The sequence below is a fragment of the Algibacter luteus genome (assembly GCF_900141715.1).
Taxonomy (GTDB): domain Bacteria; phylum Bacteroidota; class Bacteroidia; order Flavobacteriales; family Flavobacteriaceae; genus Arenitalea; species Arenitalea lutea.
This window is the reverse complement of record NZ_FQYK01000004.1, coordinates 57,672-115,342: the sequence shown is the minus strand read 5'-3', so window position 1 is coordinate 115,342 and position 57,671 is coordinate 57,672. Positions and strand designations below refer to the sequence as shown.

Annotated in this window: 55 protein-coding genes and 2 tRNA genes (2 of these 57 cut by a window edge); 28 read left to right on the top strand and 29 right to left on the bottom strand. The window is 32.2% G+C overall.

What is annotated here, in order from left to right:
- The 3 genes from BUA46_RS08965 to BUA46_RS08955 form a co-directional block, all read right to left on the bottom strand.
- A protein-coding gene (locus tag BUA46_RS08965; protein WP_019386601.1) for an outer membrane protein assembly factor BamD crosses the window boundary here: on the bottom strand, positions 1–76 show its 5' portion. Its footprint begins 764 nt before the window's first position; the window shows 76 of its 840 coding nt (coding positions 1–76); its start codon is at positions 74–76; its stop codon lies off the left edge, out of view.
- A gap of 210 nt (positions 77–286) precedes the next feature.
- Entirely contained in the window at positions 287–1,165 is an 879-nt protein-coding gene (gene dapA, locus BUA46_RS08960; RefSeq protein WP_019386602.1) for a 4-hydroxy-tetrahydrodipicolinate synthase, read from the bottom strand.
- A complete protein-coding gene (locus tag BUA46_RS08955; protein ID WP_019386603.1) occupies positions 1,158–1,688 on the bottom strand; it encodes a DUF6913 domain-containing protein in 531 nt (176 codons plus the stop codon). Before BUA46_RS08955 ends, dapA begins: the two co-directional genes overlap by 8 nt.
- 57 nt (positions 1,689–1,745) lie before the next feature.
- Here BUA46_RS08955 and BUA46_RS08950 point away from each other — a divergent pair, with 57 nt between their 5' ends.
- Positions 1,746–2,504: a 5'-nucleotidase C-terminal domain-containing protein gene (locus BUA46_RS08950; protein WP_026009940.1), complete on the top strand. Its 759-nt coding sequence runs from the start codon at positions 1,746–1,748 to the stop codon at positions 2,502–2,504.
- 2 nt (positions 2,505–2,506) lie between these two features.
- Entirely contained in the window at positions 2,507–3,424 is a 918-nt protein-coding gene (locus tag BUA46_RS08945) for a bifunctional metallophosphatase/5'-nucleotidase (protein WP_019386605.1), read from the top strand.
- Positions 3,425–3,560: 136 nt separating this feature from the next.
- On the opposite strand, the gene BUA46_RS08940 is transcribed toward BUA46_RS08945, so the two are convergent.
- The 4 genes from BUA46_RS08940 to BUA46_RS08925 all read right to left on the bottom strand — a co-directional run bounded on the left by BUA46_RS08940 (position 3,561) and on the right by BUA46_RS08925 (position 7,766).
- Positions 3,561–4,292, bottom strand: coding sequence for a hypothetical protein (locus BUA46_RS08940; protein ID WP_019386606.1), 732 nt, complete (start codon positions 4,290–4,292; stop codon positions 3,561–3,563).
- Between the two features lie 88 nt (positions 4,293–4,380).
- Positions 4,381–6,375: an NAD-dependent DNA ligase LigA gene (gene ligA, locus BUA46_RS08935; RefSeq protein WP_019386607.1), complete on the bottom strand. Its 1,995-nt coding sequence runs from the start codon at positions 6,373–6,375 to the stop codon at positions 4,381–4,383.
- 27 nt (positions 6,376–6,402) lie between these two features.
- On the bottom strand, positions 6,403–7,266 hold the full coding sequence (gene prmC, locus BUA46_RS08930; RefSeq protein WP_035106018.1) for a peptide chain release factor N(5)-glutamine methyltransferase: 864 nt from the start codon (positions 7,264–7,266) through the stop codon (positions 6,403–6,405).
- Positions 7,267–7,274: 8 nt separating this feature from the next.
- A complete protein-coding gene (locus tag BUA46_RS08925) occupies positions 7,275–7,766 on the bottom strand; it encodes a GNAT family N-acetyltransferase (RefSeq protein ID WP_019386609.1) in 492 nt (163 codons plus the stop codon).
- A gap of 53 nt (positions 7,767–7,819) precedes the next feature.
- Here BUA46_RS08925 and BUA46_RS08920 point away from each other — a divergent pair, with 53 nt between their 5' ends.
- The 4 genes from BUA46_RS08920 to BUA46_RS08905 are packed head-to-tail and all read left to right on the top strand — an operon-like array spanning position 7,820 to position 10,500.
- Positions 7,820–8,275 (top strand): LEA type 2 family protein, encoded by a 456-nt coding sequence (locus BUA46_RS08920; RefSeq protein ID WP_019386610.1) that lies wholly within the window; start codon positions 7,820–7,822, stop codon positions 8,273–8,275.
- 2 nt (positions 8,276–8,277) lie between these two features.
- Positions 8,278–9,282, top strand: coding sequence for a bifunctional diaminohydroxyphosphoribosylaminopyrimidine deaminase/5-amino-6-(5-phosphoribosylamino)uracil reductase RibD (gene ribD / locus BUA46_RS08915; RefSeq protein ID WP_026009942.1), 1,005 nt, complete (start codon positions 8,278–8,280; stop codon positions 9,280–9,282).
- A complete protein-coding gene (locus BUA46_RS08910) occupies positions 9,275–9,886 on the top strand; it encodes an HAD family hydrolase (RefSeq protein WP_019386612.1) in 612 nt (203 codons plus the stop codon). Before ribD ends, BUA46_RS08910 begins: the two co-directional genes overlap by 8 nt.
- Positions 9,887–9,891: 5 nt before the next feature.
- Positions 9,892–10,500, top strand: a complete 609-nt coding sequence (locus BUA46_RS08905) for an IMPACT family protein (protein ID WP_019386613.1) — start codon at positions 9,892–9,894, stop codon at positions 10,498–10,500.
- Here the strand turns inward: BUA46_RS08905 and BUA46_RS08900 are convergent, their stop codons facing one another.
- A complete protein-coding gene (locus BUA46_RS08900; protein ID WP_019386614.1) occupies positions 10,501–10,899 on the bottom strand; it encodes an acyl-CoA thioesterase in 399 nt (132 codons plus the stop codon).
- A 188-nt stretch (positions 10,900–11,087) separates the two neighbouring features.
- On the opposite strand from BUA46_RS08900, the gene dnaA reads away from it, so the two are divergent.
- The 3 genes from dnaA to BUA46_RS08885 are packed head-to-tail and all read left to right on the top strand — an operon-like array spanning position 11,088 to position 13,740.
- Positions 11,088–12,515: a chromosomal replication initiator protein DnaA gene (gene dnaA / locus BUA46_RS08895; RefSeq protein ID WP_019386615.1), complete on the top strand. Its 1,428-nt coding sequence runs from the start codon at positions 11,088–11,090 to the stop codon at positions 12,513–12,515.
- Between the two features lie 12 nt (positions 12,516–12,527).
- On the top strand, positions 12,528–12,977 hold the full coding sequence (locus BUA46_RS08890) for a low molecular weight protein-tyrosine-phosphatase (protein WP_072794743.1): 450 nt from the start codon (positions 12,528–12,530) through the stop codon (positions 12,975–12,977).
- A 46-nt stretch (positions 12,978–13,023) separates the two neighbouring features.
- The gene (locus BUA46_RS08885) at positions 13,024–13,740 is read left to right on the top strand and encodes an SAM-dependent methyltransferase (protein ID WP_019386617.1); all 717 of its coding nucleotides are present in this window, start codon (positions 13,024–13,026) and stop codon (positions 13,738–13,740) included.
- A 4-nt stretch (positions 13,741–13,744) separates the two neighbouring features.
- Here BUA46_RS08885 and BUA46_RS08880 read toward each other — a convergent pair whose 3' ends face one another.
- The 5 genes from BUA46_RS08880 to dapF all read right to left on the bottom strand — a co-directional run bounded on the left by BUA46_RS08880 (position 13,745) and on the right by dapF (position 17,753).
- Positions 13,745–14,395 (bottom strand): lysozyme family protein, encoded by a 651-nt coding sequence (locus BUA46_RS08880; protein WP_019386618.1) that lies wholly within the window; start codon positions 14,393–14,395, stop codon positions 13,745–13,747.
- 111 nt (positions 14,396–14,506) lie between these two features.
- Entirely contained in the window at positions 14,507–15,415 is a 909-nt protein-coding gene (locus tag BUA46_RS08875) for a DUF2279 domain-containing protein (RefSeq protein WP_019386619.1), read from the bottom strand.
- On the bottom strand, positions 15,415–16,458 hold the full coding sequence (mltG, locus tag BUA46_RS08870; RefSeq protein ID WP_019386620.1) for an endolytic transglycosylase MltG: 1,044 nt from the start codon (positions 16,456–16,458) through the stop codon (positions 15,415–15,417). The genes BUA46_RS08875 and mltG overlap by 1 nt, the downstream gene beginning before the upstream one ends.
- Positions 16,459–16,983: a GNAT family N-acetyltransferase gene (locus BUA46_RS08865; protein WP_019386621.1), complete on the bottom strand. Its 525-nt coding sequence runs from the start codon at positions 16,981–16,983 to the stop codon at positions 16,459–16,461.
- The gene (dapF, locus tag BUA46_RS08860; RefSeq protein ID WP_019386622.1) at positions 16,980–17,753 is read right to left on the bottom strand and encodes a diaminopimelate epimerase; all 774 of its coding nucleotides are present in this window, start codon (positions 17,751–17,753) and stop codon (positions 16,980–16,982) included. Before dapF ends, BUA46_RS08865 begins: the two co-directional genes overlap by 4 nt.
- Before the next feature lie 359 nt (positions 17,754–18,112).
- Between dapF and BUA46_RS08855 the strand changes: the two genes are divergently transcribed.
- The 5 genes from BUA46_RS08855 (at position 18,113) to BUA46_RS08835 (ending at position 23,414) form a co-directional block, all read left to right on the top strand.
- Entirely contained in the window at positions 18,113–19,516 is a 1,404-nt protein-coding gene (locus BUA46_RS08855) for a trypsin-like peptidase domain-containing protein (RefSeq protein ID WP_019386623.1), read from the top strand.
- A 206-nt stretch (positions 19,517–19,722) separates the two neighbouring features.
- Positions 19,723–21,171, top strand: a complete 1,449-nt coding sequence (locus tag BUA46_RS08850) for a glyceraldehyde-3-phosphate dehydrogenase (RefSeq protein ID WP_019386624.1) — start codon at positions 19,723–19,725, stop codon at positions 21,169–21,171.
- A 130-nt stretch (positions 21,172–21,301) separates the two neighbouring features.
- Entirely contained in the window at positions 21,302–21,925 is a 624-nt protein-coding gene (locus BUA46_RS08845) for a hypothetical protein (protein WP_019386625.1), read from the top strand.
- A 62-nt stretch (positions 21,926–21,987) separates the two neighbouring features.
- A complete protein-coding gene (locus BUA46_RS08840; protein ID WP_019386626.1) occupies positions 21,988–22,425 on the top strand; it encodes a GNAT family N-acetyltransferase in 438 nt (145 codons plus the stop codon).
- Positions 22,426–22,499: 74 nt separating this feature from the next.
- A complete protein-coding gene (locus tag BUA46_RS08835; RefSeq protein ID WP_026009943.1) occupies positions 22,500–23,414 on the top strand; it encodes a TolB family protein in 915 nt (304 codons plus the stop codon).
- A 155-nt stretch (positions 23,415–23,569) separates the two neighbouring features.
- Here the strand turns inward: BUA46_RS08835 and BUA46_RS08830 are convergent.
- The 3 genes from BUA46_RS08830 to BUA46_RS08820 form a co-directional block, all read right to left on the bottom strand.
- Positions 23,570–23,651 (bottom strand) — tRNA-Tyr (locus BUA46_RS08830).
- Between the two features lie 114 nt (positions 23,652–23,765).
- Complete coding sequence (locus tag BUA46_RS08825; protein ID WP_237714655.1) at positions 23,766–26,498, bottom strand: TonB-dependent receptor; 2,733 nt, start codon at positions 26,496–26,498, stop codon at positions 23,766–23,768.
- Between the two features lie 31 nt (positions 26,499–26,529).
- A complete protein-coding gene (locus BUA46_RS08820) occupies positions 26,530–27,387 on the bottom strand; it encodes a GLPGLI family protein (protein WP_019386629.1) in 858 nt (285 codons plus the stop codon).
- 214 nt (positions 27,388–27,601) lie between these two features.
- On the opposite strand from BUA46_RS08820, the gene BUA46_RS08815 reads away from it, so the two are divergent.
- Entirely contained in the window at positions 27,602–28,381 is a 780-nt protein-coding gene (locus BUA46_RS08815; RefSeq protein WP_019386630.1) for a hypothetical protein, read from the top strand.
- Between the two features lie 2 nt (positions 28,382–28,383).
- Positions 28,384–28,998 carry a deoxynucleoside kinase gene (locus BUA46_RS08810; RefSeq protein ID WP_019386631.1) on the top strand — a complete coding sequence of 205 codons (615 nt, stop codon included), beginning with the start codon at positions 28,384–28,386 and terminating at the stop codon, positions 28,996–28,998.
- A gap of 148 nt (positions 28,999–29,146) precedes the next feature.
- On the opposite strand, the gene BUA46_RS08805 is transcribed toward BUA46_RS08810, so the two are convergent.
- The 3 genes from BUA46_RS08805 to BUA46_RS08795 all read right to left on the bottom strand — a co-directional run bounded on the left by BUA46_RS08805 (position 29,147) and on the right by BUA46_RS08795 (position 33,415).
- Entirely contained in the window at positions 29,147–30,142 is a 996-nt protein-coding gene (locus tag BUA46_RS08805) for an App1 family protein phosphatidate phosphatase (protein ID WP_019386632.1), read from the bottom strand.
- A gap of 86 nt (positions 30,143–30,228) precedes the next feature.
- The gene (locus BUA46_RS08800; RefSeq protein ID WP_019386633.1) at positions 30,229–32,625 is read right to left on the bottom strand and encodes a sodium-translocating pyrophosphatase; all 2,397 of its coding nucleotides are present in this window, start codon (positions 32,623–32,625) and stop codon (positions 30,229–30,231) included.
- Between the two features lie 256 nt (positions 32,626–32,881).
- The gene (locus tag BUA46_RS08795) at positions 32,882–33,415 is read right to left on the bottom strand and encodes an inorganic diphosphatase (protein WP_026009945.1); all 534 of its coding nucleotides are present in this window, start codon (positions 33,413–33,415) and stop codon (positions 32,882–32,884) included.
- A gap of 212 nt (positions 33,416–33,627) precedes the next feature.
- Between BUA46_RS08795 and BUA46_RS08790 the strand changes: the two genes are divergently transcribed.
- The 3 genes from BUA46_RS08790 to BUA46_RS08780 all read left to right on the top strand — a co-directional run bounded on the left by BUA46_RS08790 (position 33,628) and on the right by BUA46_RS08780 (position 36,708).
- Entirely contained in the window at positions 33,628–35,850 is a 2,223-nt protein-coding gene (locus tag BUA46_RS08790; RefSeq protein WP_019386635.1) for a M1 family metallopeptidase, read from the top strand.
- 130 nt (positions 35,851–35,980) lie between these two features.
- Positions 35,981–36,370 carry a hypothetical protein gene (locus BUA46_RS08785; RefSeq protein ID WP_019386636.1) on the top strand — a complete coding sequence of 130 codons (390 nt, stop codon included), beginning with the start codon at positions 35,981–35,983 and terminating at the stop codon, positions 36,368–36,370.
- A gap of 104 nt (positions 36,371–36,474) precedes the next feature.
- Positions 36,475–36,708, top strand: coding sequence for a hypothetical protein (locus BUA46_RS08780; protein ID WP_019386637.1), 234 nt, complete (start codon positions 36,475–36,477; stop codon positions 36,706–36,708).
- Here the strand turns inward: BUA46_RS08780 and murA are convergent, their stop codons facing one another.
- The 3 genes from murA to BUA46_RS08765 form a co-directional block, all read right to left on the bottom strand.
- On the bottom strand, positions 36,709–38,016 hold the full coding sequence (gene murA, locus BUA46_RS08775) for a UDP-N-acetylglucosamine 1-carboxyvinyltransferase (RefSeq protein WP_019386638.1): 1,308 nt from the start codon (positions 38,014–38,016) through the stop codon (positions 36,709–36,711).
- A gap of 6 nt (positions 38,017–38,022) precedes the next feature.
- Positions 38,023–38,673, bottom strand: coding sequence for a DUF4290 domain-containing protein (locus BUA46_RS08770; RefSeq protein ID WP_019386639.1), 651 nt, complete (start codon positions 38,671–38,673; stop codon positions 38,023–38,025).
- 66 nt (positions 38,674–38,739) lie between these two features.
- Positions 38,740–39,033 carry a DUF493 family protein gene (locus BUA46_RS08765; protein WP_019386640.1) on the bottom strand — a complete coding sequence of 98 codons (294 nt, stop codon included), beginning with the start codon at positions 39,031–39,033 and terminating at the stop codon, positions 38,740–38,742.
- 87 nt (positions 39,034–39,120) lie between these two features.
- On the opposite strand from BUA46_RS08765, the gene BUA46_RS08760 reads away from it, so the two are divergent.
- The 5 genes from BUA46_RS08760 to BUA46_RS08740 all read left to right on the top strand — a co-directional run bounded on the left by BUA46_RS08760 (position 39,121) and on the right by BUA46_RS08740 (position 43,653).
- The gene (locus tag BUA46_RS08760) at positions 39,121–39,660 is read left to right on the top strand and encodes an AAA family ATPase (protein ID WP_026009947.1); all 540 of its coding nucleotides are present in this window, start codon (positions 39,121–39,123) and stop codon (positions 39,658–39,660) included.
- 1 nt (position 39,661) lies between these two features.
- Entirely contained in the window at positions 39,662–41,566 is a 1,905-nt protein-coding gene (locus tag BUA46_RS08755) for a RecQ family ATP-dependent DNA helicase (protein ID WP_019386642.1), read from the top strand.
- Positions 41,563–42,510, top strand: a complete 948-nt coding sequence (fmt, locus tag BUA46_RS08750) for a methionyl-tRNA formyltransferase (RefSeq protein WP_019386643.1) — start codon at positions 41,563–41,565, stop codon at positions 42,508–42,510. Before BUA46_RS08755 ends, fmt begins: the two co-directional genes overlap by 4 nt.
- A 187-nt stretch (positions 42,511–42,697) precedes the next feature.
- Positions 42,698–42,970 (top strand): HU family DNA-binding protein, encoded by a 273-nt coding sequence (locus tag BUA46_RS08745; RefSeq protein WP_019386644.1) that lies wholly within the window; start codon positions 42,698–42,700, stop codon positions 42,968–42,970.
- A 122-nt stretch (positions 42,971–43,092) separates the two neighbouring features.
- Positions 43,093–43,653 carry a YqgE/AlgH family protein gene (locus BUA46_RS08740; RefSeq protein WP_019386645.1) on the top strand — a complete coding sequence of 187 codons (561 nt, stop codon included), beginning with the start codon at positions 43,093–43,095 and terminating at the stop codon, positions 43,651–43,653.
- Here the strand turns inward: BUA46_RS08740 and BUA46_RS08735 are convergent.
- Both BUA46_RS08735 and BUA46_RS08730 read right to left on the bottom strand, forming a co-directional pair.
- The gene (locus tag BUA46_RS08735) at positions 43,650–44,492 is read right to left on the bottom strand and encodes an aminotransferase class IV (RefSeq protein ID WP_019386646.1); all 843 of its coding nucleotides are present in this window, start codon (positions 44,490–44,492) and stop codon (positions 43,650–43,652) included. The genes BUA46_RS08740 and BUA46_RS08735 overlap by 4 nt on opposite strands.
- A 58-nt stretch (positions 44,493–44,550) precedes the next feature.
- Positions 44,551–44,943: an START-like domain-containing protein gene (locus tag BUA46_RS08730; protein WP_019386647.1), complete on the bottom strand. Its 393-nt coding sequence runs from the start codon at positions 44,941–44,943 to the stop codon at positions 44,551–44,553.
- 132 nt (positions 44,944–45,075) lie between these two features.
- Between BUA46_RS08730 and BUA46_RS08725 the strand changes: the two genes are divergently transcribed.
- The 4 genes from BUA46_RS08725 to BUA46_RS08710 all read left to right on the top strand — a co-directional run bounded on the left by BUA46_RS08725 (position 45,076) and on the right by BUA46_RS08710 (position 49,547).
- Positions 45,076–45,149: transfer RNA gene (locus BUA46_RS08725), tRNA-Met, on the top strand.
- Positions 45,150–45,455: 306 nt separating this feature from the next.
- Positions 45,456–47,582: an amino acid permease gene (locus tag BUA46_RS08720; RefSeq protein ID WP_019386648.1), complete on the top strand. Its 2,127-nt coding sequence runs from the start codon at positions 45,456–45,458 to the stop codon at positions 47,580–47,582.
- A 233-nt stretch (positions 47,583–47,815) separates the two neighbouring features.
- Positions 47,816–48,256 carry an SRPBCC domain-containing protein gene (locus tag BUA46_RS08715; RefSeq protein WP_019386649.1) on the top strand — a complete coding sequence of 147 codons (441 nt, stop codon included), beginning with the start codon at positions 47,816–47,818 and terminating at the stop codon, positions 48,254–48,256.
- 145 nt (positions 48,257–48,401) lie between these two features.
- On the top strand, positions 48,402–49,547 hold the full coding sequence (locus BUA46_RS08710; protein ID WP_019386650.1) for a saccharopine dehydrogenase family protein: 1,146 nt from the start codon (positions 48,402–48,404) through the stop codon (positions 49,545–49,547).
- Here BUA46_RS08710 and BUA46_RS08705 read toward each other — a convergent pair.
- The 5 genes from BUA46_RS08705 to BUA46_RS08685 form a co-directional block, all read right to left on the bottom strand.
- Positions 49,540–51,771, bottom strand: coding sequence for a tetratricopeptide repeat protein (locus BUA46_RS08705; protein ID WP_019386651.1), 2,232 nt, complete (start codon positions 51,769–51,771; stop codon positions 49,540–49,542). The two genes, BUA46_RS08710 and BUA46_RS08705, sit on opposite strands and share 8 nt — an antisense overlap.
- Before the next feature lie 240 nt (positions 51,772–52,011).
- Positions 52,012–53,724 carry an alpha-amylase family protein gene (locus BUA46_RS08700; protein WP_019386652.1) on the bottom strand — a complete coding sequence of 571 codons (1,713 nt, stop codon included), beginning with the start codon at positions 53,722–53,724 and terminating at the stop codon, positions 52,012–52,014.
- Positions 53,725–53,736: 12 nt separating this feature from the next.
- Complete coding sequence (locus tag BUA46_RS08695) at positions 53,737–54,663, bottom strand: carbohydrate kinase family protein (protein WP_019386653.1); 927 nt, start codon at positions 54,661–54,663, stop codon at positions 53,737–53,739.
- A 146-nt stretch (positions 54,664–54,809) separates the two neighbouring features.
- Positions 54,810–55,970 carry an MFS transporter gene (locus BUA46_RS08690; RefSeq protein WP_019386654.1) on the bottom strand — a complete coding sequence of 387 codons (1,161 nt, stop codon included), beginning with the start codon at positions 55,968–55,970 and terminating at the stop codon, positions 54,810–54,812.
- 9 nt (positions 55,971–55,979) lie between these two features.
- On the bottom strand, positions 55,980–57,671 hold the 3' portion of the coding sequence (locus BUA46_RS08685) for an alpha,alpha-trehalase (protein WP_019386655.1). Its footprint extends 177 nt past the window's final position; the window shows 1,692 of its 1,869 coding nt (coding positions 178–1,869); its start codon lies off the right edge, out of view; it ends in the stop codon at positions 55,980–55,982.

Genomic DNA, 57,671 nt, shown 5'->3' with positions numbered 1-57,671 from the left:
CTTTTAACGCTTTTTGATATTCGCTACAACTACTAAAAACTGCGAAAACTATTAATATGTAAAAAAAGTTCTTCATTTATTATTTTTCACTTTAAAAAACGGTCAAACGTCTTTCGCATTGTGTGTATTTCTAAAAAAAAGCGTTGAATTAATTAAGTTCATTTCAACGATTTTTAATACAGCATGCAAAAATACGCTATTAAAATGGATTTTAAAAATATTATTTCGGAGCTAAAATAAGAGCTTAACCTCAACGAATATAAGGTTTAAGTAATATTTAACAGACTTAAAAATTATTTACGAATCTTTCTATTTTTTGTTTTAATGCTTTTGATGCTGGAACCAACGGTAAACGCACCGTATCTTGACATAAATTTAAGGCTTCAAAAACAGATTTTATTCCGGCAGGATTATTTTCTTCAAAAATATAGCCAATAACATCCATAAGTTTAAAATGAAGTTTGTACGCTTCTTTTGCATTTCCTTGTAATCCTAAACGAATCATCTCTGAAAATTCTTTTGGGAAAGCTTGACCAATTACCGAAATTACCCCAGCACCACCAGCTAAAGTAACGCCTAATGCTAAATCATCATCACCAGAAATAATTAAGAATCCGTCTGGTTTATTTTTTATTAACTCTAAATATTGAGCCATATTATTTCCGGCTTCTTTTACTGCTACAACATTTTTAAAATCGTTTGCTAATCTTAATGTAGTTTTTGCTTCTATATTTTTTGATGTTCGTCCTGGAACATTGTAAAGAATAATGTCTATTGGTGAAGCTTCAGAAATAGCTTTAAAATGTTGGTAAATCCCTTCTTGTGTAGGCTTACTATAATAAGGAGATACTGATAAAATAGCATCTATTTGACTTAAATCAGTAGATTTTATTTCATCTATAATCGCTGCAGTATTATTTCCACCAATACCAAGAACCAAAGGCAGTTTTCCTTGATTAGCTTCAATAATTGTAGCAATAACTTCTTTCTTTTCTTGTTTAGTAAGTGTTACACTTTCGCCTGTTGTACCACAAATTACCAAATATTCAGTCCCGTTTTCAATATTATATTTTACAATATTACTTAAGGCTTTATGATCTATACTTAAATCAGGATTAAAAGGCGTAACTAACGCAACCCCCGTTCCTACAAACTTACTATTCATTATTACTTATTTTATTTAATATCGTTAGGTATTTAAATACTTCGGTTTTAAAAAGACTAAACTCTTTTAAATCGGTTTTTATAATTAAATCGTTTAATCGTTCATCCGATTGTAAAATTCCAATTTTTATTTTGGCTTGAGATTCGGCAGTTATCATTTTTAATTCTAAAACTTCTTGCTCGTAATAACTTATCAAAGCATCAAATTTAGTGTTTATAAAAGACTTTAATTCTATATTTTTTATAGACCCACTCCATCCAAAATCTTTAGGATTAAAACAGTCATCCCAAGTAAGTGCAGCATCTTTATTAAAAGATGAAAAAGCTATAATTTTAAGCTTATTTGGTCTTATTTTTATTAATTCTGCAAGATCTCTAAAAGCGTCATAATCATCAAATTCATCAACATTTAAGATAACTCCTAAACTATTTACTTTACTCGCATCAATATTAACCTTACGCAGAGCCAGTAGTTTGTTTAAGTACTTTTTATTAGATTTTTCTTTAAATCCTTTTAAAATCATTTATCTTTATACTTTGCGCAAAGGTAGCAAAAGTACATTCAAATTATATGTTTTCATATGAGGTTTACACATTTCTTTTTTTTGTTATATTTTTTAATTTTTCTCAATTGTAAACAAGATAAACTGCAACTTTCTAAAATTGAAGGAAAGCAAATTCAAATTACTGATTCTATTTTAGTTCATCCAGAAATTGAAGCATTCGTAAAACCGTTTCGTGATAATATCCAAAAAGATTTAGACAGTGTTTTAGCGTATTCTGTAGATACATATTCAAAAAATGATGGTCATCTTAATTCTGCATTAGGCAATTTTATGGCAGATGTATTATACAGTGAAGCCAACCCAATCTTCAAATCTAGAACGGGTAAAGAAATAGACATGGTATTGTTAAATCATGGTGGAATTCGGTCGAGCTTAAATCAAGGAAACGTTTCTAAAAGAACTGCTTTTCAGCTCATGCCATTTGAAAATAGTGTAGTTATAGTGGCAATTAAAGGCGCACAAATTGATAGTTTAATAGACTATTTGAAAAGATCGAAAAGAGCACATCCTATTTCTAATCTTAAATTGGTTGTTGATAAAAACTTTGATGTAGTTGAAGCCAAAATTAAAGGAAAAAATATTGAACAGAATTACACTTATTACGTAGCCACTAGTGATTATCTTTATAATGGTGGCGACAGAATGCGCTTTTTTAAACCAAACGATACGGTATATTATTTAAATTATAAAATAAGAAATACCTTAATTGATAAATTCAATAAGGTAGATACTATAAATCCTGTTATTGACGACAGATTTATTCAAATAAAATAGTTATGAAGCGTAGAAATTTTATTCAACAAGCGTCAGCAGGTACCGCTTTAGTTGCATTGGGAAGCTTTGGATTACAATCGTTTACGAGCAGTTCAAAATTAAGAAAAATAACCATCCTTCATACCAATGATGTACACAGTCATATTGATACTTTTGGTCCTGAAGATGGCAGAAATGCCAATAAAGGTGGGGTTGCAAGACGTGCAACTTTAATAGAAGCTATAAGAAATGAAAACCCAAATACACTATTATTAGATGCTGGCGATATTTTTCAAGGGACACCTTATTTTAACTACTATGGTGGCGAATTGGAATTTAAGCTAATGAGTAAATTAAAATACGATGTTGCAACTATTGGTAATCATGATTTTGACAATGGAATTGACGGTTTATTTGCCCAACTTCCACATGCGGAATTTGAATTTGTTACGGCTAATTATGATTTTAAAAATACAATCTTAGACACACACACCAAACCCTATAAAGTATTTAAAAAGGATGGTGTGAAAATAGGCGTTTTTGGTATTGGAATTGAACTTAATGGACTCGTTGCCCCTGATTTGTTTAAGGAAACTAAGTATCTTGATCCTATTGAAATGAGTCAAGAAATGACTAGAATTTTAAAAATCGAAGAACACTGTGATTTAATTATATGTTTATCTCATCTAGGATATTATTATAAGAACAATCCAGATTTAATAAGTGACCTAAATTTAGCCAAAAGCACTAAAGACATTGATTTAATAATTGGTGGACATACGCATACCTTTTTACCAAAACCAACTGTTGTTAAAAACGTAAACAACGAAAACATGCTGGTGAATCAAGTTGGATGTTACGGTATAAATTTGGGTAGAATTGATTTTTATTTTGATGCAAATAAAAATAAAACTGCAAACGGTACTTCTATTATCGTTTAATAAATAAAGATTAACGCTTCTTCACACAACTTATCACCGAAGTAATATTAGTTTTAATAAAAAATTGGAGCTTTTAATTCGAAAAGGAGTTCAACAATCTGGATATACCTATTTTAAAACTTAGGAATTAGCATTCTCATACTACATATGCATCCTCTTCACTAGAAATATTCAACCATTTTGATTGCTGATAGAAAAAATAAAAGGCACTAAGGGCAAGTGTAGTTGCTAAAAAGTTTAAAAGACTTCTTTGAGTGATGTAGATATAAGCAATATCCATTACCTCGGAAAAAACGATACAAAGTGCGCCTAAAAACAAATACAAAGATTTTCTATTGTCTTTATAGAAATAATTTAATAAAGCAATAGACAATAAAAGAATAGTAACTACATTGTATACAAATTCTATGTAAAAATCACTATCTAATACCAAATTAGGACTGATAATATTTTGTAAAACATAAATTAAATAAATATTCAAAATACTAAGCACCACCAAGTGTAATTTAAAGTGCTTCACTACATGTTTAAAACTAAGTGATTTTCCAATTTTTAATATTAAAAAAATATAAGCTAAAATATAAAGGCCATTTCCAAAATAATACTCAAAATCATATAAACTTGAGGTGCCGTCTACAGGTATATTATCAATTACAATTCCTAGAATATCAGATAGAGAGTAAACTATTAAAAACCATAAAAATAATTTACTCTTTCGTTTTATAAAGAAAATGTAAATAATGGTTATTAATGGCACAATAAAAGAATGAAAATAGTAGGCAACTACTTGATTACCGTTAAATTCAAAAACGGCAAACAAAATATAGCATAATAAAACAAATCCTACTAATATTTTCGATTTGTACATGAGAGTTATTAATTATTGATGTACAAATATAAAACAAATTTTACAATTAAACGTATAAATATTACATTTTATCGATAAAAAATTGATTTTAATTCAATTTTTGTAGGAATAAATCCTCTGAAATTAAAGACACACCTAGCTTTTCCGCTTTTTCTTTTTTGCTTGGTCCCATATTATCACCTGCAATAATATAACTAGTTTTAGAAGAAATTGAACTACTCACCTTACCTCCGTTATCCTCGATAAGCTTTTTTAATTCATTTCTAGACACTTTATGAAACACCCCAGAAACCACAACAATATCACCTTTTAGCTTATCTGTTTGAGCACTAAGTTGTTCTTCTGATAATTCTAATCTTACTCCAAAATCTTTTAACCTATTGATAATTTCTATATTTTCTTCTGCAGCAAAAAATGCAATGACACTTTCGGCTATTTTGACCCCAATTTCATCAACGTTTACCAATTCTTCCTCCGTAGCATTTGCAAGAGCTTCAATACTTTTATAATGTTTAGCAAGCTTTTTAGCCACAGTTTCACCAACATATCTAATCCCTAAAGCATAAAGAACACGCTCAAAAGGTATGTTTTTAGATGCTTCAATGCCTTTAATTAAATTATCAGCACTTTTATCAGCCATTCTTTCTAAAGGTATTATTTGTGTCTTCGTTAACTCGTACAGATCAGAATAATTTCTAATCAATCCTTCATTAACTAATAATGCAACAGTTTCTCCTCCTAAACCATCAATATCCATAGCTTTTCTTGAAATGAAATGCTGAATTCTTCCAATAATTTGTGGATTACACCCATTGTAATTTGGGCAATAATGCTGTGCTTCACCGTCTTGCCTAACTAAAGGAGTTTTACATTCAGGACATTCTGTAACATAACATGTTGACTGAGAATCTGCTGGACGTTTAGACAAATCGACTCCCAAAATTTTAGGTATAATTTCACCCCCTTTTTCAACATAAACTTCATCACCAACCCTAATATCGAGTTTTTCTATTTGGTCTGCATTGTGTAATGAAGCTCGCTTAACCGTTGTTCCAGCTAATTCTACTGGTTCTAAATTTGCAACTGGCGTAATGGCTCCCGTTCTTCCAACTTGATATGTAATACTATTTAATCGTGTTGAAACTTGTTCTGCCTTAAACTTATACGCCATAGCCCAACGCGGTGCTTTGGCTGTATAACCTAATTCTTCTTGTTGTTGTAAATTATTTACTTTAATTACAACCCCATCGGTTTCGTAAGGTAAATTATGCCGATTAACATCCCAATACTCAATAAATTCGAAAACTTCCTCAATGTTGCTTGCCAATTTAGCCGCCTCGGGTACTTTAAATCCCCATTGCCTTGCCATTTCTAAACTTTCGTATTGGGTTCTAATTCCTAAATTAGTTCCTGTTATATTAAAAAGTAAACACTCTAAAGGGCGTTTAGCTACCTCTGCACTGTCTTGTAATTTTAAACTTCCTGAAGCAGTATTTCTTGGGTTTCTATATGGTTCTTCGCCTATTTCAATGCGCTCCTCATTCATTTTATGAAATCCTTCAAATGGCAACACAATTTCACCTCGAATATCAAATTTTGGTGGATAATTGCCTTTTAATTGTAAGGGTACCGATTTTATGGTTTTTATATTTGCAGTGACATTATCACCCTGAAATCCATCACCTCTAGTTACGGCTTTTACTAATTGGCCATTTTCATAAGTTAAGCTAATTGAAGCGCCATCGTATTTTAATTCACAGGTATATTGTAAATCCCCATCAACAAGTTTTTTAATTCGGGTTTCCCAATCCAGTAAATCTTCCTTAGAATAAGAATTGTCTAAAGAATACATACGATACTCGTGTACAGTAGTTTCAAAATTTTTTGTCACCTCACCTCCAACACGTTGAGTAGGTGAATTGGCATCAAAAAATTCAGGGTATTTTAATTCAAGTTCTTGAAGTTGCTTTAATTTAATATCAAACTCGTAATCTGAAATCGTTGCATTATCTAAAACATAATAGTTGTAATTGTGTTCGCGCAATTCATTTCGCAGATTATCTATCTGTTTTTTTATATCCATACTAATCAATTCTAACAGTCAAATAAGTTACCTCGCTTCTTTTTTACCTTTTATCATTCTATCTTTTTTAAAAATATCTTGTTTTAATTCAATCTCATAGAATTTATTCTCATGCAATAGGTTTATCATATCTTTTCCTAAATATTCATTGATTTCAAAAAACAAGCATCCTTCACTTTTTAAATGCATTATAGCAAATTGAGTAATAACCTTGTAAAATAGTAGAGGGTTTTCATCTTTTACAAATAGTGCTAAATGCGGCTCATTATCTAAAACATTGGGTTTCATGAGGTGTTTCTCTTTTTCTCGAACATACGGAGGGTTGGAAATAATTATGTCAAATTTATCAGGCAAAGATTCTTTTTCAATATTTTGAAAATCTAAAATATCAGCTTCAATAAATGCAACATCAACCTCGTTTAAAACAGCGTTTTGTTTGGCGATTTTTAATGCTTTCGCTGAAATATCCAAAGCATAAACTTTAGCCTTAGGCAAGTTTTTTGCTAACGAAATTGCAATACAACCACTCCCCGTCCCAATATCAATAATATTTAAAGGTTTTTCTTTGTCAACCTTTTTTAACACCCACTGCACCAACTCTTCAGTTTCTGGTCTAGGAATTAATACATCGTTTGTTACTTTTATTGGTAAACCGTAAAATTCTGTTTCTCCAATTATATATTGAATAGGTACATGCTCTTTTAAAAAACTAAGTGCTTCAAATATTTTTTCCGGATCTTCGATTATATATGAAGTGTCCATAGCCATTTGAATTCTAGTAATATCAAAATAGTCATGGATTAGCATATAAAAGAAGCTATCCACTTCTTCCTCGCCATAAATGGCATCTAAATCTTCGTGAAAAATATTTTGCAGTTGTTTTAACTTCATTGATGTTGTTATAAATCTTTTATCATCCAAACACCACATGAATAATGTCCTGTGTTACCAAGGGCTTTATCTAAATGCTTAAATCCGTAACTTTCGTATATGTGGATTGCTGCTTTTAATTGCGATGCCGATTCTAAATAACATTTTTCATAGCCCAATGCTTTGGCTTTTTCCATGCATTTTTCAAATAAGGCACGCCCATAACCTTTACCTCTTACTTTTGGCGAGAAATACATTTTTTGTATTTCGCAAATTGAAGCGTCATAATCTTTTAACGGTTTTACACCTCCACCACCAAGTATCTCACCATTGCAATCAATTACAAAATAAACATCGTTTATGTTTTGGTAGGATTCAAACATATTTGGAGTTTCGTCATCAGAATAGGCTGTGCCCTCCAACGGAATCTTAAACTCATGAAAACAGGCTCTAATAACCTGCTCTAACTGGGCATTGTCCTGAGCTTCAATTTCTCGAATAACTATAGTATCTTTACTCACTTTAATTGGTACTTTTAAAGTAGTGAAGATACATTAAATCGAAAAAAAATAGAATGAAAAAGCTTATAATCTTATCAACAATTTGTATTGCATTTGTAAGATGTACTGTGAATGAAAAACCTCAATTTATAGGTATTGAGAATATAAAAGTACTAGAATCAACATCCAAATTTGTTACGTTTACCGCTGATGCATTATTTATAAACCCAAACGATATTGGCGGCGAATTACAAACCGACGACATTAAGGTATTTATTAATGATAATGAAATGGCAAGTATTTCTACTGAAAGTTTTGATGTGCCTGCGAAAAAAGAATTTTCAATTCCACTTAAAACAAACATCCCAACAGACAGTATATTTAGTAATAAAAGCTTAGGCGGACTTATAGGAAGTTTATTCAGCAAAAAAGTAAAGGTGCAATACAAAGGCGATATTAAATATAAAGTCTTAGGGTTTTCGTACACTTATATCATCGACAAAACAGAAGATGTGAAAATTAAATTTTAGTATTGAAATCACATGAATTCTATATAAAACGGTGCTTACAAATTGCTAACAACGGATTAGGAAGCACGCGACCTAACCCTATGGTTGGAAGCGTTATTGTTTTCAATAATAAAATTATTGGTGAAGGATTTACCAGTGCTTATGGCGGAAATCATGCCGAAGTAAATGCCATAAATTCGGTTGCAAATAAAGAAATTTTAAAAGAAGCCACCATTTATGTCACGCTTGAACCTTGCTCGCATTTTGGCAAAACACCTCCTTGTAGCGACCTTATTATTAAACATCAAATACCAAATGTTGTTATAGGTTGTGTTGATGACAACCTAAAAGTTGCCGGAAAAGGTATTAAAAAATTAATGGAAAATGGTTGCAACGTTACTGTTGGAGTTTTAGAGAAAGAATGTAAACAGCACCATAAACGTTTTTTTACTTTTCATAACAAAAAACGCCCTTATATCATTTTAAAATGGGCAGAAACCAAAGATGGATTTATTGCTCCCAAAACTAAAAATGAAAAAAAGCCTGTTTGGATAACAAATTCATACTCCAGGCAACTGGTCCATAAATGGCGAGCTGAAGAGCAGGCTATTTTAGTAGGCACAAATACTGTTTCACATGACAACCCGAGTTTAACTACCAGAGATTGGGTTGGACAGAATCCCGTTAGAATAATTATTGACAGAGATGAAAAACTTTCTAAATCATTTGCTGTTTTCAACCATGAGTCTCAACATTTAATCATTTCAAAAAATAATATCAATTTCTCTAAAAACGTAGCTGCTCAAATTTGTGATATTCTATTTCAAAATGATATTAATTCTGTAATTATTGAAGGCGGTTCTAAAACGCTGCAATCCTTTATTGATGAAAATCTTTGGGATGAAGCTCGCGTGTTTTATGGGAATATCGCATTTAAAAAGGGCATTAAAGCACCTGTATTTCAAGGTAAACTCATTGCAGAAACGCACATTTTAAACGATAAACTTAAATTTTACTTAAATGATTAAAACCATTATTTTCGATTTTGGTAACGTGTTTATAAATTTAGATCTTGAAGGCGCTTATAAAAACGCAATAGAAACGTTTAATATTGATACTTTATCAGAAGAAATGGTTGGTTTTAATAGTTTTTATGAGCAAGGATTAATTTCTACAGAAGAATTTCTAGATTTTTACACTGATAATTTTCAGAATATATCTCAAGATAAATTAATTGATGTTTGGAATTTTATGCTTAAAGATTTTCCGAATTATCGTTTAGCTTTTTTAAAAGAATTGAAGCAATCTTCAAAATACAATTTGATTTTATTAAGTAATACAAACGCACTGCATATGGATTACATTAAAGCACATGTTCCATTTTACGAGGAATTTAAAAACTGTTTTGATGCGTTTTACTTATCTCATGAAATAAATCTCGTAAAACCAAATCATGATATTTTTGAATTTGTTCTAGCAGAAAATAATATTAATGCTGAAAAATGTCTTTTTATTGATGATAATTTAGATAACATTACATCTGCCAACACTTTAAATATTCATACTTGGCATATTAATAATAAAAAAGAAGACGTTATTGATTTATTCGAAATTAATAAACACCTATTTTAAGTCGGTTGATTGAAAAAGACACATATAAAACTATTGATGTAGCCCCAGAACCATCATTTTTTAAAGATAAAAACAGTAAATTCTTAGGCTATGCGTTTCCGGTTCAAAATGAACATGATGTAAAAATTCATTTAGAATATTTAAAAAAAGAGCATCATTCGGCAAGACATTGGTGTTACGCATATCAAATAGGAACTGAAACACTAATTTATCGTGCCAATGACGATGGTGAGCCTAATAATTCCGCAGGCATGCCTATTTACGGACAAATTCAATCTTTTGAAGTCACCAATATTTTAATAGTTGTTGTTAGGTATTATGGCGGAGTAAAACTTGGTGTTGGTGGTTTAATTACTGCCTATAAAACAAGTGCACAACAAGTTCTTGAGGCTTCAAAGATTATTGAAAAAACAATTGATATTCATTATAACATCTCTTTTGAATATAAAAATATGAATACCGTAATGCGCATTATCAAAGAAAAAAATCTAAATATTATTAATCAAAAACTAGAATTAGATTGTGAAATAACCATTTCAGTCAGAAAAAACGAATCCGAAACGGTTTTTAATCTCTTTGATAATCTTTACGAGATAAGTATTAAAAAAGTATAATTAATCCGTGATTAAATCTAAAACGTATTGCGGAGCCTTCATAGGTCTTCCAGTTTTTTTATCAATAAATACTAAAGTTGTGTTTGCAGTTGTTAAAATTTCACCTTGATTATTAGTAATTTCATAATCAAATTCAATCTTTGCAGTTGGCATTCTTTTTAGTTGAGTTTTTACATTAATTACATCATCATAACCAGCTGATTTTTTATAGTTTATAGATAAAGAAACTACGGGTAGCATAATTCCATTTTCTTCCATCGATTTGTAAGAAATACCTAGTTTACGTAACCATTCAATTCGTCCCATTTCAAGATATAATGCATAATTGCCGTGATATACCACTCCCATTTGATCGGTTTCACCATATCTCACTCTAATTTGTATTTCATCGATTTTCATAAGATTATTTGAATATTTTTTTGTAGTTTCGGCATGAGGTTAAACATGGGGAAAAATTTCTTTAAATTCAATAGAAAATCATTTTTTTTTTAAGAATTTTGTTCACATATTTGCGACTCGTTTAAGGGGATGACTTTTGTATTGCTCTTTTCACAAACTAACTAAAAACACGTAATTAAAACTAACAAATGAGTATAACTGCGCAAACGGTATGGAATAATTGTCTGGAGTTTATAAAAGATAACATTCAACCGCAAGCCTATAAAACTTGGTTTGAGCCAATTAAAGCGGTTAAACTTACTGATAACTCCTTGAGTATTCAGGTTCCTAGTAAATTCTTTTACGAATGGTTAGAAGAGCATTATGTTAAAATCCTTAAAGTTGCGCTTACCAAAGAGCTTGGTGAAACTGCCAAACTTGTTTACATTATTAAAATGGAAAACACCTATGGTAACAAGCAACCTTTTACAGAGAAAATTCCAAGTTCCAATAGAGGTGCACTTAAATCTCAAGATGTTGATGTTCCTTTTAATAATAAAAGCCCAGAATTACGCAATCCTTTTGTAATTCCTGGTATAAGGAACGTAAAAATTGAATCTCAGCTAAATCCAAATTATAATTTTGAAAACTTTTTAGAAGGTGATTCGAACAGGTTAGCTCGAAGTGCAGGATTAGCAGTTGCGAACAAACCAGGTGGAACTTCTTTCAATCCTTTATTAATTTTTGGAGGTGTTGGATTAGGCAAAACACATTTAGCTCATGCTATTGGTGTTGACATAAAAGATAAATACCCTGAAAAAACGGTGCTTTATATTTCTGCGGAAAAGTTCACACAACAATATATTGATGCCGTTAAAAAGAATAATAGAAATGATTTCATTCATTTTTATCAAATAATAGATGTTCTAATAATTGATGACGTTCAATTTTTATCAGGTAAAACGGGTACACAAGATGTATTCTTCCATATTTTCAATCACTTACATCAAAACGGAAAGCAAGTTATTTTAACAAGTGACAAAGCTCCGGTTGATATGCAAGATATTGAGCAGCGTTTATTATCTCGTTTTAAATGGGGTCTTTCTGCCGAATTGCAGAATCCAGATTTTGAAACCCGAGTCTCTATCTTAAAAAACAAACTTTATCGTGATGGTGTTGAAATGCCAGAGGAAATTGTAGAATATGTTGCCAAAAACATTAAATCTAATGTTAGAGAATTAGAAGGAGCAATAATTTCATTAATTGCGCAATCTTCATTCAATAAAAAGGAAATTACCCTTGACTTAGCCAGAATTATAGTAGAGAAGTTTGTTAAAAACACAAAACGCGAAGTTTCAATAGATTATATTCAAAAAGTAGTATCAGATTATTTCCAAATGGATATCGATACACTGCAATCTAAAACAAGAAAGCGTCATATTGTACAAGCCAGACAATTAGCTATGTTCTTTGCTAAAAAATTCACAAAAGCATCTTTAGCTAGTATTGGTTCCCAAATAGGAAAAAGAGATCATGCCACTGTATTGCACGCTTGTAAAACAGTAGACAACTTATCTTCAACAGATAAACAGTTTAGAAAATATGTTGAAGACATCAGTAAAAAACTTTCCGTTTAATACTACCAAATCATGACTAAAATATTGATGGTCTGCCTAGGAAACATTTGTCGTTCTCCGCTGGCCGAAGGTATATTAAAATCTAAATTATCAAACAATTTTGTTGTAGATTCTGCAGGCACTGCCAATTATCATGTTGGTAGCTCTCCTGATAAGCGTTCGGTTGCTGTTGCTAGAAAGCACGGTTTAGATATATCAAATCTAAAAGGAAGACAATTTGATTTGTCAGATTTTGACACTTTTGATATGATATATGTTATGGACGAAACTAATTATCAAAATGTAATGAAATTAGCCCGAAACCCAGAAGATATAGCGAAAGTAAATATGATATTGAATGAGGTTCACAAAAATAAAAACTTTGAAGTCCCCGACCCCTATTACGGTGGCGATCATGGTTTTGAAAATGTTTACCAAATGCTCAATGAAGCTTGTACTATTATAGCAAATAAACTACAATAAAAAATTGAAATAGTTAGCGCTGCTTTAAAATATAAAATAGAATACAATGAATAACTCAATTGGTAAACTCTTTCTCATACCAACAACTTTAGGCGAAAATGAGCCTTTAGAAGTTTTACCAATTAAAGTTAAACAAACTATAGAACGATTAGATACTTTTATTGTTGAAAATGAAAAAACAGCAAGACGCTTTATAAAAAAAATAGCTCCAGAAAAATCACAACCTTCATTAAAAATTTTTCATTTAAATAAGTTTACTGACGAAGCTGAATTGCCAACATTTTTATATCCATGTTTAAATGGTTTTAACGTTGGGTTACTCTCTGAAGCTGGATGTCCAGGAATTGCAGATCCAGGCGCAGATATTGTAAAAATAGCACACGAAAAAAGTATAAAGGTCGTTCCGTTAGTAGGGCCTTCTTCAATTTTATTAGCTCTTATGGCATCTGGTATGAATGGACAACGTTTTGCTTTCAACGGTTATTTGCCTATTGACAAAGGTGAACGTAAAAGCGAAATTAAACGATTAGAACGGTTATCATTCGATCAGAACCAATCTCAGATTTTTATAGAAACACCTTATAGAAACAATAAAATGCTAGAAGATTTAACATCTATTCTGGAGAATAACACCAATGTTTGCGTAGCCTGCGATATTACTTTAACTAGCGAGTTTATTAAAACCCAAACTGCAAATCAATGGAAAAAAAATAAGGTAGACCTCCACAAGAGACCTACCATATTTATTATTCATAAAAACTAAATGCTTAAATCGCTTTAGCTTTTTGATTAGGTTTTATAAAAGAAGTATCATACCCCGAAAAACGTTTCATGTAGTAATGTACCGTAGTTCCGTAACCGTCGGCAAAATTATCTAATCCGTAACTTCTTAAATATTTTTTAACGCTACCAGGACCCGCTAAATGTGCTGCAGCAAGTATACCAGACTCTGTAATAATAATTCCGTTGATACGTTTACCTACAAAGTTTTTGATATCTCTTCTTAATATCCATTTATTACGAGCAGCATTCGCTATAAATGCCTTTTCTTGTAATCTTGGATTTTTTAAAAATTTCGCAGGATTATAAATACCTATCATTTTTAGAGTTTCCGCTCCAAATTGATATTTACCTAAATAACCATAAGTATTTACTGAATTGTAATCACCACCAGATTCTTTAAAGGCTAAAGCCTCTTTAAAACCAACAAACGACTTTCCTAAATAAGGAGAGAAAGAGTTTTCAGAATCTAAAGTTTTAGGTAGCGAAGCTGTTTCAGAACCTACAGTATAAGTATAGTCTAAACCCTCTGTAGAGTACTTACTTAAATCAATCGTTTCGTTTGATTGAAACGAAAAATACAATAGTGCTAATATTGTAAGCGTCAGTGTGCTGTAACTCGCAATATTTTTTACCATAATTTTAAATTTTTTCAGTATACTTTAAAATCAAATTATACCTTGAAATTTGAGCGTGCAAAATTAGTGATTTTTTTAACAACTTCAAAATTAATCGCTTAAGTCCTGTTATTAGTAGTAGAATAGATGAAATACAGCCCCTTTTTTATTAAATTCTAAAGTCGGGAAAGGTATTTTTATCATATTCAAAACGTCAAAAATAGACCTAAGTACTCTTGATTTTGTATTAACTCCATTCAAATTTAAGTCAAAACTTAAATAGAATTGTCTGTAGCGTTGATTACTTATTAACACCTGACTGTCAACATCTTCATTGCCAGTAAGCATACCGTGCCCTCCATAACCCACCGCAACATTTATCCATTTAGGAATGTGTTTGTCTTTAAAAAAAGAATGCAAATTAGCACTTAACCAATAGGTTTGCCCATTATAATCTTTCAAAATTTGTTCTAAATACGATTCCCCAAGCTTATCTGGACGTTGATTCGCAAACTTTGTTTGGTGAAATGAGTATTTTAAAGCTATTCGTTGTTCTTTCCAGAGTAATTCTTGCCCAATATAAAGCCCAGTTCCAGCCCCGTTGGCCAAAATATCGCCCCAAGAGAAGCCCCATTCTTTAGAAAAACCATCAAAAACTTCTACCGCCGATAAAAATGTAAATCCAAGAGTTGCGCCAAATATTAGTTGATTTTCTTCACTGACACCACTCCAATTTAAAAGATTAGCACCATGCTTACCAAGTTGATAAGAGGTAAAAACATGCCCAATTTTATCCATTTGCAACCACTCGTTATTATCGTTTATGGTATGGAATTTAGAGCGTTCAAAATCTTTATACCAAAGCTGATTTAACCCAACAAGTGTAAGAGATCCTAATGAAGCTTCAACTGCAATTACTGCATTTCTTCGCGGTTTATTTAGCGTGTCACTAGGTGTAAGAAATGCATTTAACTTAGATTGTGAAATTGATAAAAAAGGTAACAACACAAAACAAATGATATGTGCTTTTAAAAAACGCACTATCTGTTAATACCTTCTGATGTTAAATAGCGTTGATATTCTCGAGCATTCGCGTTATGTTGTGCCAGATTCTTTGCGAATTTATGATAGCCTAATCTTTTGGCATCGGCAGCAAAATATAGGTATTTGTGCTTTTCATAATTTAAAACGGCATTGATAGCAGAAATATCTGGCATTGCGATTAACCCAGGAGGTAATCCTCTATATTTATAAGTATTATAAGGTGAGTCTATATCTTTATGAACGTTTAAAACTCTTTTAATTATCGTATTCTTATACTTGGGAAGTTGATAAGCTGCAAATTTTAAAGTCGGGTCTGCTTGAAGCGGCATGCCTATTCTTAATCGATTTAAGTATACACCCGCGATTCTTGGCTGCTCTGTAGCTTGTTTAGACTCTTCATGAACAATAGACGCCAAGGTAATGACTTGATTTGGAGATAAGCCCAAATCGTTTGCTTTTTTAATTTTTTCGTCGGTCCAAAAACGATTATATTCTTTCAGCATTCTATCACGAAAGGCTTCGGCAGACGTGTTCCAAAAAAACTCATAACTATTGGGTAAATACATGCCTAAAGCCGTTTCTTGCTTGAAATTATTATCAACTAAAAATGTTGAATCTTTCATTGCGGCTAAAATTGAAAGACTATCTGCTTCAATTTGATTTGCAACTCTACCTGCCAACTTTTCTAAAGTTTCTTGATTGTTGAACGATAATTTAATTGGTAGATTCCGACTTCTAATGGAATTAATAATATCATTATTTGTCATTCCTTTTTTAATTTCGAAACGACCAGCTTTAATATTGGATGTGTATTTTTTTTGTTCAGCTAAATCATCAAACGAATTAATATCTTCTAATAATGGCTCCAATTGCGATCTTACCTCTTGATAATTTGCACCAGTAGGCACAAAAATATAAGCCGTTTCGTTGTTAAAAGCTGTATTGGGTTTTAACATGGCTTTGTACACAAAATTTGCAAAAAATGCTGCCACAATAAGCCCAATAATCAAAATAGCTAGAAGAATTTTTTTTATATACATCTAATTATTTATAAGTTGAAATAAATATTCGTTTTTAAAAGAACCATTTACATAGTTCCATTCTTTTTTTAATCCAATGTTTTTAAAGCCTTGATTGGAAAATAATTTAATACTCGCATCGTTTCCTTCAGAAATATTGCAATATAACTGATGCAAATCGAGATGCTTAAAACTATAATCTATCAATAATTTTAAAGCCTCTTTTCCATAGCCTTTTAATCTATCTTCTGGTTCTTTAACCAAAATACCAACACCTGCTCTCCTATTTTTAAAATCGAAATCGAATAAATCAATCATTCCTAAGGCCTCATTATTAAAACTAGAAATTACTAATCGTAATTGTTTTACTTCAAAAATATCTTTATGAGCATGATCGAGATATTGTTTTATAAGAAATTTAGAATATGGTGTTTGGGTGTTACTAATTTCCCAAATGGATTCGTCGTTTTCAATAGTATGAATAAACTCTAAGTCTTCAGGCTCAAGTGCACGTAAATATATGTTTTGGCCTTTTAGAGTTTTCATATGTTTCCTTTAAAAACAAAAGTTGCTGGCCCTATTAGCCAAACATTAGAATACGTATTATTTTGAACATCAAAACACACTTTGAGCTCACCACCTTCTACTTGAAGTGTCACTTGGTTTTTATCTGTTTCACCCAGAAAATGCATTGCAATAGCCACTGCGGTAACACCTGTACCACAAGAAAGGGTTTCATCTTCAACACCTCGTTCGTAAGTTCTAACTCTAAAAGCATCGTTAGAAAGCTTTTTAACAAAATTAACATTGCTTCCTGCTTCATTATAAGGTGCGCCATATCTAATTTTAGCCCCTTTGGTTTTGATATCAAAATTTTCAATTTCAGATTCAAATTGCACATGATGTGGCGACCCTGTATTTAAAAACACATGATTATCGTGCTTCTCAATGGTATTGACATCTAACATTTGCAATTGCACAATATCACCATTAATTTTGGCGTGATGCAAACCATCAATAGCTTCAAAAACAGCTTGGTTAGATATAACGCCCAACTGTTTTGCAAATGCCACTAAACATCGTCCACCATTACCACACATGGAACTTTCATTGCCATCGGCATTATAGTAAACCATTTTAAAATCGTATTCTGGATGGTTTTCTAGTAATAAGAGTCCGTCAGCACCTATGCCAAAACGTCGGTCGCATAAAAATTGAACACGTTTGGTATTATTTTTGTCGAACATTTGTTGACGATTATCAATCATCACAAAATCGTTTCCTGTGCCTTGGTATTTGTAAAAAGTCTGTTGCATAATGTAAGGCAAAGATAAAGAAGTGAATTAAATTTTTTGATGAAAATTAAAAACTTGATGATTATTGACAGATACGAATTGGAAGCGCGTTAAGGATTGCGACTGTATCCTTTTTTGAGATTATCGAAAACAAATTTTTTTTAGTTGAAGATACCGAACCTAAGCTTTAAAAAAGATATAGCCCTTTGACTCTGCTCAGGATAAATTACAAGCCCAACCCTTGTGACAACCTGCCTAACGGCAGGCAGGCGCCGATTAAGGAATGATTTTAAAGATTGTTAAATCGTAGTTAAAGTTGAATTTGAAATTCAATATTTATTTAATTTTAATCGTTAATAAATAAAACTTAAACGAACATTATGAAGAAGATTTTAACATTAGTATTGGTTTCAGCTTTAGGTGGTATTTTTACATTAGGTGCCTACAAACTCTTTATTGAAGAAGATAAACCTGTCGTGGTAGCTACACAAGCTGCAACGCCTGCGTTTTTGCCAACAAATAGTTTGAATGCGGTTTTAAATACTGAAACGGCTCCCGATTTTACTTTGGCTGCAGAAAATACAGTTAATGCAGTAGTGCATGTTAAAAATTTAGCACAGAGTTCTGGACAGCTGACTTTTGAGGATTTATTTTTTGGAAGACGCTCACAAAGTCCGCAAATTGGTACGGGTTCTGGAGTGATTATTAATGCTGATGGGTATATTATTACCAATAATCATGTGATTAATAATGCGCAGCAAATTTCGGTAACGATGAATAATAATAAAACTTTTGTTGCTGAACTTATTGGAACAGACCCAAAAACTGATATTGCACTATTAAAAATTAATGCAGATGAAGATTTACCATTTGTAACATTCGCAGACTCTGACACGGCTAGAATTGGAGAATGGGTTTTGGCTGTTGGAAATCCGTTTAATTTAACTTCTACAGTTACAGCCGGAATTATTAGCGCTAAAGCAAGAGATTTATCGGGCACGAGTAGGCAATCTTTTATACAAACGGATGCAGCGGTTAACCCAGGTAATTCTGGTGGTGCGCTTGTAAATACAAATGGCGAATTGGTTGGTATTAATACGGCTATTACCTCGCAAACAGGATCGTATGTTGGCTATTCTTTTGCGGTTCCTAGCAATATTGCAAGAAAAGTTGTTGAGGATATTATGGAATACGGTAATGTGCAAAATGGAATTTTAGGCATACAAGGCGGTGCATTAAACAGCATAATGGCCGAAAAAATTGGCGTTACAGATACCGAAGGCGTATATATTGACAGCGTGATTGAAGATTCTGGTGCTGAAAAAGCAGGCGTGAAAAAAGGTGATATTATAAAAGAAATTGATAATATTAAAATCTCTAAATTTTCTGATTTAACAGGGCATTTAAATACCAAACGTCCTAATGATGTGGTGAATTTAAGAGTTTTAAGAGACGGTAAAACCAAAACTATACCAGTTATTTTAGCAAAAAACGAAACCACTACAATTCCTTTGGTTGGTCATGTAAAAAATGCTAAAGCAGCAGATTTAAAGAAATTTAAAACGCCTTACGGTGTAAAAATTACCGATTTAAATTCTCAATATGCCGATTATTGGAAAAGAAATGGTATTGAGGAAGGCTGTATTATCACTTCAGTGAATGATATTAAAGTCACATCAGTTGATGATGTTCAAAATGCATTAAAAATGCAAACTGATTCTGGCTCTTTAAGAATAGAACTTATAAATACTAACGGAGAAAAAGAACGATATAATTTTAAATAGTGACCCATTTTTCTTAAAAACAACCCTTCAGATTCAACGAAATTTGAAGGGCTGTTTTTTTTATTTATTTTAATTTATGTTGCCTATTATGTTATCGAAACTCTATGCTGTTTAATTCTTATATTTTTTTTAAAATAGCTTACGAAAACGTTTGAATTATGGTATTTTTGTCAAAATTTATCAATACAAACTAAACTATTTAAGCAATGAGTTCTAACAAAACTTATGAAAAAGAATTGGCTTTTCAAGCTGACCGAAGAAAGGCCACCGTAGAATTTATAAAAACTGTAAGTGATTTGTGGTACGACAAATCTATTGAACTGGTTTTATTCAGAAATCAGCTAATTGATAGAAATGTAAGTCAGATTTTAAACTTACATGAATATGCAGGCAAATTTGTTCAAAAACCCATCTCTATTTTTGATTCCGTTGAAATTGCTCAGGCTATAAAAAGTCTAAATGTTCCACCCGCAAAATTAGATATTGGTAAACTAACTTACGAATATCACGTGGAAGACAATAAACACGCGAATGCCAAAGCGTTTGTGGCTTCAAAATTAAAAGATGCCAGTAAGAGTAATGATTTTGAGCCAAAAGATGTGATACTTTATGGTTTTGGTAGAATTGGTAGACTCGTTGCCCGAGAACTTATGGTAAGAACCGGAAAAGGTAGCCAATTACGATTAAGAGCCATTGTCACTAGAGGCGCAATTGATGCTCAAATACTTGAAAAAAGAGCGTCTTTACTCCGAAACGATTCGGTACATGGTGATTTTCCTGGAACAGTAAATATTGACGTAAAAAATAGCGCGTTAATTATTAATGGGACTACTGTACGTGTTATTTCTGCCGATACCCCAGAGGAAATTGATTATACCAAATACAATATTAATAATGCCTTAGTTATAGATAATACTGGTGCTTTTAGAGATAAGGCGACGTTGAGTAAACATTTAAAATCTAAGGGCGTAAACAAGGTATTACTCACTGCTCCTGGAAAAGAAGTTCCCAATATCGTTTATGGAGTTAATCATAAAGAAAACGACCCCGATAAAGTGGATATATTTTCTGCAGCATCATGTACAACCAATGCGATTACGCCTGTTTTAAAAGCTATTGAAGATTCGTTTGGTGTAAAGAGCGGGCATTTAGAAACCATTCATGCCTATACTAACGACCAGAATTTAGTGGATAATTTTCACAAAAAATACCGTCGTGGAAGAGCTGCAGCTTTAAATATGGTTATTACCGAAACTGGTGCTGGAAGCGCTGTTGCTAAAGCCTTACCTAGTTTAGAAGGTAAACTAACATCGAATGCGATTAGAGTTCCGGTACCTAATGGATCATTGGCCATTCTTAATTTAGAACTAAAAAGCAAAACGTCATTAAACGGTGTAAATACAATACTTAAGAAATACGCCTTAGAAGGTGATTTAGTTGAACAAATAAAATACGAATTGAGCGACGAGCTTGTTTCTAGCGATATTGTAGGCAGTTCTGCACCCTCAATTTATGATAGTAAGGCAACCATAGTGAGAAAGGACGGAAAAAACATTATTCTATATATTTGGTACGATAACGAATATGGTTATAGCCATCAAGTTATACGTTTAGCAAAATATATTGCCAAAGTAAGACGTTATACATATTATTAAAATCTAAATTGAAGTTTAAACCGTATATAAATTAGCCTCATAAAAATGAGGCTTTTTAATGATTTATAAGTAATTACTAAACAATATTTTATAAATTCGCAAACCAAATACAACCAAAACATTTATTAAAATGAATTCTATCAAATCTTTACTTTTTATAGTATTTACCTGCTTAATTACACTAAACTCTTTTTCACAAGCAGTACAAGACGACGAAGCCTTATCATTGTACAAAGGTACAATCGATAATCAATTCGAATATGTCTTAAAAAAGTCTGGAAATTTTAAAGGAACTAATGGTCAACCTTATGAAGCAGTAAGACTTAGTATGTTACTGGCTTTAAGAGCTCACACATTAGATTCATTAAAAACGGTTCATGAAAATTTAGCTGAAACAAAAGCAGTCGTAGAAAATCAAGCAAAAGAAATTGAAGAATTAAAAGCTAATCTTTCAAACACGAAAGCCGATTTAGATAAAACTGATGCTGAGAAAAACAATATGGCATTGTTTGGAATGCAAATGAGTAAAGTTAATTACAACGTACTTATGTGGACCATTATAGCTGGTTTATTAGCGCTTTTAATTTTATTTATTTATAAATTTAAAAATAGTAATGCCATTACCAGAGCCGCCAATAAAAGTTTAGCTGAAATAGAAGAAGAATTTGATGAACACAGACGTACGGCTTTAGAGCGTGAACAAAAGGTAAGACGCCAATTACAAGATGAAATTAACAAACAAAAAAAGGGATAAAAAGGCTTTTTTTGTCTTTGCATAAATTTAAAATCTGTAATTTCACGTTACAGATTTTTTTTATGACTATTATTCAAGCTACAACAAAACATTTAAAAGATATAGTGCCATTATTTGATGCCTATCGTGTGTTTTACAGGCAACCTTCAAATTTAATAGCAGCTGAAAACTATATAAAAGAGCGTCTTACAAAACAAGATTCAGTAATTTATATTGCTTATATAAATAATGTAGCTGTTGGGTTTACACAATTATATTCCTTGTTCTCTTCAGTAAGTATGCAAGCAATGTATTTACTTAATGATTTATATATTGACACCCAATATAGAAACCAGAAAATTGGCACTTTATTGATACATAAAGCGAAAGAATTGTGTCGAGAAAAAGGATGTAAAGGCCTCATGATTCAAACCGAAAAATCCAATCCTGCGCAACACTTATACCAACGTGAAGGTTTTATAAAAGACGAAGACTTATCGTTTTTTTGGAAGACGATTTAAAATTGACTTTCTAAAAAAATTTGACTATCTTAGTTAGTACTTGACATCATACATTTTTTTATAATTTTTATAAAATGGATAGACTTCTCATCATATGTTTCCTCCTAGCTTTAATTAATTCCTGTAAAGATTCTAAAACTACAGATAGTAAAGTCACAAAAAATAGTACTGAAGAGAAAATCGCATTTGTTACTAATAGAGATGGAAACTCTGAAATCTATCTAATGGATGTTAATGGAGAAAATCTTCAAAACATTACAAACAATAACGCGCTAGATTTTAGTCCAGCCTGGGCTTTCGATAATTCAAAACTTTTTTTTTATTCTAAAAGAGATGGAAATGCCGAAATTTATAGTACGGATTCTCATGGGAAAGCTGTTATTCGGTTAACAAATCATCCTTCGCATGACGTGTTGCCTGTCCCCTCGCCTAATGGCGAGTTTATATTATTCATGTCTGAACGAGATTCTTTAAGCAAAAATATTTACGTAATGAATAAAGATGGTTCTAACGTAAAAGCGCTCACACAAAATAAATCATATGAAGAAAGTCCAGATTGGTCGCCAGATGGACAGAAAATTATTTTTACACGACAGCTTAGAGATCCTTCTGATACGTCTCATGCCGCCAATGGAGAAATACATATCATGAATGCTGATGGTAGCGATGTGAAAAGACTAACATTTAAAGATGGTTATGATTCAGGAGCAAAATTCTCACCAGATGGAAAAAGCATAGCTTTTTACGGAAGTACAAACAATCAGTGGGATCTATTTATTATGGATTCTAATGGAACTAATTTAATTAATCTCACAAATGATGCTATAGAGTGTTATTCACCTGATTGGTCGCCAAATGGTGATTGGCTAGTTTATACGGCTGGCTCAAAAGGCAATTATAATATCTGGAAAATAAATATTAATACGAAACAACGCATCCAATTAACAAACACTACTGGGAGAAACGAAGGACCTGCATGGAGTAATTAGTTCGCTTTTTTAAATTAAATTCCTATTTCCGTTTTACATAAAAAAGTCTGCATTGTCATGCAGACTTATTAAGTTATGTTTGGAGAGTAAGAAATGGAAAAACCTACAAAATAAAAAAGCAAGCAGTATATTATGCTTGCTTTTCTATTTATCCGTGGGGAGAGCAGGATTCGAACCTGCGAAGACGTAGTCAGCAGATTTACAGTCTGCCCTCGTTGGCCGCTTGAGTATCTCCCCAAAATCGTTCGCAAATATATTATTGTTTATTAATTCTGCAAAAAGAATTTTATAATTTTAATTTAATTAATCGCTTTCCATCAAATCATATTTCAAATAAAGTAAGTCAACCGCTTATAACTCATAACGTACTCTAAAAGTAACAAACCGCGGCTGTATAAATGTCTCTGAATTTAAAACTGATAAGTTTGTGGCGCTATTGGTTACTCTTGAATCTATATTCAGCAAATTGGTAGCTTTAATTTCGTATTCCCATTTGGAGTCTTCATTTTTGCGATACGCCAAAGATGCATCCCAAGTTTGAAACGATTGTGCAGGTTGTGTTCCGCTATCTTGATTGGTATATGTATAATCGGTTTTAAATGTTAAGCTTTTCCAGATATAAGCATCAAAATCAATGGATGGTGCATTAGTAACAAATTTTGTTGAACTTGTGCCTTGATTATTATCAGAAACACTGTATCTGTAACGTAACCTAATGTTAGGAGCTTCAGTAAAATTAGTTCGTAATTCTGGTGTGTAGGTTTGAGTAAAATTTTCGTTTACGGATTGTCTATCTTGAATAAATTGATTGATTTTGCTATAATTGAAACCCGTTGTAAGTCCAGCTCTTAATTTTCCAAAAGTTCGTTGAATACGCCCACTTGCTGAAACGCTTTCATCTGCAAAATTCGAATTAAAAAAGGTACTAGTTCTTATAACATTTTCAAAATTTGTTAACCCACGTATTTGGTCTATATTCTTATTGTAAGATAAACGCGCAAAAACATTGGTATAATTAAACAAATTAAAGCTTCTGTAAACTAAATTAACTTTGTGAGATAACGCGTTTTGTAATTCTGGCTCACCAAACTGAATACTGCTATAATTGTTGAAAACCAAACCTTCAGCTAACTTGGTGATGTCGGTAAAATTGTTCTGCATACTGTAACGCAAGTTTAAACTTTCGCTTTTCTTAAATTGAATTATAGTTTCAAAATCTGGTAAAAATTTCACGAAATTATCTTTATAAGTCTCACCAAACTGTGAATTTTTATTACCATAACTATGTATCGAAAAACCAGGAATAAAGGTAAATTTCCCCGATTTTAAGGTGTAATGAGTTCCTAAATACACATCGGTAAAGTTATAATCGGTATCATTTTTTGCTAAACCATCATTAAAAGTTGGTGTAGGTTCAAACTCGGTACCATCATCTAAAAACTGAAAAATGTTCGAATTAAATTCTTGTTTACTTAATATGGTTCCTAGTGTAAAATTGATATTGCTTTTAGAATTCAAAATGTAATAATAATCTAGTTTAGCATCTAACTGATTTGATTTTACAAGTCGGTCTTGGCCTAAATCGTAATTATCGAAAGAGGTATTAAATCCCATAGCTTCGGCAGTAGTATCAAAGGCATCGTCATCTGCATCATCGTTATTCTCTGGGTCGTTTACTAATACTGCATTATAAAAAGGATCTTCATTTTTAATTAAATGTTGAGCTTCAAAAGCAAAAATATTTGATTCGTTCAGCGTGTAATAATAATTTATATTTTGATTGATACTAAAAGGTGTTACTTCATCCAACTGGCTCGTGTTTCCTACAACAGAAGATAATAAATTTTGATCTTGAACATCTTTTGAAAAACGTCCTAAAACATCATAATCCAGTTGATTATTAACGTTTGGCTTGTAAGCCGCACTTAATTTCAAAAGACCCTGATCTGAACTTTCATTACTGGTTTGCTCTGTAGTTTCATCAGGTATACCCAAATCGGAATCGGTGTATTGAACAAAATTCACTTCTTTCGATAAAGTACGGTTGCTATTTAATATCGCAAACCCACTAATATCTAAAGCTTTATTAGGAGAATAACTAAAGTTAGTAGCCGCCATTTTATTTTTAATCTCAAGAGCATTTGCTTGCGAGGTTAAAAAATTCAAACTATTATCTCCTAAATCTATACTGGTTCCGCTGCTTCTGCTTGGTGCTCGAAATCCACCTCCAAAACTTCTAATATCTCGCCTTGTAAGTGCTAATTCTCCGGTATTATTTAAATCACCTAAAAAATTAATACTAAACTTTGGGCTATAGTAAAACAATTTTGGCTGTACTAAATACAACTCATCATCAGGAGAAGCTCCAGCACTTGCTGTAATGTTTCCAAACCAAAAGTTTTCTTTCCCTTCTTTTAATTTTATGTTAATGGCATAATTGTCTTGGTTATTAGTCACGCCACTTAATTGGCTTACTTCAGAGTAATTTCGGAGTACTTGAACTTTATCAACGGCATTTGAAGGGATATTTTTAGTGGCCAATTTGGTATCGCCATCAAAGAAATCTTTGCCGTTTACCATTAGTTTAGTTACTACGTTGCCTTCAACTTCAATTTGTCCAGAATCATTTATTTCAACTCCAGGAAGCTTTTCTAAAACATCCTCAAGTTTTCTTTCCGATCCGTTTTTAAACGAATCTGCGTTGTAAACCAAAGTATCGCCTTTTATGGTTACTGGCATTTCATAAGTTAATTCAACAGCATCTAAAACATTGTCTGTTTGTAATACAAAATCTTTTGTGAGATCTTCTTCTTGTGTAGAAATATGTTCTGTTACCGTTTTCATACCAACATAACTTACTTGAATGCTATAATTGGAATTTTTGGTTAAACTTATTTGAAAACGCCCGTTTTGATCGGTTATACCGTAAGATTGAAGGGTTTTGGTTTCTTGATTAATGGCAATGACATTGGCCAATTCAAGTGAAGCGCCTAAACTATCTTTTACTACACCTTGCATTTTAAGTTGTGCAAAAGCACAATTCGCAACTAGAAAGAGTGTAATGAATACTATTCTTTTTATCATTTGTGGTCAGTTATATAATGTGTATAAAAAGTTATCTTCTTCCGCCTCCTCCTCTACGTCTGTTCGCCCTAAATTCTTCCATTTTTGCAGTAATTATTTCATTATACTCTTGCTTAGTGACTTCCTCCCCTTTTTTAGGCGCTATAATTTTTGTTTTCTCTTCTGGATTAATCACAATCTTTGTACAAAGCATAGTGTTATTCCCAGCACTTATTTCTAAAATTAAACCTGGTAGTCCCCAAAATTCAGATGGTCCTTGGCTTACCGGTATTTGCGGAGTATACCAAGCCACGACATCTATCATATTCTCCTCTTCTTTTTTATCAGCGTCTTCTATAGGCTTTATAGAATCCGTTTTAGTTTCAGTATTTTCTCTTCTTGGTGGTGGACCTATATTTACTTGTGTTGAGCGTTTTTTAGCCGTTGCTTTAAAACATAAATACTGTCCTATTTGTTTGGTTTCGGTTCCCATAACCCATTCAATAGATTCTAATTCTTCTTTAATCAAAAATTGTTTCCCAAAAAATTCTTGATCTTGTAAATACAAACCTTCTTTAATGTTTTTGTATTGCGGACCAGGAGAAAAACTACTTCCAAACATGCCCATACCTCGTCCCGCACCAGGCGCAGCAAGCTTTTCTTCTTCAATAAAAATAGATTCCTCTTTATTAAAAGTTAAAACATAAGTTTTCTCAAACATTGATTTTAAGCGGTCTTCCATTTGCTTTTTTTCTTGCTCATTCATTTGTCTACCCCTACCAAAACGACTCATATCCATGGTTGTTTTAGAAAAATAATAGGCTTTCCCTTGAAAATCTTGAGCCTCAACTTTGGTAGCTCCTATAAATGCGAAAGCCAGTATTAAAATAATTGTTGTAAATTTTTGCATTGTGGAAGTTTTTAATTGGTTAAATACTATTACTGTTTAATAAAGAATGAACTTTTTTTAGACTGTAATGTTAACTTGAAGTTTAATTCTTAATCGTTAATATTAAGTTAAAATAAAGTCGCTTTAATTAAATCTCCACTAAAAACAACTTCAAAATAGTTTTATCTGTATCAAACTTTATAAGTGGTTTGATTTTTGTATTTTTCAAGTTGCAATGAAATACACCATTTATTTTTTTTTATGTCTTTCAGTTTCAATAAGCGCACAAAAACCTATTGAAACACAAGCATTATCAAACACCCCTTTAGATGCCGACACGCTTGTTTCGTTAGATAATTTTGGCACCACATATTTCATTAAAAATGATGTTTTTTATAAAAAAACAAGTACCAATAATATAACATACAATAATGTACAATTGAGTAATCTATATTCAGCTAACGCATTCAACCCTTTAAAAATCAACCTGTTTTACAAAGATTTTAATACCGTAATAATTTTAGACAATCGGCTAGCCGAAATATATAAAGTAGATTTTAACACGTTAGCACCATATAAAAACGTAACGCATATTTCAACAGGACATGATAACACCATTTGGCTGTTTAATCAAGATTTACAAAAATTAGAAGTTTTTGATTATAAAACTAATACAACAAGAGCTCAAACCGTTCCAGTAAATAGTCCAGTTTTAGACTTAAAGAGTAATTATAATTTCTGTTGGTTACTTACTAAAAACTATCTATTTATCTATAATTACTTTGGAAGTTTAATTCAAAAGATTCAAAATAATGGCTATACCAATATGGTAGAAAGCAATGGAAACATTATCTTAAAAAAAGATAACAGCTTATTTTATCTGAAAAAAAACCAAGACCAAATTATTCCTATAGAAACACCAAATTTGTTGATAAAACAGTTTTTTGTAACCAATGAAACCTTGTATATTTACAACACCAAAATCTTACAACAATTCCAATTAAAAATTAACTAACCATGCACATTGCTATTGCCGGAAATATTGGCGCTGGAAAAACCACTCTCACCAAACTATTAGCCAAACATTACAAGTGGGAAGCGCAATTAGAAGACGTAGTAGACAATCCATATTTAGATGATTTTTACAATCAAATGGAGCGCTGGAGTTTTAATTTACAGGTATATTTTCTAAACAGCAGATTTCGTCAGGTTCTTCAAATTCACGAAAGTGGAAAAGACATCATTCAAGACCGCACCATTTATGAAGATGCACACATTTTCGCACCCAACTTGCATGCTATGGGATTAATGACCAATCGCGATTTCGAAAACTACAAATCACTTTTCGAGTTAATGGAATCTCTTGTAAAAGGTCCAGACGTTTTAATCTATTTACGTAGCTCCATTCCAAATTTGGTATCGCAAATTCAAAAACGTGGTCGCGATTACGAAAATTCTATAAGTATAGATTATTTAAGCAGGCTTAACGAGCGTTACGAAGCATGGATTCACGGTTACAGCAAGGGTAAATTATTAATTATCGACGTTGACAATTTAGATTTTGTAGACAAACCAGAAGACCTCGGAAGCGTTATAAACACTATCGATGCAGAAATAAACGGGTTATTTTAAAATAATTTTGGCGTTCCCCTATCGGGTCGGGCTTTTCAATACAATCTTTTTATTCGTACCTTATAAAAAGGATTTCCTTTACAATCCCTAACGCACCTTTTTGCCAAAACCAGATCATAACTCCTTAATAATAGCATTTTTATTAAAGTTATATAAACCCATGGTTTCTAGCGTGACTTATTGCTTGTTGGGTACTTTCAACCAACAAAACATCAGTGGTTTTATAATTTTTGTACAATTCGGCAACTTTAATCATTTTTTTACTGTGGTTCACATGGCGTAAGTAAATTGCCAAAATCCTATCTGGAAATGCTTCAGCTACTTCTTTATAAATATAGGGATCGTGCTCACCACTATCTCCAATCAAAATAAATTTTAGCTTAGGGTAAGTTTTTAAAATTCCAATAATTTCTTTTTGTTTTTGAGGTTTTTCATTTTTAAATTTCTTCGAAAAAGGCTTGGGGAAATTTCTTAAAATAATTGGTCCCTTCGGAAAATTATTCTTTTTCAAAAAATACTCTAAGTATCGGTATAAATTCCAAGGGCTATGGCTCACATAAAAAATAGGATTTGCTTCGTGTCTTGTCTTTCCTTGATGTAGTAAGTGATATAATTCTGGAGCATCTTCAAGCGGTAACCGCTTACCAGCAGAAGTTAATAAGGTATTTATTAAAACGCGCCATTTTAATATCGAGGTTAATCCTGTATGTAAAATTGTATCGTCAATATCGGTAATAACACCAAATTTTGCATTTGCGCAAGGAATAAGCATTTCACCAGGAAATCGATTTTCAGCCTGTATTGTTCTAGTTAATTGTTCTTCTTCATAAGAGAATTCAAATTTTACCCAACCTTCGTCGTTAGCATACTTATTTAAATCATTTACCCTTTGGTCTAATAAAAAATAACCTCGATTATCTGTTGTTACATAATTAAACCTATCATCGCCTATTTTTACTCTGAGTTTGGCATGTTTTATTTCATCGGTTTCAAAGCGTTTCCACGCATTAAAAAGTAACTTAAAGGCGCCTTTTTGTTCTAAGTCTATCGTTTCATCTTCAATCGCCCTTCCACGTAAATATAAATGATTGGCAGTTCCGTAAGTTTGAAAAACAATTATTTGAAGCGGATCTTTTCTAAACATGTACGATTTTAAATTCAAATTAAAAATACAAAAAAAACCACACCTTTTGGCGTGGTTTTTTTAAGTCTAATAAAAGCTAAAAACATTTAGTTTCCAACTTCTTTTTCAATCTCTTTAATTATCTTTTTCGTTTTAATTTTAACATCATCACTAGATTCATTTAAAGCTTCAATTTTAGCTTTAACTTCATCTTCAGTACCTTCAAAAGTTTCGTAATTTGTTGAAGATTCTCCATCTTTAGTTGTTACTGTTGTAACAACTGCCTTTACAGTTCCATCATCATTACTAGTCATTTTTACTTTTACTTCTTTTGAAACAGATTGTTCAGTTGCATTCGTATGATTTGCATAAGCTGATACATCATCAGCAGACATAGCAATACTTGGTGCTATAACTAAAGCTACAACCGACATTAATTTCAATAATATATTTAAAGAAGGTCCTGACGTATCTTTAAAAGGATCTCCTACCGTATCTCCAACAACTGCCGCTTTATGTGCATCTGTTCCTTTTTTACCTTGCTCTTCTATAGTTTTTTTAGCATTATCCCATGCACCACCTGCATTAGATTGAAAAATTGCCATAAGTACGCCACATGTTGTAACACCTGCAAGTAATCCTCCTAACATTTCAGCGCCACCAATAAAACCAACAGCAACAGGAACCGCAATAGCTAATAAACCTGGTAATACCATCTCTTTAATTGACGCTTTTGTTGAAATATCAACACATTTATCATATTCAGCATAACCATCAGCAGCATCAAATATGGCTCTCTGCTCTTTCGTTGCTTTCGTCATATCAGAATCTACATCTCTCATAACTTGTAAAGCCGCTTTTAATTGAGGTATATCTCTAAACTGGCGACGTACCTCTTCAATCATAGCCATGGCTGCACGACCAACTGCATTCATCGATAAAGCCGAAAACACAAATGGTAACATCCCACCAACTAATAATCCTGCCATAATATCAGGTCTTGAAACATCAATAGCAGTTACACCTGCTGTTTTCATAAAGGCGGCAAATAAAGCTAATGCCGTTAATGCCGCAGATGCAATAGCAAAACCTTTACCAATTGCAGCCGTAGTATTTCCAACTGCATCTAATTTATCTGTACGTTCTCTAACTTCACTTGGTAATTCCGCCATTTCAGCAATACCACCAGCGTTATCAGATATTGGTCCGTAAGCATCAACAGCTAATTGAATACCTGTATTAGCTAACATTCCAACCGCTGCAATGGCGATACCATATAATCCTGCAAAGTGATGTGACACTAATATTGCAGCAGCGATTAAAATGATTGGAATTGCCGTACTCATCATACCAATACCTAATCCTGCAATAATATTGGTTGCAGCACCAGTTTCAGATTGACGTACAATAGAATTTACTGGTCCTTTTCCTGTTCCAGTATAATATTCAGTTATTTTTCCAACGGCTAAACCAGCTACTAATCCAGCAATAGTTGCCCAAAAGACACCCATAGCCCCGAAAGGTAATCCTTCAACAGTTTCTGGTATTAATGCATTTATTATAAAATAAGATGCCACTACCATTAAACCAGCAGAACCAAATTCTCCAATATTTAAAGCTGTTTGTGGATTTCCACCATCTTTTACTTTCACAAAAAATGTTCCTATAATAGACATTATAATACCAATTGCAGCTAAAACTAATGGTAAATAAACAGCTCCTAAACCATTAAACTCTGGTGTAATAATAAAAGCTCCAAGTACCATCGTACCAATTATAGAACCTACATAAGATTCGAATAAATCGGCTCCCATACCAGCTACGTCACCAACATTATCACCAACGTTATCTGCTATAGTGGCAGGATTTAACGGGTGATCTTCAGGAATACCAGCTTCAACCTTACCAACTAAATCAGCACCAACATCGGCAGCTTTAGTATAAATACCACCTCCAACACGCGCAAATAGAGCGATGGATGATGCTCCTAGTGAGAATCCAGAAAGTACATTTAATACTTCATTTAAGCCCCAGCCCATTTCGCTATAAATAGCAAATAAGCCACTTAAGCCTAAAACACCCAGACCTACAACACCTAATCCCATTACGGCTCCACCTGCAAAAGCGACTTCTAATGCTTTTCCTAGAGAAGTTCTGGCAGCACTTGTAGTTCTTACATTGGCTTTAGTTGCCACTTTCATGCCAATAAAACCGGCTAATGCAGAACAAATAGCTCCTACAATAAACGATACAGCTACCATACCGTTTGAGCCTGCTTCTGCACTACCTTTAAAGTAAAGTAAAATAGCCACTGCTATTACGAATACCGATAATATTTTGTATTCCGCTTTAAGAAAAGACATAGCACCATCGGCTATATTTTTTGCTATCCTTTTCATTTTTTCATCACCTTGATCTTGTTTTGTAACCCAGGCACTTTTAATAAATACAAATAGAAGCGCGAGTACTCCAAAAAGCGGTAAAAATTTTACTATTAATTCCATATTAAATTGATTAGTTTAATTAAGTTATTTTTTTAATGGTGCTAAAAATATGAAAATATAAATGATAAAAAAAACCTATATAAATTAAAGATTATTTATTGTTAAGACCCATAAAATTATAATTCATAAAATCATATGATATATGACAGTTTTTTCTAGTTATATTTCATTTTTCTTTTAAAAAATATTAATCATTTTAAACAAAAAAACACCCTAAATTAATAGCGTGTTTTTTGAATAAAATATATTCAATATATTATATTGTGAATGTTCTTTTTTTCTTGTGTTCGCTATTATCATAACGAGAAACACATTCGTGATAAATTTTTACTGCTTCTTCAGCACTTCCCCAACCACCTGTATCAACTTTTTTCTTCTCTAAATCCTTATATACTTGAAAGAAGTGTTCAATTTCTTTTAATCTGTGAGGGTTTAAATCAGAAATATCATTTCTTTTACTCCATATTGGATCTGAAACTGGTACACAAATAATCTTTTCATCTGGACCTTTTTCATCAGTCATGTAAAAAACCCCTATAGGCCTTACTTCCATAACTACCATAGGAAAGGTTGGTTCTGTACCTAATACCAAAACATCTAATGGGTCTTGATCTAACGCTAAAGTTTCAGGAATAAAACCGTAATCACCAGGATACATCATAGAAGAGAACAGCATACGATCAAATCGAATTTTATGTAACGTAAAATCGTATTCGTATTTATTTCTACTTCCTTTTGGTATTTCTATTAAAACATCAAATGTTACCATTTCTAATTTTTTATCACTCATATTAATATTATTTTTTGCTATTAAAAAGCTAGAATCCAATTATAATAATGTTGCAAATGTACTGAACACTTTAACTATTAGCAACTTTAAAACTTGCCTCAAACATCTTTTTAAAAAAGTTTAATTTTAACATAATCTTACTGCGTATTTGTAAGAAATACAGGTCTTTATTTATTATATTGTGCAGGACTAACTTAAATAATTATTGAATCATGCGTACGTTAACATTTTTGCTGCTGCTATTTGTCTGTAATATTAACGCTCAAACCCAACCATGGCAAGGTAAATTTGAACCTATAGACAATATGATTTCAGCACCAAATGTCTATAGAGCTGCCAGTGGTGCTCCAGGGAAAGCGTATTGGCAACAACGTGCAGATTATAATATTAAAGCGACGCTTGATGAAAAAAACAATACACTTTACGGGGAAGAAACTATAACATATTATAATAACTCACCTGATGATTTAACTTACCTATGGGTTCAGTTAGAGCAAAACGTCAATAAAAAAGAAAACGAAGACTTTGGATCTATAAACAATAGAATGAAAGATTCAATTACTTCTAGAAAATTACAATTCCTAACAAGAGCAATTGATTTTCCTGCGGGTTACACCATTAAACATGTAAAAGATGCTGATGGGAATCATATTAAAACTATGGTAAACAATACCATGATGAAAGTTAAACTTAATACTGTTTTAAAATCAGGTGAAACTACAAAACTTTCAATAGCATGGTCATATCCAATTACCGATAGAAGCATGTATTTATTATCTAGAGAAGGCTATGAATATTTCCCTGAAGATGATAATACAGTGTATTTAATAGCACATTGGTTTCCTAGAATGGCAGTATATAATGATACCGAAGGTTGGCAAAATCAACAATTCCAAAAACTAGGAGAATTTGCTTTAGAGTTTGGAGACTACGAAGTGGAAATTACAGTTCCTGAGGATCATATCGTTGCCTCTACAGGAGAACTACTAAATAGTGAATCGGTTTTAACTAAAACACAGCTTAAAAGATTAGAACAAGCTAAAAAATCTTTTGAGAAACCAGTAATGATTATTACTCAAGCTGAAGCTGAGGCTAATGAAAAGGAAAAAAGTAAAAAACAAAAAACTTGGAAATTTCATGCTAAAAACGTTCGAGATTTTGCATTTGCATCATCAAGAAAATTTATGTGGGATGCCCAAGCTGTGAAATTATCAACAAATACGGTAATGGCCATGTCTTTCTATCCTAAAGAAGGATTACCCGTATGGCAAGAAGAATCCACTAAAGCGATAATGCATGCTTTGGAAGTGTATTCTGAAGCTACTTTTGATTATCCTTACCCGGTTTGTATATCTGTGAATACGTCAAATATAGGCATGGAATTTCCAATGATAAGTTTTAACGGTGGAAGACCTATAAACGGCAAGATAAGTGACAACGCAAAACAAGGCATGATAGGTACAATTATTCATGAAGTAGGACACAATTGGTTTCCTATGATTGTGAGTTCAGATGAACGTAAATGGATGTGGATGGATGAAGGTTTAAACACTTTTATACACCAAAGAACTGTTGCTGAACGATATCCAGACTTTAATAGTGTGACGCCAAAAAGCATTGTACCCTTTATGAGCGGTGACCAAAACATTTTAAGACCAATAATGACGAATTCAGATAATGAATTAATGTCTCAGTTTGGAGCCAATTTTTATTTAAAACCAACTGTAGGCCTGCAAATGCTTAGAAACTCAATTATAGGAAAGGAACTTTTTGATGATGCTTTTAGAGAATATGCTAATCGATGGAAATACAAACATCCTAATCCTGCAGATTTATTTAGAACATTAGAAGATGCCACCGCAGTAGATTTGGACTGGTTTTATAGAGGATGGTTTTTTACAACAGATGTTGTAGATATGGAATTAACCGCCGTAAAGTGGTTTAAAGTATATGAAGAACACTCAAATATAGAAGACCAACAAAATACCAAAAAAGTAAAACTAAGTGCTAATAGTAATAACACGAATGAAGCGGCTAAAGATTTTACTGAAGGACCAGAAATTGTAACTATGATTTCAACACCTGATAAAGCTTACGGTCAGTTTTTATCAAGACTCGATGATGATGAAATAAGAAAACAACTTTCTGGTAAAAACATTTATGAAGTTACTATAAAAAATATTGGTGGTTTAGTAATGCCCATAACTATTGAATGGATTTTTAAAGATGGAACATCAGAAATAGATACTCTTCCAGCAGATATATGGCGCAGAAATGAATATGAAATTCAGGAAACCTTCATTAAAACTAAAGAAGTAAGTCAGGTAAAATTAGATCCTAATTTTGAATTTGCTGATACTAATATAAATAACAATATTTTTCCTAAGACTGAAGAAATTTCAGAATTTGATGAATTTAAAAACAAAAAATCATAGGTTTATTATAGGTTGAAAATGCGCTAAAACTATAAAACTATAAAACTAAGGTATATTCACTTTTATTCTAAAAATTTAATGATTATCAGAAAATCCTTATATTTGAGATAACCAACCCAATTACGTCGATATGAAATATCTTTGCAACATCTGTTTATGGTTAACAACGCTATCTAGTTTTAGTCAGGAAAAAGTATGTAACGAGTTTAGAACTGGCGTATTTAAATATTCAAATCCTAATTATACTGAATGGACTGTAAAAAGATTTGATTCTATACAAATTGAAACCAGTAATAAAACAGGGATAGAAATTCACAGTTCAATTGAATGGAATACGGATTGCGATTATATTTTAACCTGCCAAAAAGTAACTGACGCTAAGTATCAAAATATTATTGGAAAAGCATTTCAAATATTTATTTTAGAAACATCTGATAAAAGTTATCGCTGCATTTCAAAAAAAAATGAAGTTCAATTACAGGATTTAGAGCTTACCATGATAAAAATTAACGAACTATAAATTTCGTTAATTATTTTCTTCAAATTAAAATACGCACAACTACTTATTTTATTTACCGTTTTCATGGTCTATCTTTACGATACAACCTTAAAAACCAACATATTATGATACGCCTTAATTTAAAACCTTCGATAATAAAAAAGTTAAGTTTTAATAAAAAAAAGAAATCTTTAGAGATTGAATTTAAGGAAAACATTAAAACATCTAAATGTATAAATATTCCACTTTCTATTTTGCAAGAATATGTAGATTCATTAAGTCATAATGAAATATTTACTGACAAAAATGAATATCAATCAACGCTAAAAATAGTGCACTCTAATTTTAAAGCATCCTAATTAAATACGTTCAATTTTAGCACCAATTGCTCTTAAACGTTCGTCAATATTTTCATAACCACGATCTATCTGTTCTATATTCTGGATAGTAGATGTTCCTTTTGCTGAAAGTGCTGCAATTAACAACGAAACACCAGCACGAATATCTGGAGATGTCATTGTAGTAGCCTTTAACGTTGATTGAAAATCGTGACCAATAACAGTCGCTCTATGTGGATCGCAAAGAATTATTTTTGCTCCCATATCTATTAATTTATCTACAAAAAACAAACGGCTTTCAAACATTTTTTGATGAATTAAAACACTTCCCCTTGCCTGAGTAGCAACAACTAATATAATACTTAATAAATCTGGTGTGAATCCAGGCCAAGGCGCATCTGAAATCGTTAAAATAGAACCATCAATAAAATTTTGAATTTCATAACCGTCAGTATGTGCAGGAATATGAATATCATCACCTTGTTTTTCTACAGTAATCCCTAATTTTCTAAACGTTTCAGGTATTAACCCTAAATCGTTCCAAGATACATTTGTGATAGTCAATTCGCTTTTTGTCATAGCAGCAAGACCAATCCAACTTCCAATTTCAATCATATCAGGAAGCATTCGATGTTCTGTTCCTCCTAAACTATCAACACCATCAATAATTAACATGTTAGAACCAACACCACTAATTTTGGCTCCCATCCTATTCAGCATTTTACACAATTGCTGTAAATATGGTTCACAAGCAGCATTATATATAGTAGTTTGTCCTTCAGCTAAAACGGCAGCCATCAAAATGTTTGCTGTTCCTGTTACAGAAGCTTCCTCAAGTAACATGTATGTACCTTTTAGTTTATCTGCTTCTACACCATAAAACTGTTCTTCCTTACTATAACCAAACTTAGCGCCTAGTTTAATTAGACCATCAAAATGAGTGTCTAAACGTCTACGACCAATTTTGTCTCCACCAGGTTTTGGAATATATCCTTTACCAAAACGCGCTAAAAGTGGCCCAACTATCATAATGGATCCTCTTAAACCGCGCCCATCTATTTTAAATTGATCAGACTCTAAATAATTTAAGTCAACTTCATCAGCCTGAAAACTATACGACCCCTTACCAAGTTTGTTCACTTTTACGCCTAATTTTTGCAATAAGCTTATAAGCTTATTTACATCTACGATATCAGGAATATTATTTATTGTTACTGTTTCTGGTGTAAGTAAAACAGCGCACAAAATTTGTAACGCTTCATTTTTGGCACCTTGAGGCTGAATTTTTCCTTTCAAACGGTGACCTCCTTCAATTTTGAATGTTCCCATGCTTATTTAATAGCGTTTACGCTGACGATTATTAGAGTTTTTCTTAGAGTGAGATTTTTTACTGCTACTTGAGTACTTACCTTTGGTTCTCAGTAAACTCGTTGAGTCTGATAAATCTTCATCAGAATTTTTAAGGTTTAGTTTACCTCCTGAAAGCTCAAATAAATGATCGTAAATAACACTGTCTTCAACCGTATCCTTATTCCAATTTAAAAAACACTTCTTCATATGGTTTGCAATAGTAAAAGTTAAAGCTTCTTTTAGCTCTCCCTCTTCCCAAGTATTTGCAACATCTATCATCGTTTTAATGTTATTTCCATAAAAACGATATTTTGGAAAATTTTGTGGGTATTTTAAAGGCTCAGGACGTTCTTCAAAAAGTTCTTTTGTTGGCTTCTCATAAGGTGAATCGACATCCAATTCAAAATTGGCCATGATAAATAATTGATCCCATAATTTATGCTGAAAATCTGGAACGTCTCTTAAGTGGGGTTGCATATTACCCATTACAGATATAATAGCTTTAGCCACCTTATTACGTTCTTCTTTTGTTTCAAGCGTCTTAGCATAATTAATCATTTTTTGCATATGGCGCCCATATTCTGGAATGATTAAATGTTCACGCTCTGTGTTGTATTCTAAATTGTCTATAGTCAAAATAATTGTGTAGAGTTAAATATTGTAGCACGCAGTTTTTGTGCATGCGCAAAATACAAAAAAAAACTAAAGACTTATTACGCCTTCAACTTTTTCTGCAACTTCTTTGTACTTTTCAATAACAGCATCAGGGTTTTTCATTCTAACATTAATGGAAACACTCGTATATTTGCCGTTTTTTGATTCTCTATTTTCAATAACCGCTCCTAAATGGTTAAAAATACTTGCAATTTTATTAAGTTTTTCTTTATCAGAAATCACAATAAATTTATATAAATACTGTGATGGCCAAAGTGTTGTGTCTAAAAGCTGTGATTTCAATTTTTTATAAAATTCTTCAGAATTTGAAGGTGTGCTCATTGTCTTTTTTTATTGTGCAAATATAGAGTTTTGTTTCCATTTTTTTTATAGAAGTTAAATTCCGATTTTTACATCAAATTTGCTGCATTGAATACTAGAAAAATTGTGATTACTGGCGGTCCAGGAACTGGGAAATCAACCCTAATAAACAACCTTATTGGTAAAGGATATAATTGTCTTGAAGAAATTTCACGACAAGTAACTTTAAAGGCTAAAAAGGAAGGTATTGAGCAACTGTTTCTAACCAACCCGTTGTTGTTTAGCGAACTTCTTTTAAAAGGTCGAGAAAAACAATTTTTAGATGCGAATATGTATAAAAATGATATTGTTTTTTTTGATAGAGGTATTCCGGATGTATTAGCTTATATGGATTTTATAGGTGATAAATATCCAGAAGAATTTGTGGAGTCTTGCAAAAAAGCTACATATGATTGTATTTTCATTCTAAAACCATGGGAAGCCATTTATACTATTGATAATGAACGCTATGAAAGTTTTGATCAAGCTTTAAAAATTCACGATCATTTAGTAAAAACGTACCAATCTTTCAATTATGATTTAGTTGACGTACCTTTTGATACTGTTGAGAATAGAACGGATTTTATTCTTAAAACGCTAAACATGTAACATGGAACACCCAATTAACATTTTAGAACGTTATTGGAATTTTACTAGTTTTAGACCTGAGCAAGAGGCTATAATTAATGCCGTTATTGAGGGGGAAGACACATTTGTTCTATTACCTACTGGTGGCGGAAAATCACTTTGTTTTCAAATACCTGCTTTAGCAAAAAAAGGCATTTGTATTGTTATTTCTCCACTTATTGCCTTAATGAAAGATCAAGTACAGTCTTTAAATGATAAAGGCATTAAAGCCATGGCCATAACAAGTGGCATAAGTTATAGCCAACTTGATACTTTATTAGATAATTGTATTTATGGCAATTATAAATTTTTGTACCTCTCACCTGAACGATTGCAACAAGAATTAGTACAAGACCGGATACGGCAAATGCATGTGAATTTAATAGCTGTTGATGAGGCCCATTGTATTTCGCAGTGGGGAAGCGATTTCAGACCTGCCTATAAAAACATAGCTTTATTAAGACAATTACAGCCTAGTGTTAATCTGGTTGCATTAACGGCTTCAGCGAAACCAGATGTTGTTCAAGATATCATAAAGGAACTCGATTTTCTAAACCCTAAAATATTCAACCAATCGTTTTTAAGACCTAATTTGGCATACATGGTTTATCATGAAAACGACAAATACTATCGTTTAGAAACCATATTGAAAAAATATACGGCGCCTTCTATAGTTTATGTAAGAAATAGAAAATTAACATTAGAAATAAGTGCCTTTTTAGAATCAAAGAAAATTACAGCAACCTTTTATCATGGAGGGCTTTCAAATCAAGAAAAAGACACCAACATGAGTGCTTGGATTAACAATCAAAAGCAAGTAATCGTAGCAACAAATGCTTTTGGTATGGGCATAGACAAGCCTGATGTAAAAACGGTAATACATCTTAATTTACCAGAGAGTATTGAAAGCTATTTTCAAGAAGCCGGAAGGGTTGGAAGAAATGGTGAAAAAGCATTTGCCGTAATACTGAAAAATAAGAGTGATGAAAATTTGGTTAAAAATCAGTTCTTGAGTGTTTTGCCAACTGTAGATTTGGTGAAGCAAGTTTATAGAAAATTATGTAGTTATTTTCAAATATCCTATGGTGAAGGCGCCTACCAATCTTTTGACTTTGATTTTAACACCTACTGTAAAACTTATAATTTCAGTCCTATATTATGTTATAATGCGCTTTTATTGTTAGATAGGAATAGCGTAATTACCTTATCAAAACAATTTAAAAACAAAGTAACGGTTCAGTTTATAATTACAAACAATGTCCTTTTTAATTATCTGGAAACACACGAACAATATAATATTATTATTAAATCTATTTTAAGACTTTATGGAGGAATTTTTGATCATATAACAAAAGTTGATTTAGCAAAAATCGCTGAAAGAGCATCAACTTCAGAAAACGTCATTATAAAAGCATTGCAACAATTAGAAAGTGATAAAATTATAGATTTAAATTTAGCTAAAACCGATGCCCAAATCACCTTTATTGAACCTAGAGAAGATGATAAAACCATCAATAGAATTGCGTCAATTATAGAACAACAAAATAAATTAAAGACACAGCAAGTAAAAGCAATGCTAGATTATGTTGAGAATGAAGCGATTTGCAAAAGCATGCAATTATTGAACTATTTTGGCGAAAAAAACACTAAACCCTGCGGCATATGTTCCGTTTGTATAAATTCTAATAAAAGCAAGCCTAAAACTGATAAAGTCTCCATAAAAAATCAAATTATAGAATTACTTGAACATGGCGATTTATCTTCAAGGGCGTTAATTTCAGAATTAAACTGTGAAGAAAAAGAAATGAAAACGGTTTTAAAACTACTAATAGAACATAACATTATAAGTATTACATCAACCAACACATATAAATTAAGTCATTTATGAGCGAATTAAGAATTGTATTTATGGGTACTCCAGATTTTGCAGTTGCCACTTTAAAAGCATTGGTAGAAAACAATTATAATATTGTTGGTGTTATTACTGCTCCAGATAGACCCGCAGGACGAGGTAGAAAATTAAATGAAAGTGCAGTTAAAGTTTATGCAAAATCAAAAGGGTTAACCATTTTACAACCAACGAATTTAAAGAATGAAGAATTTTTAAAGGCATTGAAAGCACTTCATGCTAATCTTCAAATTGTAGTTGCTTTTAGAATGCTTCCTAAAGTTGTTTGGCAAATGCCAGATAAAGGTACTTTTAATTTACATGCATCGTTGCTACCTAATTACCGCGGTGCAGCCCCTATTAATTGGGCTATTATTAATGGTGAAACTAAAACTGGTGTTTCTACTTTTTTTATTGATGAAAAAATAGACACTGGCGATATGATTTTGCAAGAAGAGAGTGAAATACTGCCTGAAGAAGACGCAGGAAGTCTACATGATAAATTAATGGCAATTGGTAGCCAATTGGTTTTAAAAACCGTTTCCCTAATTGAAATGGGTCAAGTTGAAACCATTCCGCAACGAGAAACAAAAGATATCAAAACAGCTTACAAGTTAAATAAAGGAAATTGTAAAATTAATTGGAAACAATCACTAGATCATATTTACAATCTTATTCGTGGGTTATCTCCTTACCCTGCTGCCTGGAGTCAATTAATAAATGGTGAAGAGAAATTAGATGTAAAAATAATGAAGGTAGAAAAAGAATTAATAAACCATTCTTTACCCGTTGGAAAAATAGTTACTACAAAAAAACAATTAAAAGTAGCTGTTACAAATGGTTACATTATAATTAAAGAAATTAAGTTACCTGGGAAGCGCGCCATGGACGTAAAATCACTTTTAAATGGCTACTCATTTGATGAAAATGCTAAAATGCTCTAAACCCTTATTAACACTGATATTATAAAATATCGACAAAATGCAGTTCCTTTATTAACAAATGCCTTAAGTTATCAACAAAACCGCGTTTTTCCCTTGCTGTTACTTGCATGGTTGCATAATCCGTATAAATTTGTAAAGGATTTAACAAAAATGTTTAACCGATTTATTAATAATTAAATTTTATATTATGAACAAAACAGATTTAATCGACGCAATGGCAGAACATGCTGGAATTACTAAAGCAGCTGCAAAAAAAGCATTAGAATGTGCTTTAATTGAAATTGAAGGAGCTTTACAAAAAGGTAACAGAGTTTCTTTAGTAGGATTCGGTTCTTGGTCAGTATCAAAAAGATCTGCTAGAGAAGGAAGAAATCCTCAAACTGGTGCTACAATCAAAATCAAAGCTAAAAACGTAGTAAAATTTAAAGCTGGATCTGATTTATCAAATGCTGTAAACTAATTATTTACTTCTTAATAATAGTATTAAAGCTTCCAAAATTTGGAAGCTTTTTTTTATATATAGGCTCAAGAGTTGCATTTTTAATAAATAAATATTAGATTTAATTACTAATTCCTGAAAATATGGTTACAACAAAGCCCAAAAAAGGAGATTTATTAATCGCTGAACCTGCAATTATTGGCGACGTATCTTTTAACCGTTCTATTGTCCTACTTGCCGACCATACAGACCAAGGATCTATTGGATTTATACTAAACAAACCCCTAGAATACAATATAAATGATTTAATTCCCGAGGTTGAAGCTACATTTAAAGTATATAACGGTGGACCAGTAGAACAAGATAACTTATATTTTATTCATAAAGTACCACAACTTATTCCAAATAGCATTGAAATATCTTTAGGTATTTATTGGGGAGGAGATTTCTCTAAAGTGGCAGAACTTATTAAAGATGGTACTTTACAAGAAAACGATATTAAATTTTTCTTGGGTTATTCTGGTTGGGACTCTAGCCAATTAGAAAATGAGCTTAAGGCTAATTCTTGGGTAGTTACCGAGAATATCTACAAAAAAAATATTATTGAAAAAAACTACGAGTCCTTCTGGAAAGAAAAAATGTTAGAGTTTGGGGGTGAATACAGTATTTGGTCGAATGCGCCAGAAAATCCAAGCTACAATTAAGACAATCTGAGTTTTACTATAAGTTTTTGAAGTATAAGGACTGCTAAATCATTAGTAAATATCTTTTTTCTGTACTTAGTTATCGGTTGAATTCCAACAATGACATTGGTTAGAAACATTTCATCTGCTTTTTGAATTTCAAATGGAGATATTGAATCTTCAAGCAATTCATAATCTGGCATTGAATTTACAACGCTAATTATTTGAGTTCTCATTACCCCTTTCAAACAACCATCGTTTATAGGTGGCGTTTTTATCACATTTCCTTTTACCAAGAACACATTACCATTTAGTGCTTCCACTACATGCTTGTTGGTATTCAACAATAAACAATTATTTAAATTATTTTCTTTGGCATAAATACTTCCTACAACATTTAATGCTTTGTTATTCGATTTTAAGGTTGACAACAAACTAGGAGCAACATAATAATCTTTAAACAAATCCACTTCATAATGATTTTCATTTATTTTATAAAAATCATCTGAGAGTGCTTTTGTATCAATAATATAACTAACATCGTTTGTGGTTGGCGTATATAACCCACCTTCATTTCTAAATACGGTAAGCTTTACGCGAGAACTTTGGTTATTTAATAGTTTAGCTTCTAACAACTTATGAATTTCTTCTTCTAAAAATTCCATAGTAAAGTTCATTGGAATTTCCATTCGCATAATACGCATAGAAGCCATCAGTCTAAAATAATGATCTTCCCAGAATAAAAGTTTACCACGACTTATTTTGATGGTTTCAAAAAGCGCATCACCATAGGCAAGTCCACGATTGTTTATAGAAATTAGTTGTTCTTCTGTTGCTATTGTACCGTTAAAATTGATCATAAAAAAAGTCCCGAAGTAAAATTCGGGACAAATATAATTTAAAATATCCTACTGATTATTAAGCAGAACCTAATACTTGCTTGAGACTTGAAATTTGATTGGTCCAAAGCATTTTAGCTTCGTCTACTTCATCTTCTTCAGCAAAATCTGTAACCATTAATGAAACATCCTTTGTAATTTCATCAACCTGTATTCTAATTTCAAAATAACAAGTTAAACCATCCTCCTCATCCTCTAACCATCTAAATTTAACACGTTCTCCGTTTTTCTTATTTAATAATTTTGCTTTCTCTTCACTACCATCCCAAATAAAAGTAAATAATTCACCACGAGAGTTTACATTATCAGAAAACCATTCAGATAAACCCGATGGGGTAGATATATATTGATATAATAATTGAGGTGAGGCGTGTATTGGAAATTCAATATCAAATTTAATTTTATCGTCCATAAATACTTTTAAAAATTTATTTTGCTCAATATATACATTAATTGATAAGTATAACAACAATTTTTAATAATATTTTCCCTTAGTTCTGTTTGCTTACAATAATATTGTTTTTATATTTGCAGCCTTAAATTAGGCGAGGTAGCTCAGTTGGTTAGAGCGTCGGATTCATAACCCGGAGGTCGGGGGATCGTGCCCCCCTCTCGCTACAGTGATAACAAACAAAAGCCAAGGAATTAAATCCTTGGCTTTTTTGTTTTGCTAAAACATTTACTCTTTTATAAAGCACGTTATCACATGTTTTATAAATCGCGCAGTAAAATTTATACAATAGAATTAATCTTGCATTCTATGAAACCCAAGCATTAGTCCTTATTCGCTACTTTATTTTTCGCTGAAGCACTCATTTACCAATTTTTTCTCTTAAACCCAACCCGTAAAATTAAGACGAGGGATAGAAATACAACAAATTATTCTTATCTTAATACAAGATATTAGTGTTTAAATGTATTGGTATGGCCTTTAAAAATAAGTTAAAAAAAGACTTAGGATTATTTGATGTTTTTGCTATTAGTACGGGAGCAATGTTTAGTTCTGGTTTCTTTTTACTTCCAGGTATTGCATCGCACTACACTGGCCCTTCTGTTTTTCTAGCGTATTTATTTGCTGGCATATTAATATTACCCACCATGTTTAGTATTGCAGAAATATCAACCGCTCTACCTAGATCTGGCGGCGCCTATTTCTTTCTAGACCGTAGTTTAGGCCCTATTATGGGTACCATCGGAGGGTTAGGCACTTATTTTGCTTTAATGTTAAAAACGGCTTTTGCCATAATTGGTATTGGGGCTTATGCGGCTATTTTCTGGGAAGTTCCCACAAAAATCGTTGCCATTGTTGCAACATTTTTCTTTATGATTTTAAACCTAATAGGTGCCAAAAAAACCTCTGCTTTCCAAAAAGTATTTGTAATATTTCTACTCATAATTTTAACAACCTTTATTATAGATGGTTTTTTTTCAATATTCAACACTGCGTCTATTAATAAAGAATCTATTACATCGCAATTCACTCCATTCTTTTCAGATGGTATAGGAGGTTTGTTTACTACCGTTGGATTTGTTTTTGTGTCTTATCTTGGATTAACCCAAATTGCAAGTATTGCAGAAGAAATTAAAAACCCTGAAAGAAACATTCCTTTAGGTATGATATTGTCGTTAGTTGTTACAGGCCTAATTTATGGGTTGGGTGTATTTTTAATGATTGCTGTAATTGAACCCACAACATTAGCCACAGACATGGCTCCGGCTGCCACTGCTGCCACACAATTTTTTACATGGTTACCTGAAAAGGCCGGGGTATTGTTAATGTCTATAGCTGCACTTGCTGCTTTTGCTTCAACAGGTAACGCTGGGTTATTATCAGCATCACGTTATCCTTTTGCTATGGGACGAGACAAATTGCTCCCTGCTATTTTCTCAAGAATAGGTCGCAAAGGAAGTCCGGTTATTGCCATTATGTTTACCACGGTTTTAATTATTTTATTTATTCTGTTATTATCAGAAGAAGGCATTGTAAAATTAGCCAGTACCTTCCAGTTACTCATTTTTATTTTTATCAATTTCTCGGTGATAGTTTTTAGAAAAAGTAAAATAGAATCATACGACCCCGGCTATTTATCGCCACTGTATCCCTATATGCAAGTTGCTGGTATTGTTATTTCGTTTATTCTTATCATATATTTAGGGTGGATGCCCATTCTTTTTACCACAGGCATAGTAATCATGGGCTTGCTTTGGTATCATTTTCATGCCCGAGGGAAGGTTAAACGAGAAGGCGCCATATTTCATTGGTTTGCACTATTAGGTCAAAACCAAGACAGTGAGCTGGAAAATGAATTGATGACTATTTTAAAGGAAAAAGGGCTAAGAGAAGGCGATCCGTTTGATGAAACAGTAATCAATTCAAAAATTTCAATTTATAAACAACCAGTAGATTTTAAAGACCTTTTAAAAAAAGTTTCTGATAATTATAGTGCTGCATTAAACCTTAATTACAAAGGTGGTATTCATAAATTAATACATTTTACTCCCGATGAATCATTAATAAGTTTACCTGGCGTATTGGTTTTTCATGCAAGACTTAAGGAGGTTTTAAATCCTTCAATGCAAATAGTGATTTCTAAAAATTCTATAGAAGGTATCTTACCTTTTGATGATGATTTTGATATAAAAAGGCCTTTACACATATGTGTGTTTTTGGTTAATTCTGACAATTACCCAAAACAACAATTACGTATGTTGTCAAGGCTTCTTGATATTTTAGAGCGAGAGGATGTTGTAAAAACCCTTATCAATATGGATAGTCACCGTGAAATTAAGGAGTACTTATTGCAAAATGAACGCTTTGTGAGTATAAAACTAAAAAAGGGAACTCCACAAAGCGAAATGATTGGTCTGCAATTAAAGGATACACAGCTTCCTAGCGATGTTTTGGTAGCATTAATTGAAAGGAATAATAAAACTTTTGCTCCTAATGGTTCTACCGTTTTATTGAAAAATGATATCCTCACCATACTTGGTGAAGTTAAATCAATTTCAAAATTATATAACACGTTTATGAGTTACGAAATTGATGATTAGTCACAACATTAGAAACTTAAGATGGCTATAAGTAATTGCTTGTTCTCACCTACTTCTGAAAATCCTAGTAGATTTTCGGTTAGGTGGGGTCTTGTAAAGTTATGTGCTAAACAACGCAACTAACCACAAACAAACACATTTTTAAATATTTGATTAATAAACTTTTTTTGACATAGATTAACTAAAAATTAAACCTTTTAGTATCTTTCTTAACGAATGAAATAAGAAATATTATGAAACTTGAATCTAATGCAACTATACAAATTCAAAAACCAGTTGGAGAAGTTTTTGAAGGGATTGTAAACCCAGAGAAAATGACTAAATATTTCATTTCGGAAAGTACTGGAAGATTAGAAACCGGAAAAGAAGTGATTTGGAAATTTCCTGAATTTGATAATAAGTACCCAGTCAATAAAATTAAAATAGAAACCAATCGTTCAATTTCCTTTGTATGGGACCCTGAAACTATTGTAAAGATTACCTTAGAAGAGTTACCAGACCATAGTACCCTAGTGAGAGTAAACGAAAATGGTAAAGAACTAAATGAAAATAACCTTAAATGGGCTTTAGAAAATTCAGGAGGATGGGCAAATTTCCTCGCCTGTATGAAAGCCTATTTGGAATACGGTATTCAACTTAGAAAAGGTGCATTTGACTTTATGAGAAAAGGTTAATCATTTAAATAGTATCAAAATGTAAGATGCTGCCTAAAAATTCAAAAAGTCACTAATAAGATATTTGCATCCATTTATACTTTACATGAATAGTTGGTAGAAGAAAGGAAGAATAAATGTGAACTTAATTTAAAGCGGGTTAGTTATGAAAAAGCACTTCAACATAATTATTGCAGGCGCTGGAGGTATTGCTGAAGCTGCTGGACTTATTTTGGCAGAATGGAGCACCGTAACACCAACCATTTATATTGGTAACCGTACACTATCTAAAGCTAAAAAAGTTGCCCAATGGATTATGAATGGCACCTCCAAGTCTTGTAAAGTGATAGCATTTCATTTAGATCCGTTACATATTTCTGACGAGGTAAAAACGATATTAAAAAATGGTGATGCACTACTAGATTGCTTACCTGGTAGTTTAGCACCAACTATGGCGATACTCGCAAATAATTACGAACTTCAATATGCTAATCTTACCGAATATGTTGATGAAACCAACCAAATTATAGCTTCATCAAAAAACGCCAAAACAGGTTTCGTGTTGCAAACAGGTTTAGCACCTGGTTATATTGATGTATTATCACATTATATGTTTCAAGAATTTTGCGAGAGCCACCAAGTGGACCGTGTTGCCAGATTAGAATTAAAGGTAGGTGCGCTTACCAATCACGCCATTGCACCACATTTTTATGGATTTACCTGGAGTCCCATTGGTGTAGCCACGGAATATGTAAAAGACTGCATTGTAATTCGAGATTATAAAAAAACATCGCGTCCTGCCCTTTCAGAAAGAAGTGGTATTATCATTAATGGCATTTCTTATGAAGAAGACCTAACCTCTGGAGGTGCAGCAGATCTTCCTGATGCCTTGAGTGGAAAAATTCAACATTTGGATTATAAAACGTTGCGTCATCCAGGGCATTATAATTGGGTTGATAACCAATTAAAAAAGATAAAAAATAACGAGAACCCTATTTCTGATTTGCAAGACATTATGCTGAACGAAATTCCGCATATTGAAGACGACCAAGTAATAATTTATGCAGCCATAGAAGGTAAGGATTCCAAAGGCGTTTTACGCAGACAAGAAATTGCTAAACAAATTAAACCACAACAAATAGGTAAACATAAGTTTCGTGCTATACAAACAACTACTGCGGCTCCTTTGGTGCAGTCAATTCAATGGTTACTCGAAACAAAGCCTCAAGGCGTTATACTTCAAAGTCAGTTAGATGCCGGGGCTTTTTTAAATGGTTCATTTGTAACATCTGTTTATGGTAAGATTAATTAAATTGTGCTAAAAAATTAGCATATTGAGGATTATTAGGATACAATTGAACCAGTTTAATCAATGTTGTTTTTGCTTTTTCGGGTTGATTAGTTTTTGAGTAATGATACGCCAAAGCGTAAAGTAAAGATTCATTGGTATCATCAATAGTCAAGCCCTGTTTTAAAATATTTTCAGCCTTTATATTGTCGTTCACTTGATCATACAATAAACTTAAATTATAATACAATCTTGGGTTTTCTGGCATTTTAGTAATTGCCTTATTTAGCAATTCTATGGCGTCATCGTTTTGCCCTAATTCGGCATATAATAACGCTAACGAATAGTAGGCCGGACCATAATCTGGTTCTTGTTCTATTACAGTTTTAAACGCTTGTTCTGCTTTTGTGAAATTTTGAACGTTGTAATATAAATTAGCTAAGGTTAATCGTAACTGATTGTTCAAATTATCCATGGATAATGCACTCTCATAACCCGCAATACCTTTATCAAAATCTCCTTTTTTTAAATAATAATTCGCTCTTTTTGCTCTTCCACCTACAAAATCAGAATTCGTATCTAAATGTGCAAAAAACTCTAATTTAACTTTTTCATAAAGTTCTTTGTAAGCTTCAGGTACACTACTTTCGTCCATTCCACTTAATCCATAAAAAGCTTTGATTCTCACACTTCGTTTCGGGTCCTTTAAAAGTGGTAAAAATGAATTTACGTAATCGGTGGAGTTTATTTCACTTAAAATATCTATCGTGGCTCCTCTTACTATTGCAGACTCATCATCTAACCATGATAAATACTCATTTATAAAATTTTCTACATTATAATGAGATAATGCTTTTACTGCTGATGCCCTAACCACTTCGGTATGATTTTTATCTTTTATAAGTTCTAATAATCCTGTATCTCCATGTGGCAGTCCCATTACTCCAGGAACCAATTTATCGGAGTAATGAATGGAATCTACAGTGCCAAAAAGCTCTTGAAACGCTTCCCATGCCCATTTATCGTCCTTTTCATGACAACCTGCACAAGCGTTAGGAGTACCATATTTAACACTTAAATCAGGTCTTGGTACTCTAAAACTATGGTCTCGTCTAAAATCGTTACCCATATAAAATTTACCAGGCATATGGCAATTTATACATTGAGAACCATCAGTATCCATCTTATGAAAATGATGTTTTGGTGTATCGTAGTTTTCTGGAACATGACATTGCGCACATAGATTGTTACCTTCAAACTTAAGTTTTAGTGAGTGTGAATTATGGCAATTATTACATGTTACGTTATTCTTATACATTTTACTTTGTGTAAACGATCCGTACACATAATCTTCATCGCGAATTTGACCATCGGCATAATAAATAGGCTCTTCTATTAATTGCGGGAAGTAATGGTCTAGCATGGTTCCTTCAAAATTAAAAGCTTCTGAGAATTGTTCCCTACGCATATGGCAGCGTGCGCATTGGTCTACTAACTCTTTTGGTTTAATATCCGATGTCATATGCATGGTTTTGGTCGAGGCATATTGATCTCCAAGCCTATTCACATCCTCTACATGTTGTTTTCCCGGACCATGACATGCCTCACAATTCACGTTAATAATTGCGTATTTTGTATCGAAGCTTTCGGTTTTTAAATCGTAATTTTTTCTAACATTAGTAGAATGGCAATCGGAACACATGGTATTCCAATTTAACCCACCTCTTGACCAATGCAACCATTCTGAATGTACTACTTTAAAATCAGGGTATAAATCGAACCATTTATTTTTTACAGAATCCCAAGCTGTTCTTAAACATTGAAATCTTCCATCAGGAAATTCTACGATGTATTGCTGTAATGGAGTCACTCCAAAGGTGTAGATTATTTTATAATCATAATATTTGCCATCAGGACCTTCGGTGTTTACAAAGAAATCGTCTCCTTTTTTAAAAAAATGAGAGGTTACTCCTTGACTAGTGAACTTTACGTCATCAAAATTTCCCAAAACGGATTCGTGATTAGCCGAATCCATGGCTTTATCATGATGTGATCCTTTCCACTCTTTAAACTCTTCTTGGTGGCATTCTTTACATTTTCCGTCTCCTAAAAAATGACTATCAGGTATAAGTTTATCTGAAATAAAAACGCCATCATTTTGACTTATATATTCTTGTTCTCCATCTTTTTTACAGCCTATTACCGAATAATAAACGATAAAAAAAATAAGAAGAAATTTGATGTTCATATGAAGAATTTGAATTTTAAAAATACAAATATAACATATAATAAGTCACCCCCTTTCTAAATAAAATACAACGTGTTTTTCATAATTAATCTGATCACTACAATTAATTTGGATACATGATAAGACCAATAAACCCAAGATTATTATTCTTGGGTTTTATATTCAATAGAGTTTTGACTTACTCTTATTAAACACTTAAAAAAACGTTATTATTATTTTCAGAAATTAAAAGAAACATTATTAATCATGCGAAACTTTAAAATCGTAAGTATTAAGATTTGCCGTTAACCTTACACTAGTTTCACCATTCACCCAGGCTACATCAAATACATGCTCTGGTGAATTATGGATTTTAAAACTACCGAGAAATGCTTTTGAAGTGTTTCTTAAACGAATTAACTCTAATTGTTTAATTACGATATCTTTTGATAGGCCTTCTTTAACCTCTTGCATGTTTATGGTTGTTCTATTTATTTCTTTATGCCCTCCGCTACCTCCAGCATCAGCAGCTGCATAATTGTTTTTTCCTGCAAAAAGATCTAAATACCATATTTGAGGTGTCCCAGGCATAAACAATTGAATGGCTCTAGCTACCAACAGTTTTTTTTCATCTTCACCTAATGCACTAAAAAATGTAGCGTTAACTTGATAGTAAGAAATCTTATTACCAGATGCATCGTAAAGATTCTTTACACGACCACCACGTTCTAAAATTACGGACATAATAGATTCAATTTCATGATCTTCTAGCAGTCCTTTATTATAAATTCCATTAACCTCTTTTCCTTTTAAATCTAAAACAGGAATCCCGTCGTGGCAACCTAACATATTTACCGTTTTATAATCTTTGGCTATAATTTCTTTAGCCCAATTTAAAATCGCTTTACTTGAATGTTCTTCAAGTGTATGAATCATTAATCCTGGTAGAAAAAAATCGTAAATCTGATAACCTTCTTCGGCTACTTCATTATGCAGGTTTAAACCATATTCAGCATGAATTTCTGGCAATAAAATTAACTCGTTTTTATCTGCTATTTGTTTTATGCGTTTCAAATAATCCCAAGTTCCCGGTTTATTGAAAAAGTTCGATTGACCAACTTCTTTGTGTAAATAAGCAAATGCATCTAACCTTAAAATTTTGCATCCAAAATCTTTCAATTTGGCGAGCGTTTCTTCATAAAATTCCCAAACAAGTTCAGATTTTGCATTCACATCCATTTGTCCTAAATAGCTGCGTTTTATATTGACAATTTTAAGTATATCACTTTTAAGATGATTACAATCTCCAAAGTCTATACTCGAAACATCTTGATTTTCTTCAATGGCTTTATTAATATTTTCTGAAATGAATTTAGCTTGCCAACTGTTTAATTCTTCAATACTTTGTAATTCGCTTTCAGAAATTTTATGGTAAGTTATTTGCTGATAAAAGGTATTCCAATACGGCTTTTCTGAACCATCTGGAAAAAGCACCTTCAAAATTGGAAGTCCAGATTTTCGCATGAACAATTTACTCAGATATTCTTTATGTGGAACTATTATTCCATCTTCATTCATGGTTCCGTTTCCTTCCCAAAAGGTATTCCAGTTGATAAAGAAGTCTTTATATTTTGAATTATCTCCGTGTTCTAACAAATCTTTGAACTGTGGAGATGCTACCGATAAATGATTGAGAACAATATCGAATTTTAATGAAACATTCAACTTCTCTAAATCTTCTAAATCTGAAACTGAAACTAGGTCTTTATTCAAATTGTAATCAATGATTGAAAAGCCTCTGTCTAAATCGCTATTAAAAAATGTTGGTAAGACATAAAAAAGCGAAAATGCATTTTTAAACTCAGGCATTTTAAGCATTTTAACAATATCGCTTAAATTGTTACCAATACTATCTGGGTATGCATTAAGCATTACACCATTATTAATGCTTGTATTCTTTTTTACTTCAGACATTTATTTTATTTATTAAAGAAGTTGTGATAACACGTCTATGTTATTTGGTAATCTGCCAACATTTTGAAGTTTTAATGCCGCTAGTTTAAGTGCAACTTTTAAACATTCTTCAATAGGTTTTTCTTTTAAATAGGCAAATAGAAACCCAGACCAGAAGGCATCACCAGCGCCAGTGGCATCCATAACCTGTTCTATTTTCATTGCAGGTAATTGAATAATGCCATTTCCTTTTTGAGATAATTTAACACCTTTACTACCAAGAGTTAGGCATATCGTTTCAACCCCTAAATCATGGAAAAATTTAAAAATATCCTCATGTGGCAATTCCTTTTCAAATAAACGAAGCATATCATCTTCACTAATTTTAATAAGCGGATTAAATCTGCAATAGTCCTTTATTACTTTTATAGCATCTTCATGAGAAGTCCATAATTTCTTAGCATAATTTATATCAATACTAAGCTTACAACCTAAATTATAAGCTTCTTCAGCTTTCTTAAGAATAACCGATTGCGCTGGTTCTTTACTTAACGCGAAACATGTGGTATGAAAAATATTTGTGTTGTAGAGTGTTTCCGTAGAAATCTGATGTTCTAAAATATAAGCATCGGCTTCTCTAAATGGAATAAAATCTGGTGTACTATCCGTTCTTGAAACAAAAATTACACTTGTAGGTTTAGTGCTTATTCTATTGATGTAATCTGTATTAACTCCAACTTCATTTAATCTTTCTAAAATATAGGTTCCGAAACCATCATCGCCTACTGTGGCAACCAAAACTGCATTAAGTCCTAATCTGGCCGAATTCATCGCGACATTTGCTGGTGAACCTCCTAAATAACGATGATAATCTCTTGTTTGATCTATTTGAGCACCAATTTGATGACCAATAAAGTCTACAAGCACCTCACCCACGGATAAAATATCAATACTTTTCAATTTGGTTTCGTCTAGTTTTTAATTCTTTAGAACAAATTACAATTACAAATTCCATAATATCAAATTCTGACGCCAAAATAGTTTTTTAGCTACACGAAAACGATTTCGAAAGCTTTCAAATTCTTTAGTTTCTATAAGTTTTAAACCTAAAATTTGATTTTTCTTTTTGTCAATGCCGTTAGAAAAGCAACAATTGATAATATAAACAAGGCGAAAAAGCTTACTTTCAAATTGAAAGTGTTTGAAATATAACCCAATATAACTGGTCCTAGAAGAAAGCCTACGAACCCAACTCCGGATACAAAAGAAATACCTACAGATGCATTTACGCCTTCTGTTTTTCCTGCTATCCTAAATAATTCTGGAATGATTACAGATAGCCCCAATCCTAAAATACCAAAACCTAAAATAGAAGTATAAAATTGACTCGTTAATATGGCCAAATAGCCGATACTAGCCAACACACATCCAAGTAATATAATTTTTATTGAACCGATGTTTTCACTTATTTTATCTCCAAAGAAACGTCCGATAGTCATAGTTGTTGAGAAAACTATAAACCCAATTCCAGCTAAATTATTTTTAGCTACTCCAATTACTTCAGTGAAATAAAGCGTACTCCAATGCTCAATAGCTCCTTCACTACACATAATGACAAATGCTATTAAAGCTATGGTATACAAAGGTTTTAGCGTTTTAAAATGATAGCTTGTTTTCTCTTTTGGCACAACTTTTTCAGCAATAAGAAAGTAATGTTTACCTAAGACTAAATTAACCAATATGATAAACGATACCATAACAACCATATGATAAAATGGTTTGGTGAAAAATGGCATTAAAAGACTACCCAACATGGCGCCTAAAGCACCTCCCAAACTAAAAAATCCATGAGCTGCAGACATGATACTACATGTATTGTTTCTTTCAACTTCAGAAACTAAGGCATTCATAGCTACATCTGTAGTTCCTAAAAATACTCCTGCAAAAAATAATGAAACACAAAGCATTAAATAACTTGTAGCTAACAACGGTAACAAAAATGCCATTGAAAATAATAAGACGCCTATTAATGTATATCGCCCTAAGCCTATTTTTTTACTTAAAAAAGGTACAAAAGGAATAAATAATAAAACGCCTAATGCCAAACTAAATAGAGCCAAGCCCAATTCTGAATCATTGAGTTCTAATTTTTCTTTAACATAAGGTATGTATAAAACCCAAGTACCAATAATAAAATTCAGTGAACTAAACACCCAAACAGGTGCAAAATATTTCAGGTTTGTTAAAATTAATTTGAGTGAATTCATTTATCGTCTTTAGAAAATCTTTTCGGGTTCTATAAGTTCGTTTAATTTTTGAATAAATTTTTCCTCTAACAAGTTTAAACCATACTGATAAGAAGCGTTCATCCAACCAAACCCTTCTTGAGAAATATATTCAAAGTCGGTACCAACATTTCCGTATTCTGCAAATACTTTGTGAGTAGCTTCAACAACATCGTATTTTTCTGGTATAGTACCGTTATAATCCACCGCATTCTTAGTAATCATAAATAGCCAACGGTAAATTAATTCTTGAGCTTCTTGATTACAACCGTAATTGAACAACCCTTTCCAAATCATCATTTGATGAGGTGCCCAACCATTAGGATAATCCCATTGGCGTGCAGGACGCTCATTCGTAATATCTCCTCTACTTGCTTTGGTACTACCTGCAATTCCTCCTTTTTCCTTTAAAAGCGGTAATGCATTTTTAACTATTGCTTTAGCTTGTTCTAAACTAGCTATATTACACCATAACGGCGTGAATGTAGTTGCAGCCACAAATGTAGATTGCGTTTTCGTAACATGATTATAGTCTACATACAAACCATTTTCAGAGTTCCAACAAAACGAATTAACCAATTGTTTTCTCTTTTCTGCTTTTTTCAACCAATATGAACTTGTGTATGTTTTTGAATTGAATTCAAAACTATCATCAAAAACATCTTTTATCAATTCAGCAAAATCTAATTCGTATTTGTAAAGCAATACATTGAGTTCTACTAAATTTAAATCGGCACAATTACCTTCAATTCTATAAGAAGTATCGTGTCCCGACTCTCTTACGGTTCTATCATGCAAAAAGTAAGTATCTAAAAAATCATTTTGCAATTCGCCATTTTGATATTTCGAAATATAATCTTCAATGCTACAATGTACTTTATCTGCAAAAGGTTTTAAAATGGCATCATAATGGCCTTCTTCACATTCAGGAGGTATCCCTAAACCTTCAGCTAAATATCTATTTAATCCATTTTCTGTAAGCCTTTTACCTTGAACCATCCAAACCGTTTCGTATTCTTTGATTGCTGTCTTTAAATGATTATTTAACCAATTTTTATCCTTAGTAATTTCAAAAACTTCTCTAATTAAACTTGTGTAAAATGGAGGTTGTGTTCTGCTTAAATAATAAGACCTGTTAGCATTTAATATTTTTCCATAATGTTCTATTTCATATTGAAAATTATCAGCCATAGCTTTTGCTAAATCCACTTTTCCATCAATAAGCAACCCAATGGACTCAAAGTAACTATCCCAACCGTACATTTCGTTAAATCTACCTCCCGGAACTACAAAAGGGACGCCTTTAATTTCTCCATTTTCCTTTTCTAATTTCAATGATAAAATACCTGGTTTATCATTTAATGTTTTTACAAATTCAGGTGAAATATCTTCTGGTAACCTAGACGCTTTTATATTTAATTTATCCTCTAAAGTTTTATAGTAATTAAAAGCTAACTCATCTTGAAAAGGAACATAAATAGGGAGTTTTTCTGCAGTAAGCGCTTCGTTTTTTGTGTCTGAAATCAGTTTTTCAACACCTTGAGCATCCATGCTTCTAGTTAACCCTTTCCAGTAATACTCACGAATCATTCGGGATATTCGACTTACTGGCGGTTCGTCAATTTTATGTAATGGAATTTTAACAGACGTTTTACCGTCGTACTTAGCAATAACCAATTCTTG

Coding starts and splice junctions, on each gene's coding strand:
- dapA (WP_019386602.1), bottom strand. CDS start 1,165: ATGAATAGTAAGTTTGTAGGAACGGGGGTTGCGTTAGTTACGCCTTTT.
- BUA46_RS08955 (WP_019386603.1), bottom strand. CDS start 1,688: ATGATTTTAAAAGGATTTAAAGAAAAATCTAATAAAAAGTACTTAAAC.
- BUA46_RS08950 (WP_026009940.1), top strand. CDS start 1,746: ATGAGGTTTACACATTTCTTTTTTTTGTTATATTTTTTAATTTTTCTC.
- BUA46_RS08945 (WP_019386605.1), top strand. CDS start 2,507: ATGAAGCGTAGAAATTTTATTCAACAAGCGTCAGCAGGTACCGCTTTA.
- BUA46_RS08940 (WP_019386606.1), bottom strand. CDS start 4,292: ATGTACAAATCGAAAATATTAGTAGGATTTGTTTTATTATGCTATATT.
- ligA (WP_019386607.1), bottom strand. CDS start 6,375: ATGGATATAAAAAAACAGATAGATAATCTGCGAAATGAATTGCGCGAA.
- prmC (WP_035106018.1), bottom strand. CDS start 7,266: ATGAAGTTAAAACAACTGCAAAATATTTTTCACGAAGATTTAGATGCC.
- BUA46_RS08920 (WP_019386610.1), top strand. CDS start 7,820: ATGAAAAAGCTTATAATCTTATCAACAATTTGTATTGCATTTGTAAGA.
- BUA46_RS08910 (WP_019386612.1), top strand. CDS start 9,275: ATGATTAAAACCATTATTTTCGATTTTGGTAACGTGTTTATAAATTTA.
- BUA46_RS08900 (WP_019386614.1), bottom strand. CDS start 10,899: ATGAAAATCGATGAAATACAAATTAGAGTGAGATATGGTGAAACCGAT.
- dnaA (WP_019386615.1), top strand. CDS start 11,088: ATGAGTATAACTGCGCAAACGGTATGGAATAATTGTCTGGAGTTTATA.
- BUA46_RS08890 (WP_072794743.1), top strand. CDS start 12,528: ATGACTAAAATATTGATGGTCTGCCTAGGAAACATTTGTCGTTCTCCG.
- BUA46_RS08885 (WP_019386617.1), top strand. CDS start 13,024: ATGAATAACTCAATTGGTAAACTCTTTCTCATACCAACAACTTTAGGC.
- BUA46_RS08880 (WP_019386618.1), bottom strand. CDS start 14,395: ATGGTAAAAAATATTGCGAGTTACAGCACACTGACGCTTACAATATTA.
- mltG (WP_019386620.1), bottom strand. CDS start 16,458: ATGTATATAAAAAAAATTCTTCTAGCTATTTTGATTATTGGGCTTATT.
- BUA46_RS08865 (WP_019386621.1), bottom strand. CDS start 16,983: ATGAAAACTCTAAAAGGCCAAAACATATATTTACGTGCACTTGAGCCT.
- dapF (WP_019386622.1), bottom strand. CDS start 17,753: ATGCAACAGACTTTTTACAAATACCAAGGCACAGGAAACGATTTTGTG.
- BUA46_RS08855 (WP_019386623.1), top strand. CDS start 18,113: ATGAAGAAGATTTTAACATTAGTATTGGTTTCAGCTTTAGGTGGTATT.
- BUA46_RS08850 (WP_019386624.1), top strand. CDS start 19,723: ATGAGTTCTAACAAAACTTATGAAAAAGAATTGGCTTTTCAAGCTGAC.
- BUA46_RS08845 (WP_019386625.1), top strand. CDS start 21,302: ATGAATTCTATCAAATCTTTACTTTTTATAGTATTTACCTGCTTAATT.
- BUA46_RS08840 (WP_019386626.1), top strand. CDS start 21,988: ATGACTATTATTCAAGCTACAACAAAACATTTAAAAGATATAGTGCCA.
- BUA46_RS08835 (WP_026009943.1), top strand. CDS start 22,500: ATGGATAGACTTCTCATCATATGTTTCCTCCTAGCTTTAATTAATTCC.
- BUA46_RS08825 (WP_237714655.1), bottom strand. CDS start 26,498: ATGATAAAAAGAATAGTATTCATTACACTCTTTCTAGTTGCGAATTGT.
- BUA46_RS08820 (WP_019386629.1), bottom strand. CDS start 27,387: ATGCAAAAATTTACAACAATTATTTTAATACTGGCTTTCGCATTTATA.
- BUA46_RS08815 (WP_019386630.1), top strand. CDS start 27,602: ATGAAATACACCATTTATTTTTTTTTATGTCTTTCAGTTTCAATAAGC.
- BUA46_RS08810 (WP_019386631.1), top strand. CDS start 28,384: ATGCACATTGCTATTGCCGGAAATATTGGCGCTGGAAAAACCACTCTC.
- BUA46_RS08805 (WP_019386632.1), bottom strand. CDS start 30,142: ATGTTTAGAAAAGATCCGCTTCAAATAATTGTTTTTCAAACTTACGGA.
- BUA46_RS08800 (WP_019386633.1), bottom strand. CDS start 32,625: ATGGAATTAATAGTAAAATTTTTACCGCTTTTTGGAGTACTCGCGCTT.
- BUA46_RS08795 (WP_026009945.1), bottom strand. CDS start 33,415: ATGAGTGATAAAAAATTAGAAATGGTAACATTTGATGTTTTAATAGAA.
- BUA46_RS08790 (WP_019386635.1), top strand. CDS start 33,628: ATGCGTACGTTAACATTTTTGCTGCTGCTATTTGTCTGTAATATTAAC.
- BUA46_RS08785 (WP_019386636.1), top strand. CDS start 35,981: ATGAAATATCTTTGCAACATCTGTTTATGGTTAACAACGCTATCTAGT.
- BUA46_RS08780 (WP_019386637.1), top strand. CDS start 36,475: ATGATACGCCTTAATTTAAAACCTTCGATAATAAAAAAGTTAAGTTTT.
- murA (WP_019386638.1), bottom strand. CDS start 38,016: ATGGGAACATTCAAAATTGAAGGAGGTCACCGTTTGAAAGGAAAAATT.
- BUA46_RS08765 (WP_019386640.1), bottom strand. CDS start 39,033: ATGAGCACACCTTCAAATTCTGAAGAATTTTATAAAAAATTGAAATCA.
- BUA46_RS08755 (WP_019386642.1), top strand. CDS start 39,662: ATGGAACACCCAATTAACATTTTAGAACGTTATTGGAATTTTACTAGT.
- fmt (WP_019386643.1), top strand. CDS start 41,563: ATGAGCGAATTAAGAATTGTATTTATGGGTACTCCAGATTTTGCAGTT.
- BUA46_RS08745 (WP_019386644.1), top strand. CDS start 42,698: ATGAACAAAACAGATTTAATCGACGCAATGGCAGAACATGCTGGAATT.
- BUA46_RS08740 (WP_019386645.1), top strand. CDS start 43,093: ATGGTTACAACAAAGCCCAAAAAAGGAGATTTATTAATCGCTGAACCT.
- BUA46_RS08735 (WP_019386646.1), bottom strand. CDS start 44,492: ATGATCAATTTTAACGGTACAATAGCAACAGAAGAACAACTAATTTCT.
- BUA46_RS08730 (WP_019386647.1), bottom strand. CDS start 44,943: ATGGACGATAAAATTAAATTTGATATTGAATTTCCAATACACGCCTCA.
- BUA46_RS08720 (WP_019386648.1), top strand. CDS start 45,456: ATGGCCTTTAAAAATAAGTTAAAAAAAGACTTAGGATTATTTGATGTT.
- BUA46_RS08715 (WP_019386649.1), top strand. CDS start 47,816: ATGAAACTTGAATCTAATGCAACTATACAAATTCAAAAACCAGTTGGA.
- BUA46_RS08710 (WP_019386650.1), top strand. CDS start 48,402: ATGAAAAAGCACTTCAACATAATTATTGCAGGCGCTGGAGGTATTGCT.
- BUA46_RS08705 (WP_019386651.1), bottom strand. CDS start 51,771: ATGAACATCAAATTTCTTCTTATTTTTTTTATCGTTTATTATTCGGTA.
- BUA46_RS08700 (WP_019386652.1), bottom strand. CDS start 53,724: ATGTCTGAAGTAAAAAAGAATACAAGCATTAATAATGGTGTAATGCTT.
- BUA46_RS08690 (WP_019386654.1), bottom strand. CDS start 55,970: ATGAATTCACTCAAATTAATTTTAACAAACCTGAAATATTTTGCACCT.